This is a genomic window from Citrobacter sp. RHBSTW-00859 (assembly GCF_013729795.1).
Classification (GTDB): domain Bacteria; phylum Pseudomonadota; class Gammaproteobacteria; order Enterobacterales; family Enterobacteriaceae; genus Citrobacter; species Citrobacter braakii.
In genome coordinates this window covers 2,866,571-2,922,800 of sequence record NZ_CP056284.1, presented here as the reverse complement: position 1 = coordinate 2,922,800, position 56,230 = coordinate 2,866,571, and the positions used below count along the sequence as shown (strand labels likewise).

Here is a 56,230-nt window from a genome sequence, read left to right as displayed (position 1 = left end):
ATATGCCTGAATTACTGCGTGAACTTAAGTGGTCCCCAGATGGTTGTATTGTCGAATCCATTCCCGCTGGGGTGTATTCGGACGGTGAGCTACCTGTCCGCGCTGAGGAAATTGCTACCGAACTCGGTATTATCAAATTTGGTGATGGCGATGATCATGTTCCTGCAGAGCCAGAGCCAGAGCCAGAGAAAACAAAACGTGGGAAGGCCAAATGAAACCGTCTATTGCCGAATTACGGCAGCAATGCCGGATAGACAGCGATGATGTTTCTGAAGATCAGACACTGGCGATATATCTCAGTGCAGCAAAGTCCCATGCTGAGAAAATTGTAAACAGGGCTCTATACGATACTAGCATCCCGGATAGTGACCCTGATGGCATCATCATCAGCGACGATATCAAGCTGGCGTTAATGCTTCTTGTCAGCCACTGGTATGAGAACAGAGAGCCGGTAAATATTGGCAATATTACAAGCACATTGCCGTTTGGTGTTCAGGCTCTCCTGGGGCCGCACCGGAAGCACCCGGGAACATAAGGAGGGATTATGCAGGCAGGTCGATTACGCCATCGCGTTACTATCCTGAACTTTGCTTCTTTTCGCGATACGACAGGCCAGCCGGTTGAGGAGTGGCAAGAGGGGAAAACTATCTGGGCGGAAGTGCTGGGGATCAGTGGCAGGGAGCAGTTGCAATCAGGCGCTGAAACGGCGCAGGCAACGATCCGGGTGTGGGTCCGTTTCCGGCGTGATGTGACTGCTGCATCAAGATTAAAGGTGCTGACAGGGCCATTCAAAGGCGCGGTACTGAATATCATTGGTCCTCCCATACCCGACAGTAAAGCCACCAGGCTGGAAATACTCTGTAAAAATGGAGCGGAAAAATGATTGATATCAGTCTGGATTTTTCTGGCCTTGAAGCGATTTCCCGCGATCTGGAATTACTGAGCCGCGCCGAAAACAACAAAGTCCTGCGTGATGCCACTCGAGCTGGGGCTGAGGTTCTGAAAGACGAGGTGATAGCAAGGGCGCCTGAGCGAACCGGTAAACTGAAGAAAAACGTTGTGGTGCTGACGCAGCGATCCAGAAAACGCGGTGATATCTCTTCCGGTGTTCATATTCGTGGTCGAAACATGCGAACGGGTAACAGCGATAATTCAATGAAAGCCTCCGATCGACGTAACGCGTTTTACTGGCGATTTGTCGAAATGGGCACAGTGAATATGCCCCCACATCCTTTTGTCCGTCCTGCATTTGATACCCGCGAAGAACTTGCAGCGCAGGTTGCCATGAAACGCATGAATCAGGCTATTGATGAGGTGCTGAGCAAATGACGGAAGATGACCTTTATCTTTTGCTGAAACCGCTGGCCGGAGGGCAGGTTTATCCCTACGTTGCGCCGCTCGGCAGTGATGGTCAGCCCTCGATATCGCCGCCCTGGGTGATTTTTTCGCTTATTTCTGATGTGACCGCCGACGTTCTCTGCGGTCAGGCCGAATCCGGGATATCAATCCAGGTGGACGTTTACTCACTGACTCTTAAAGAGGCGCGAAATCTTCGTGATATAGCGCTTCAAGTGGTTAAGCCACTCAATCCCACCAATATAAGCAAAACCCCTGGTTATGAGCCAGAGAACCGGTATTACCGGGCGACGCTGGAATTTCAGGTCACTGTCTGACAAATCCATTAACTCACAAACCCGCTACGGCGGGTTTTCTATTTTCAGGAGACAAATATGTCCTCACTGTATGAAAAATCGCAGGGTACAAAAATTCAGATCACCTCTGCGCCAGCGACACTGGATACGATTGGTGCTGCAACATGGCTGGATTTGCACTGTACTATCAAAGAGGTCCAGTTTACTGGTGGTCAGAAGCAGGACATTGATGTCACCACTCTGTGCTCCACCGAGCAGGAAAACATCAACGGCCTGGGCGCTCAGTCAGAAATCTCTATGTCCGGTAACTTTTATGTTAACCCGGCACAGGATGCGCTGCGTGAAGCTTACGATAACGACACCACGTATGGTTTTCGGATTGTCTTCCCCTCTGGTATTGGCTTCCAGTTCCTGTCTGAAGTTCGTCAGCACACCTGGTCTTCAGGGACAAACAGCGTGGTGGCCGCAACGTTCTCGCTACGCCTGAAAGGTAAGCCGACGAAAATTGATAACGCGCTGCGCCTTACCACCGATCTGCCTGACACCAAATCCGTTACCTCTGGTGCGGCCTTGTCACTGACGATTGTAGCGGCTGGAGGAACAGCACCTTATTCCTACGTCTGGAAGAAAGGCGGCAGCGCGGTTAGTGGACAGGCGACAGCAACGTTCAATAAGGCAAACGCTGCTGCGGGTGATGCCGGTGATTACGTTTGTGAAGTTACCGACGCTTCCACGCCTGCGGGAAAAGTTACTTCAGCAACCTGCGTCGTAACGGTAGCGTAATTCATCTTCTTAAATCAGGGATAAAAAATGGCTAAGAGTCTTAAAGAACTGGCGCTGGCTAAGATGTCAGGCTTTCGTCATAAAATCATTACGGTCCCTGAATGGGGCGGTGTAAAGGTTGTTCTGCGGGAACCTTCTGGCGAAGGGTGGCTACGCTGGCAGGAAATTGCAAAATCTGGCGCTGATGAAGAAGGCGAGGTGTCTGTATCAGAAAAAGCACACCGTAATCTTTGTGCTGACGTGGTGTTGTTCATTGATGTCCTTTGCGATACCAACAAGCAACCGGTATTCAGCGTCGATGAAGAAGACCAGGTTCGTGAAATTTACGGGCCCGTTCACTCACGCCTTCTCAAACAGGCGCTTGACCTCATCAACAGCGCGGACGAAGCGCGGGAAAAGTCGCAACCCCCGGCGTAAAGTTTCTGATGGCGCTTGCGCTCCGCATGGGGCGCACGCTCTCAGAGCTTCGGCAGACCATGACGGCAAGCGAGCTGCTGATGTGGATTGAATTCGACAGACAAAGCCCCATCGGCGATATTCGTGGTGATATTCAGGCAGCTCAGATCGTCTCTGCTATCTACGGCTCACAGGGGGCGAAAGTACCGCTGGACGATGCGATCCTGCGCTGGGGTGGTGATGAACAATCAGCACCGAAGGATCCGTTTGCAGGGCTTGAGGCTGCATTAACAGCAGCAACTCAGTGACATTTATTCAGTAAGATAATAGGATTTACCTCATTGATGATGTTTAGGGGAAAGTCATGGAAATCTTACTTATTTCAATTGTTATTGGTCTAATACCTGCATTGATTGCAAGTAGCAAGGGTCGCTCTTTTTTGGGGTGGTGGATTTATGGGGCTCTGTTATTCATTGTTGCCTTAGTTCACTCTTTAGTTATTAAAAAAGATGTACAGTTTGAAGAAAAAGAGAAGCTGGAATTTGATGGTATGAAAAAATGCCCATTCTGTGCTGAATTAATAAAAAAAGAAGCCATCAAATGCAAGCATTGTGGTAGTGATTTGTTATCAAGTGATCATCCCACAAAAACCGATGAAGAATATCTTGAGGAAGCCCGACGAAAAGTCTGGGAAAAATAATAATACAAACCGCTTCGGCGGTTTTTTTGTTTCTGGAGAATGAATAATGGCCACCTTGCGAGAACTGATTATTAAAGTATCCGCAAATTCACAATCTTTCCAGACAGAAATTTCTCGCGCTTCACGTATGGGGCAGGATTATTACAAAACCATGCAGAATGGTGGTCGTCAGGCGGCCGCTGCATCAAGAGAGACGCAGAGAGCTCTGGCAGAAGTAACGAACCAACTTAATTCTGCAAAATCCTCTGCGATGGGGCTTGCTGGTGCTTTCGCTGGTGCATACGCCACTGGGCACCTGATATCCCTTGCGGATGAATGGAGTTCGGTTAATGCACGATTGAAACAGGCCTCGCAATCAACTGATGACTTCAACCAGTCACAACGCTCTCTGATGGATATTAGCCAGCGAACAGGAACCGCATTTTCAGATAACGCAAACCTGTTTGCTCGCTCAGCTGCATCAATGCGTGAATTCGGCTATAGCTCCGAAGAAGTATTAAATGTTACTGAGGCTATTTCTACCGGATTGAAGCTTTCTGGCGCAAGCACAGCAGAGGCGAGTTCTGTTATTACCCAATTCAGCCAGGCACTAGCTCAGGGGGTTTTACGTGGTGAGGAATTTAACTCAGTTAATGAGAATGGTGATCGTGTTATCAGGGCTCTTGCCTCTGGGATGGGGGTCGCTAGGAAAGACTTAAAAGCAATGGCTGATGCAGGTCAACTTACTGCTGACAAGGTTGTTCCGGCATTAATCAGCCAGCTCGGATCACTTCGTGAAGAATACAACGAAATGCCGCAGACTGTATCTGCGGCAACAACAAAAATTGAAAACGCTTTTATGGCTTGGGTTGGCGGCGCAAATGAAGCAAGTGGTGTTAGCCGGACATTGACAGGCGCATTAAATGGGATTGCAGATAATATTGATGAAGTTGCAACTGCCGCAGGTGTTCTTGTTGCTGTTGGCGCAGCGCGTTGGTTTGGAGACATGGCATCAGGAGCGTTTTCAGCAACATCAGGGTTATTAAATGCAGCAAAGAGTGAGATTGCGCTTGCTGAAGCGCAAGTTAGAGGTACTCAAATATCCACGGCTCGCGCTCGTGCAGCTGTGTATCGGGCACAACAAGCTTTAATTGCTACCAGGGGAACTGATGCTCAGGCAGCAGCGGAGAAAAGGTTATCTGATGCTCAAGCATCATTAACCAGAAATATTTCGGCAAGGACCGCAGCGCAGGAAGCCCTAAATAATGTGACATCATTAGGCTCTCGGTTGATGGGGGGCGCTCTTGGGTTGGTTGGCGGGATTCCTGGTTTGGTTATGCTGGGAGCTGGTGCATGGTACACCATGTACCAGAATCAGGAGCAAGCTCGCCGATCCGCACAAGACTATGCAAATACTATTGATCAGATACGCTCTAAAACAAAAACCATGTCATTACCTGAGGCTTCAGATAATGAAGCCAAGACCAGGCAGGCATTAGACGAGCAAAACCGGCTTATTGATGAGCAGGCAAAAAAGGTTAGGCAGTTACGGGAAGAAATTTCCGGTTACCAGCACATGTTGGCTAACCCTGGCCCTACAGTTGCAGGTTACATGGTTAACCATCTTAAGAGCATAGATGATGCCACTCGAGGTCTTTCTGATGCCACTAATGCTTTAGCTATTGAGCAAGAACGCCTGGCACAGATGCAGGCTAAATCGCAGTCTATTCAGGAGGTTCTTGAGGGGGTAGAGCATCGTCGTATTGCGCTTATACGTCAGCAGGCAGCAGAACAGAATTCAGCCTATCAGTCATTATTAATTATGAACGGCCAGCATACAGAGTTTAACCGTCTGCTAGGGTTGGGAAATGCACTGCTTATGTCTCGCCAGGGACTGGTTAACTCTCCGTTAAGGTCACCTCAGGCTGACCTAAATACTAAACAGGTGGATGCGATTGAAAAAAGTAGGCGTGAACTTGAATTATCTCGCCGTAAAGGTGAGGAGAGAGAACGCTTACGATTAAGTTATTCTGCTGATGATCTTGGCTTCGCTTCTAATGACCCTCGTTACCAGACCAGCCGTCAGGAGTTAATTAACAATGGCTTAGAAGAGTGGCGGAATAATCAGGCTAACAAGTCGAAAGCAAAAGGTGGAAAAACAGAAGCCGAAAAAACAGCGGATACTTACGACAAACTCATTAAGCAGCAGAAAGAGCAAATCGCTCTGGCTGGTCAGAATACCGAACTGGCAAAACTGAAATATCAGGTTAGCCAGGGGGAGCTTACTTCTCTCACCGAAGCGCAAAAACAAACCTTATTGCAGAATGCAGCGTTGATTGATCAGCAAAAAATCCGCGAACAATTAGCGGCGTATGAAGCTAACCTTGCTGATTCGAATACCAGTGCCAGGGCATCTAACCAGGCAGAACTTACCGGGTATGGTCAGGGAAGCCGAATGCGTGAACGGATGCAGGAAGTGCTGCGTATCCGGGAAGAGTTTCAGCAAAAGAACGTTGATCTGCAGCGCCAGTACCAGTCAGGTGATATTTCTGAAGACCTATACCGTCAGGAACTGGCACTGAATAAACGTTATCTCGATGAACGGTTACGAGATCAGGAAGCTTACTACTCAGCCTCTGACGCTCAGCGCAGTGACTGGACAACGGGTATGCGTGAAGGTTTTGCAAACTGGGCTGACACTGCTTCTGATTACGCATCTCAGTCTGCTGACCTGGTGAATAACGCAATGTCCGGGCTGGTGGGTAACATTTCTGATGCACTGGCCGGTAATAAGGTTGACTGGGAAGACTGGGCCAGTTCGGTGCTTCAGTCTATGCAGAAAATTATCCTAAATGCGATGCTGGTGGATTCTTTACGCTCTGCCAGTAACAGCGGTTTTTTCAGTTCAATCGGCGGCATGTTTGGAGCGGGTGCTGGCGCTGCATCTGGCAGCACTCCTTCAGGCGCTTATAACTCGGCCGCATCTGGCATAAAGCTGAATGCGAAAGGTGGCGCATATGCTTCTGAAAGCCTGAGCGCTTACAGCAACAGTATTGTTAGCACACCGACATATTTTGCTTTTGCAAAAGGCGCTGGGCTTATGGGGGAGGCGGGGCCGGAAGCCATTATGCCCCTGACACGATCAGCTGATGGTTCGCTGGGTGTTCGCATGGTTGGTAGTCCGGGTTCCACGTCAGGTGGCGGTGATACGATTATTCATCAGCACTTCAACATATCTGGTAACGGGGATGCGGCACTGAAGCAGGCTATGCAGGAAGCTGCGCGACAGGGCGCGAATGACGGTGCGAAACAGGCCAGACAGGATATTTTGAATGATTTTTCAAATCGCGGCCAGGCGCGGCGCTTACTTGGCGTGTAATGCATTATTAATATTCATTAAGCCGAAAGGCGGGGGACAGTTATGACTTTAGAACAACGAGTTGAGTCACTTGAATTTAAAGTAGGGTTTCCGAAAGAAAAAGGAGTAAGAATTTCTTTCGGAGAAAATTTGACGATGTCATCTACGCAGCGCATTGGCAGTAACGTGTCAGTGAAAATTGGCAAAGAAAACGTCGCTACCATTCAGTACAGCGAAGACTTAACGCCAGAATTTACGCTGGAAGGGTACAATCAGCGGGCAAAAGAATATGCTCAAAATGTTATCGCGAAGATTATTGAAGCGGCCCAGAAACAGACCGCTGAATTAAAAGTAGCATTTCACTCATCACAATTTGGCATTATGAATTAAATGCGAAATTGTTCGAGTTGTTTTGCTAGGTCGTTCATTGCTGGATTATTAAGTTGCCTTAATTCTTTCAGAAAAGCTTCTCTCATTGGGTCTTGTAACTTTTGAAAAATAAGGCCAACAGCAACCTTTAGTGCAACAATTTCAGCGCCAAGAGACTCAAGGTTACTTGTGTTAGCACTAATTTCCAGCTTTTCAATAAACTTTATTGGTTGATCCATTTTCTAATTCCTTGTCAGAGGTAATCAGCCATCCCTCCCTTTTTTAGTGCGCCAGTATCCCACTACTGACGGGCTGAGTAACAACCATAACCAGGTATGTAAATCAGTAACATCCTGACAAATGATCAGTAGCGCCCCCGTGCGCAGAATAATGCAGGAGAATCTATGGCTGTACTCGAATGGCCGGAAGATGTCTGTCCCGCGTCGCTGACATGGCGACCTGAGAGTAATACCAAAACCTTTCGCTCCCCATTCAATGGCTCATCGCAGACAGCACGCTTCCCCGGTACCCGCTGGGTATGTTCTCTGACTTTTAATAACCTGACTGACGAAAAATCCAGGCGCATTGATGCTCTGGTGGCTTCGCTCGATGGCGAGTATGGCAGGGTAAAAGTCCGTGACTGGGGCAGAAGTGGCAGAGCGCCTGCTGGTGCGCCCGTTGTTGATGGGGCAGATCAGACGGGAGTTCAACTACAGAGTAAGGGCTGGACACCGGGAGCAGTGGTTCTCAGACAGGGAGATTACTTCACTGTTAACGACGAGCTGAAGATGGTTACAGCCGACGTGACGAGCGCGGCGAACGGTACCGCAATGATTGCCTTTGCGCCTATGTTACGTAGCTCGCCACCTGCTAATGCTGCCATTGAAGTTGCGAAACCCTACGGTATTTTCAAACTGAAAGATAACCAGCAGGGTGCAGGTAATCGTGTGCCGGGTGTTTTTACCAGTTACGCGCTGGAGCTTGAGGAGGCATTTTAATGCTGTATTCCCCCTTTTCGGATTCGATGGTGGACTGGTTATCCCGCGACAGGGTGACGGTCGCGATTGCCGCTAATATTCAGTTTGAATCCGGTACCGTCTATGTGCATTCCGGTACCGGGACACTGGTTCTCGGCGGCTATGTCTATTACGGCATGGGGCGCATGGGTTCTGTTGATGATGCCAGTGAAACCAGCACAACAAGCCCGACCCAGGTCAAAATGACCCTTTCAGGCCTGGATATGGCCCTCTTTGCCACCACGCTGAATGAGCGATGCGTGGGCAGAAATGCCGAAATCTATCTGGTGGCCATGGATGATAACGGTGTTGTCCAGGTTGCCGATCTCCTGTTCAAAGGGAGGGTATCCAGTACGGGGGCGACCGCTGGCGGGACGAACGCCCTGCAGTACACCATCAGTAATATTTTTGAAGACTGGCAGCGTCCTTTCCCCGATCGCTATACCGATGAATCGCAGCAGGCCGCTTATCCCGGTGACCGCATATTCCGGTATGTGGCGCAGATGTCTGAACGTTCGATTTACTGGGGCAGTAAAAAAGATGCACCAGGATTTACCTATAAGTGAGGAAGCATGAAGCATCCGGACTGGCATAACAGATTAATTACCGTAATAAGGGCCGCTGAAAAGCGGCCTTTTTTATGGGGCATTCATGACTGCTGCCTGTTCGCGGCGGACTGCGCTCAGGCCATGTGCGGCGAGGATTTTGCGGCAGGCTGGCGCGGAACCTACGACAGCGAGCATGGGGCGAAAAAGGCGATATTGCGCGGTGGCGGTTCGCTTGAAAAGGTGCTGGCCCGTTATCTCGATGAGGTGCCGGTGAAGCTGGCGCAGCGAGGGGATATTGCCGTGGTTGAAAATGCCGGGGCGCGATGTGCCGGGGTGGTGTATTCCGGCGTGGTATGGGTTCCTGGCGAAAATGGTCTTGTCAGTCTGCGGGTTAAACCGCTGAGTGTCTGGAGGGTGCGTTAATGCCTGCTGCTGTTCCTATTGTTGCCACCATTGCCGCAGGTGTGGCGGCGGCAAATGAAATGTATGCCATTGCGATGGTTATCACCGTCGCCGCACAGATTGCCACTCAGGCGCTGACCAAGACCCCGTCGCTGAATTCCTACCGTGATACGTCTGAACGCAAACAGGTTCTGCGCGCTGCGGCCAGTGCCAAAACCGTTGTGTATGGTCGCTCCACATCAGCAGGCACTCTGTTCTTTTCCGAAGAACAGGCTGGCGAACAGGATGATGGCGAAATGCTTCATCTGGCCATTGCCCTGGCAGGACATCCGTTATCCGGTGTACAGACTGTCTGGCTGGGTGATGAGCCTATCAGTAGCTATCCTGAGCATGCCTTTTTCGAGCTGCACACCAACCGCCAGACGGCGGACCCCTACATGCTGGAAAACTGCCCGTCATGGAAAGAAGACATGATCGGTAAAGGACTCACCTGGCTGCGTGTATCCCTTAAATTCAATGCTGAAAAATTCCCGGCAGGCATCCCTAACATCAAGGTCGAAAAACAGGGGCGGGCTATTTATGACCCCCGCACCGGGTTGACGGGTTACAGCAACAATGCGGCGCTGGTTATCCTGGACTATTACCGCAATTACCTGAAAGTACCCGATACCGATATTCTCTGGGACCAGTTTAAGGAAGCGGCGAACATCTGTGATGAGGATGTGATTACTGGCGGTAATACCATTGAGAAGCGATATACCATCAACGGTGAGTTCGATCTCAGTGAAAACAAGGTCAGTATTCTGGAAGGGATGCTGGCAGCCTGCGCCGGGGATGTAACGTATACCGCGGGCAAACATGGCCTTCTGGTCGGGGCTTATTATGGCCCTGCGACAGAGGTGATCACTGAGAGCCAGCTGGCCGGTGATATCGAAATCATGCCGGAAGTCTCTCAGGCGGAACGTGTTAACACTATCAAGGGGACATTTGTCGATCCGCAGCAGGGGTATACCGAAGCGGATTTCCCTTCTGTATCTGTCAGTGAATGGGTGACGGAAGACGGCGTGGAAATATCGCAGGATATGAAGCTGCGATTTGTGACCTCTGAATTTCAGGCCCAGCGTCTGGCAGACGTGAAGTTAAAGCGCACCCGTATCGCCAGAACCATGAACGTTACGTTAAACCTGAGCGGGTATCGTTACCGCCCGGGAATGTATGTGAAGGTGAATTTCCCGTCTATCGGTATCGTGAATGTTGAGATGCGGGTAACTGACTGGAAGTTCGGCGTTCAGAATGGCGTACAACTGACACTGAAGCAGGAAATAGCAGATGTCTGGGGCGATGCCATCGGTAAACCGATCGAGCGACCGCCGTTTACTCAGTTGCCATCAGGCGGCGTGGCGCAGCCGCAGAACCTGAAATACACCGTAGAGGAAATTGGTCAGGTCGTACAGGGTATTTTGTCCTGGCAGAATATCGGGCAGGTGGTCTACAACAAAGTGATCATTCGTCGCAATGGTCAAATGGTTATGTCCGTCCAGGTTCCGGGAACGTTCACGCGTCTTACCGGGTTACCAAAAAATACCTACACAGCCCACGTTATTGCCGTAAACCAGATGGGGGCAGAGTCGCCGGAAGGGTATCTTGAATTCAGTATTGAAGCCCCGCCAGCACCTTCCCATGTTGATATTGAGCAGGGCTTCTTTGCGGTCACGCTGATCCCGCGTCTGGCGGCAATTACCAGTGTTTCCACACAGTTTGATTTCTGGACGTCAGGAGAAACGAAGCTGCCTGATGCCTCAACAGCCACCGTGGAAGCGAATGCCAGCCGTGAAGGGATGGGAACCACCTGGACCAGCAATCAGCTACAGGTTGGACATACCTATTACTGGTATATCCGGACAATTAACGCCTTTGGTGCATCCGGTTTTGTCGAAGTACCTGCGCTGTGCTCTATGGACACTGGCAGTCTCATGGACCTCATTGATGATGGCATTCAGAAATCAGATGCGTTCCAGAACGTTAAGGCCGGTGTCGATACGAACCTGGAAGGCATTATGGAAAATGCGCTGGCAAATCATGGCACTGTTGAACACCAGTGGGTTCAGTATGGCGAAGTTCGTGCTGACATCCTGGTGGTTAAAACAACCGTTGCTACAGCCGAGCAGGGACTCGCTGACCTGTCCACCTATGTTCAGGCATCAATCGGACCAGAAGGCAGTCTGACGGCTGCGGTTAACCAGAAACTTACCGCCGAAGTAAATATTGATGGAACGGCAAAAGCTTCTTATGTCACTAATCTCGGCATTGTCAGGAATGGAGTGAAATACAGCACCGGGTTCGGTATGTCGATTGAGCCATCGGGGAACAGCTATAAATCCACAGTGGTTTTTGCTGCTGACCAGTTTGGTATTTATTCCGGAAGTGATCCGGGGAATTACACTGCTGCATTTTTTGTCTATAACGGGCAAGTATTTATCCGTGATGCGCTAATTCAGGACGGGAGTATTACTAATGCCAAAATTGGCAACTATATCCGGTCCACATCTTTCGTTCCTGGTCCTTCTGGTGCTGGGTGGAATGTCGATAAAAACGGAGACTGTGAATTTCATGGGCAGTTTTACGCAAACAGTGGCCAGTTTGCATTTAACGGTACGAATAACACAGTCGTTATCAACGGTAATGGTGTGACCGTCAATTTGTCTGGTGGTGGACGGGTTGTCGTCGGGAGGTGGTCATAATGCCGGAAGGTATTCTGATTGATTACAACGATGGCCGTCCGGTGATGGCAATTACTGCGGGGCTTCGCGCCCCCAGTTTTTGTACATCGTTCTCAGGCTGGTCATCCCAGTTTATGCAGTACCCGGTCAATACACCGCTTGTTCCTGGTTCACAGGCTATCGTGGTGCCAACCAATCCCATTTACATCTATTCCTTTGCTGAATTTGATGTGGCCATAATGAGCAGCGTCACCCGAAACGGTGATTCAGGGGTGATTATCGGGGCTGAGACAATCGGTGGGAAAAGCATTGTCCCTGACTGGTCAGGCTACGTTATGGAGCTGCTGCCTGCGGCGACGTATAACGAAGGATTACTGGTCTCAAACTCGACTGACTTCACCGCTATATCCAATCAGGCGGCGCTGATGACCTGCGCTTATTCCGGGCGCATTACGGTTAGCGGCAGCGCTACGCTTCCGGTCAGCGGTATTCCTTTCGGCAAATGGGATAACCCGAATGTGTCGGTGGGGTTTGATGGCACCAGTATCATCGTTCGCGATATTTCCTACACAGGGCGGGACGACGTGGCCGGAACGGCGACGATAGACCTGGTGATATTCAACCAGACAGCACCAGTCGGCGGAGACGGTATTACGATGACCAACGCGGCAGGTCAGGTCACGTTCTCCACGCTGAAACGCCCCTTTGTGTATGACCGACAAATCCAGATCACCGATGCTTTCCAGAATATTGGCGGCGGGTTCTGCCAGATAGTCTATACCGGCGTGCAGGTCCGTATGGATGGTGGTTACGGAAATATACGGACGAAGGGGGTCGTGATGTCCGGTGGTAATGTCAGGTCAGCCTACAACAAAGTTTTTGCTAACCACAACTCCGGTTCATGGGATATGAGCCGGAACAGAAATATCACCATGCCCATTCTCATTATTCCGAACATGTACTGAGGAAAACCCATGTCAGCAGGAACCTTAACCCTTAACAATAACTCAGCCTCGGTTGCCGGAACTGACACCACTTTCACCACTGAGTTAGCTGCAGGTGATTTTGTTGTCGTTACGGTCGGCGGTATTACTTACACACTGCCAGTAAAGACGATCGACAGTGACACTCAAATCACCCTGATCAGCAAGTATCCCGGCCCGTCACAAGCATCCTCTGCGTGGAATGCTGTTCCACGAGCCACCCAGAACCAGGTGACCGCTGCGCTGGTTGCGCAGACAACTGAGGCGCTTCGTGGGCTTAATTACGACAAGCAGAACTGGCAAATGGTGTTCAGCACCGGTGGTGATATTACTGTGATGCTGCCTGACGGCTCTCAGTTTTCCGGACCAAGCTGGAAAAAGATAACCGACCTGCTTAAAGAAATAGACCCCGACCACCTGCAGTCCCTGGCTGACCAGATATCAGCTGATGCGGGACAAGTTGCTGTCGATAAAACGGCCGCAGCGGCAAGCGCATCAACAGCTTCAACAGCAGCATCGACTGCAACCACGAAAGCGGGAGAGGCGGCTACCAGTGCTTCAACTGCAACCACGAAAGCCGGAGAGGCAGCCACCAGTGCATCGACCGCAACCACAAAAGCGGGAGAGGCGGCTACCAGTGCGCAGCAGGCCCATGACACAGCAGCTGCACTCGGTAATTTATCCGACTTCTCTCAGTGCATAGCATCAGTAAATACCGCGACATTCGCCATTAGTATGAAAGGCGATATTTCCGCACCAACGACGGTTATTACGGAAGCCACACCGGCAATCAAAGCCGCGCCCTTTAATATAAAGCATATCTACTCCGGGAGCCGGGTATTTGCGCCTGCGGGGATGGCAACCATACAGAAAACAGGAGGTACGGGAAGCCAGTTCACATTAAACATGGCGTTCGGTGGTTACATTGGTTCTGCAGGGACGGCAGACTCAGCAGGCCCAATGTTGACCTGCTCTGACGGGGCTGGCTATACAAAGTACTGGCTTTTTGTGAATGGTTCCGGAGGAATCAATACCGCAAATGGGGCGATATTGCCGTCAGGTTCGGATGGACGCCTGAAAAAAGAAGCAACTGCAGCACAAACAGGCGCCCTGGACCGTGTCAGCCGGATAGAGTCTTACGAGTTCACATGGCGAGGGGATGGCCGACGAGACCGCGGGGTTATAGCCCAGCAACTCCAGGAAGTGGACCCACTATATGTGTTTAAGGCGGGAGGTGAGGACCCGGAAAACCCTATCCTTAACGTGTCGTATCTGGCCCTGGTGTCTGACTTGATCGGGGCAGTAAAGGAGTTGAAAGCACAGCTTGATGCGTTGAAAAAGTAAGCAATACACCACCTGAAAAACAGGACTAGTGTGCCTGACGAATCGTTAAAAAACCGTAGCCATTGTCTGGAAAGTTCAGGCTACGGGTCGATTCATAACATGATTAGAGTGCGCGCCTCGCTTCATATTACTCAGAAATAAGCCAGAACTCAGCCTCTTCAAACATTTCCTGAACAGTACGGCTTATCTGTTCCTTCTCATGTTTGCTGGAGTCAGTACGTTCGCTATAAAACGGAAAAAATTGTCCGAAACTGGTCCGAATATGTCCGAAATTTTGGCTAACTATATGATTTTTAGTGCCTGAAAATACACCTTTATTTGTGCGTTTTTAATACTGGTGGTCGGTTATTGCATTGAAAATAAATGAGAAAAAATAATTTTGGAAAAAACAGGAATCGTATTCGGTCTCTTTTTGTGTACTTTATAAACCAAAAGGTTAGAATGCACGGTGCCAAAACACACGAAATTCTTTGTGCGGCATTTTATGCCTGCTACAACAATCTAAACATTTTTGCCCCCATATCCAAGTACTTTTCTGTCATTTTTCACTTTGGTCTTGGACTCGGTGCTATCTGCATCCCTTTATGCAAATGTTCTCGTAACGTGGCAGATGGATATGATTTAAATGTTGTACTATTGAAAATGACAGTATATTAATTTTTTCATAGCCATGGGGATATCGGATAAAGTTAATTGGTAATAATCTAAGGATTATGATTTATTATGAACGGGTTATAGCGATAAAATTATTAAAGATGGAATGGATATATGAATGACTCAGATGGTTGGTAATGACTCCAACTTACTGATAGTGTTTTATGTTCAGATAATGCCCGATGACCTTGTCATGCAGCTCCACCGATTTTGAGAACGACAGTGACTTCCGTCCCAGCCTTGCCAGATGTTGTCTCAGATTCAGGTTATGTCGCTCAATGCGCTGAGTGTAACGCTTGCTGATTACGTGCAGCTTTCCCTTCAGGCGGGATTCATACAGCGGCCAGCCATCCGTCATCCATACCACGACCTCAAAGGCCGACAGCAGGCTCAGAAGACGCTCCAGTGTGGCCAGAGTGCGTTCACCGAAGACGTGCGCCACAACCGTCCTCCGTATCCTGTCATACGCGTAAAACAGCCAGCGCTGACGTGATTTAGCACCGACGTAGCCCCACTGTTCGTCCATTTCCGCGCAGACGATGACGTCACTGCCCGGCTGTATGCGCGAGGTTACCGACTGCGGCCTGAGTTTTTTAAGTGACGTAAAATCGTGTTGAGGCCAACGCCCATAATGCGGGCGGTTGCCCGGCATCCAACGCCATTCATGGCCATATCAATGATTTTCTGGTGCGTACCGGGTTGAGAAGCGGTGTAAGTGAACTGCAGTTGCCATGTTTTACGGCAGTGAGAGCAGAGATAGCGCTGATGTCCGGCAGTGCTTTTGCCGTTACGCACCACCCCGTCAGTAGCTGAACAGGAGGGACAGCTGATAGAAACAGAAGCCACTGGAGCACCTCAAAAACACCATCATACACTAAATCAGTAAGTTGGCAGCATCACCAGCCAGGCGTTATTATGAATTCAATGCATATAAACAAGAAGTTTTTAATAGCCTGCTTCTAAGGACCATTAATGATAAATCGTTTGTCATGAAAGCTATGGCTTCATCGGAGGTTCCTCATGACTTACTTTCACGAATACTTGACTGTTACGATTTAAAGCCAACACCACTTGTCGTTATTACAGCGAATGGGATTAAAATGGATGCCCGATTACATATCCATAAATAATTATGTCTCGGATATAAATAGAAACGTCCCCGCCTTTCTGATGTATTTGCTAAAATTAAAGTTGCATGAGAACTGTGTACAGGAGGTCAAATGGGACTGCCTGACAATGCTTATCAAAGAGTGGAAGCGACGCGCTGGCGACATGTTTGGGTGGTCGGGGATATCCACGGTTGCTTCTCATTATTGATGGCGAAATTGCGCCTGTGTCATTTTGATCCGTGGCAGGACCTGCTGGTTTCAGTGGGGGATGTTATCGACCGCGGACCTGACAGTTTGCGTTGCCTGAAACTACTGCGTAAACGCTGGATTATCGCGGTCAGAGGGAATCATGAACAGATGGGGCTGGACGCGCTGGCAACCGGGGAGCAATTCCTGTGGTTTATGAATGGCGGTTCGTGGTTTGCGCAGGCGGAGCAGCCAGCGGCGACAACCGCTCTTGAAACGTGTCGGCAATTACCCTGGATTCTGGAGCTGCGTTGCCAGAACGGCATACACGTTATTGCTCACGCAGATTACCCTGATGATAATTATCAGTGGCAAAAAGAGGTCGATTTACAGCGGGTACTGTGGGATCGCACAAGGCTGATGAATAAAGGCAACGGCATTCGCGGCGCGGATCACTTTTGGTTTGGCCATACGCCTCTGCGTCAGCGACTGGACCACGAGAATCTGCACTATATTGATACCGGTGCGGTGTTTGGTGGCGAGTTGACGCTGGTGCAACTGCAATAATCAAAAATCGCTGTATTCCTGGGCCGGACGCCAGAAGCTGTCTATGTAGTCATCCGCGGGTAAACATCCGCCGTTACGAATACGCTGATCGTCCATCGATATCAGGCACTGCTGCTCAGTTTTGTAGACATCAACAACGATATCTTCACAACCGCCACCCAGGTAGCACACAAAAAGAACCAGCGTGAACATTCCATCCTCAAATGGTAAAGCCATACCTGTAGTGTAGAAGATGTTGATAGATGAGGGAAATTAACCAAGAAATAACCCGTCTGGCGACGGGTTCTTTTTGAATCAGGCAAGGCGCATGATCCAGGCATCTGACTTACGATCGTAGTGCTCGCGAAATAGAACTGAATGTTCTCCGTTAAGAAGGGCCGGGACGCTGGTGTCGGCATCCCAGGCATCAAGTTGCATGCATAAATCCGGATCGGATTTACATGGAATGGTTAACGTTCGGTCCCCTGGCGATTCGCCATGTAACTCGGCGTCGTCGATTTCAAAAGCGCCAATGCGCACACTGGTTTTCATCATCGTGCTCTCCGTTTATTTGCTGGTTGTGGTACGACCAGTTAGGCCGTCCATTTTTCAGCGTAGTCAACGTTAGCAAAAGCGCCAGTAAAAACGTGCGTTATCCTGTAAAGAGTTTGCCATCCCGGACAAGATCGCGCGGGTAGCTATTCTTTAATCGCGATCCAATACGTTTCGCCAGGCCAATCGGCTGATGCTGGAACGTAACCAGCACATCGTCGGTGGTCGGTGCGGTCTGCGGGTAGACATCCCGTCCGCGGTACCACTCTTCGGCTTCGGCAAGGGTCAGTTCGAACGCATGGCTGTGATTTGTGCTGGCGAGAGCAATGACGGCTTCATGCTGCCAGCGGTACCCTTTATTGTGCGTTTCAGCGAGTTTGATGCCGAGTCGGGAAAAGCGGACTTTGCCGATCAGGGGTTCAATCTCGGTTGGGAATAGCCAAATCTCTTTATCACGCTGCCACAGGCGCAGAGTGTCTTCCCACTGCAATCCACAGGCGTTAGCGGCCTGAGTGACAAGCGCGGATTCACGCCCTTTAAGCGGGCTGAACGGGAAGTTACCGACTTTGTATTTTGGCGTCGGTAGTGCAGGGATCGCGGCAGTTTTGCGCAGACGCGCGACGAAAAAACCTTCACAATCGTAGATCTGCGGGAACACATGCAGGAATCCTTCCGGGGTCAGGGCGCGTTCAGCCTGCGGGAATAAATCGCCCAGTGGTAAAAACTCGACGGCGTCCGGGTAGGTCTCAATCAGCCACTGCATAATGTCTTCATTTTCGTCACGGTTCAGCGTGCAGGTCGAGTAAACCAACGTGCCGCCGGGACGCAAGGCATGAAAGGCGCTGTCGAGAAGTTCGCGCTGGGTTGCGGCAATTTCCAGATTACTTTCTGGCGACCAGTTTTTTAGCGCATCGGGATCTTTACGCACCACGCCTTCACCGGAACACGGCGCGTCCAGCAAAATGGCATCGAAGGCTTCTGGCAACGCTGCGCCAAATACCCGCCCGTCAAAATGGGTTAGCGCGACATTGGCTATCCCGCATCGGCTGATATTGGCATGCAGGACTTTGACGCGACTGGCGGAAAACTCATTTGCCAGAATCGCGCCCTGATTTTTCATTTTTGCGGCAATTTGCGTGGTTTTGGAGCCGGGGGCTGCCGCGACATCCATCACGCGATCTGGAGTGTTACCATCGGCAAACAGCGCGGCGACCGGCAGCATTGAGCTGGCTTCCTGAATATAAAACAGGCCGCTTAAATGTTCCGCGGTACTGCCGAGCGGTACTGACTTTTCATCATCGCGTTCGATCCAGAAACCTTCAGCGCACCAGGGTATCGGAGTGAGCGACCAGTTGTAAGGTGCTGTCAGAGTGAGGAAGTCGGCAACGGAGATTTTCAGCGTATTGACGCGGATGCTGCGACGAAGCGGACGCTGGCAGGCAGCGAGAAAATCATCAAATGAGAGCGTGGAAGGCATTGCTTCACGCATTTGGTTTAGAAAGGCGTCGGGAAAATAAGCCACTTGGTACCACCGGCAAAAAAACAGGTGCGCAGTGTAGCATAAGTGCTCCGGCGCGAGTATGTACGCCGGAGCAAGGGGAGAGATTAACGTGGCAGGGCGGTTCCCCATTCACGCCACTCTTTTGGTTCGCTTTCGAGCAGCAGGAAGTGTTTACCTGCCTGCGCTTTCGGGGCCAGCGGCGTACCCGGTGGCGTAGCGAAGGCGATTCCGCCGCGAATGAACTGATTGAAGGTACCGGTCTTCACGACGCCGCCGGTCAAACCAAAGTCGAGATTGTATCCGGATGCCAGCCAGAACACGGAGTTGTTCCGCACCAGATGCTGATAACGCTGGCTAATGCGCATCGCCACCATCACGCGGTCAGAAAGCGAGCCCAGCGTCAGCCCGGTGACGGTCCCCACTTCAATGCCTCTGAACAGGACCGGCGTACCGATATTCAGCGAACCTGCTTCCGGTGCTTCTACCACAATACTCAGACCATCGAGGTAACGAGAGTCGGTAATGGTGGCTTCCTGCAGTTCAAAATCACGGCGCGGGTTACCGCGTCCTGGTTCAACGTTAATATACGGCTGTAAGATCGTATCCAGATGCTCGACGCCTGCCGCTGAGATTTGCGGTGTGATCACGGAGAAGCGGGTACCGCTACGGGCAAAAGTCTGCACGTATTCCGGATACAGAACCGCTTTTGCCTGAACTTCGTTACGGGCGGTGATGAGCTCAAGCGTCTGGATCTGGCCGATATCGATCCCCAGGTAGCGAATTGGCATGCCGGCCGCGAGTTTACCGGCATCGAACGCGTGCAGGGTTATCTGCCCGCCCACTGCACGTGCAGCGGTTTCGGAAGCATACAGAATACGCTTGTCGCCTTTTCGTTGGCTGGCGCTGGCGCCGCTGAGGTTATCGAAGCTAATCGCCCCTTTGAGCGCTCGCGACAGGGGAGATGCCTGTACGGTCAATCCGCTACCGTTAAGCTGAACCTTTGCCCCGCCTTCGGCCCAGAATACGCTGTTGCTGGTCAGCAGGTTGCGATATTCCGGTTTGATATGCAGATCGATATCAAACGCATCGGCGCGTGGGCGAACGCTAATCACTTCACCGACCTCGAATTTGCGGTATAACACCACCGAACCGGCCTGCACATCAGGCAGCGTTTCGGCGCTCAGGCTGAGCGTGGTAGTTGGCAGATCGCTCAGACTGTTTTCAATCGCTTTTTCCAGGTTGGCATACAACGGGTAGCTTTTTTTCATTTCACCCTTGGTACCGGGCAAAATACGAATGCCGCCGCTGAGCCATTCGCTGGCGCTGGCGCCAAGGAATTCCACGCCATCAAGCCCGACCTTGACGTCAACGCGGCTGTTGACCACAAACTTACTGTCACCTTGCACCAGGGCGCGATGCTGTGGTTCGATGGCAACGGTAAATGAAACACCTTTGCCAGAGAGCGTGCGATCAATCACCTGACCGACCTGTACGCCGTGAAGAATCAGCGGCTGACCGGCATCAATACCGTAACTCTCCGGCGCGGTCAGCGTAAGCGTCATGACGCCCGGATCGTGTAACAACGACTTCTCAGCAGGAATAACCGCAAACTGGTTACGCGGCTCGCCCTCGCCAGGTACCAGCTCGAAAGTTTTGCCCGTCAGTAGCGAACTGATATTGGCATCGTTTAACGATAATTTAGGACTGTGTAATTCAATCCGCGTATTGTCGCGCAGCAGCGTTACGACGCTGGGATCGACCGTCATTTCGCCGGTCACTTTACCGCCCGGATTTAAATCCAGTTTGGTCAGTTGCCCGACTTCTAATCCTTGATACATCAGCGACGTTGAGCCGGCCTTGAGTCCATCGCCGCTGGGTAAATCTAGCTTGACGATCACTCCCCGCTGGCTGTGCGCGAGATCCTGATACAAACCAAACGTGTCATCGGCCACCGCGGGTTTAGAGTCTTCGGGCGAATCAAAAGCAATGGCGCCATTGACCAGCGCCGCCAGACTCTCCAGCTTGATCTTCGCTCCGCTGAGGCTGACATCCGCATTCACACCGGACACGTTCCAGAAACGGCTGCCTTTTTTCACCAGGTTGGTAAAGCGACGTTCGATCAGCACGTCGATGGTTACGCCCTGATGATTTGGGTTGATGGTGTAGTCATACACCCGGCCCACCGGAATCTTGCGGAAATAAACCAGCGAACCGCTATTGAGCGACCCGAGGTCAGGGGCGCGCAGGTGCAGCATCAAATCGCCATTATCCAGACGATATTTTGGCTGCGTATCGAGGGCGACGAAATGATCTTCCGGCTCGCCGGTTCCGGGCATCATGCCGATATAGTTGCCGCCAACCAACGCATCCAGGCCAGAAACCCCCGCCAGCGACGCTTTCGGCGTGACTAACCAGAACTGGGTATCTTTGCGCAGAGCATCTTTCATGGTCGATTTGATGCTGACGCGCACTTCAATTTTGCGTAGATCTTCGCTGAGGTTGATATCCTGCACGGTGCCCACTTCAACGCCCTGATAGCGAACGGGAGTACGGCCCGGCACAATGCCGTCAGCAGACATAAAGTCAATGGTTACGGTATTGCCGCGATCTTCATAGCTTCCCCAGATTAGCCATCCTGCAATCATCAGCGCGATGAACGGCAGCAGCCAGAACGGAGAGATACGGCGTTTAGTTTTAATCTGCGCTTCAGTCTGCGAAGCGGGCGTTTCCTGACTCATGTGCATCCCAAAGTAAGCGGCTGTCCAGCCATTCCACAGCAAGAATAGTCAATATTACCGCTGCGCCGAAATAAAACGCAGCTGGCCCCATAGTAAAAGCAAGTATCTGATCGCGATTAATCAGCGACATGGTTAAAGCGATAACAAAGAGATCCAGCATCGACCAGCGACCAATCCAGGTCACCATACGCAGCAGTTTGATGCGGGTACGCAATCCTTGTTCACATCTAAAATGGATGCTGATGAGCAACGTAAACATCACAATCACTTTGGTGAATGGAACCAGAATACTGGCGATAAAAACAATCGCCGCTACGCCAACGTTGCTGTTCGCCAGGGACATTATGCCTGACAGGATCGTGTCTTCCTGGCGGCCGCCATTGACATAAATTACCGAGATGGGCAGCAGATTAGCAGGTAAAAGCAGGACGATCGAGGCCAGCAGAGCAGCCCAACACTTTTGGATACTTTGATTCCTGCGCCAGCGTAACGGGATATGACAGCGAGGGCAGCGACCTCGGGCGTCCGGATAACCTGTAAAGTGGCAGCCGAGGCAGACGCGAAGTTTTTCATCGGGCCGACGGGCTGGTCTTTGCGGATAGAAACGGTCCCAAAGCTGCTCAACGTTAAGGTGCGACAGCGTCAAAACACTGAGGATCACCAGCGCAATAAAAGCAAACAGACCTACACCGGGTTGCAAAAAAGCATAGTCCTGAACTTTGATTGATGCGACGCCAATGCCCACCAGATAGATATCAAGCATCACCCATTCTTTGAGCCTTTCCAGCATCAGCAGCACTGGGCGCAGGTTCATCCCAAGAATATTGCCAAACCACAGATAAGCGATTGAGGTCACGAGAATGATGGGCGCGCCGGCAACGCAAAAGAGTACAAAGGATGCGGTGAGTGGGTCGCCTTGTCGGGTCATTTGCCAGATGCCTTGCAGCACATTGGCGTCAATGCGCACACCTAATAAATAGATGTGCAGGAGCGGTTCTCCCCAGGCAAAGGGCATCAGCAGCAGCATGGTGAAAGCCATAGCCGCCAGTCGTGTTAATGACCAGTCGCGTCCGTCACGAATTTTTGCCTGACAGCGTGGGCAAAATGCACTTTGATGCGAACGCATTTTAGGCAAGCTAAAGATCAGGTCACATTCAGGGCAACGATGGTAATGCGCACGAGGGAGTGCATCACCAATGGACCTGATGGCTATTTTTTTAGTCGGCGTGATGCGTGGTGTCGTTAAGGCCATGTATCGCGAATCAAATTGTTGAAGTAATGTTATCTTAACTCATGACGGGAATGATCTTGAGCATTAACGCATTTAATGTTTATTTTAGTAGGCTGCAGCTTTAAGTAAGACAACTAAGTGATCACATAATGAACAAAACAGAGCTATACACGGATCTGAACCGTGACTTTCAGGCATTAATGGCAGGTGAAACCAGTTTTCTGGCAACGCTGGCAAATACCAGCGCGTTGTTGTACGAACGTCTTGCAGAAGTAAACTGGGCCGGTTTTTATCTGCTCGAAAACGATACGCTGGTGCTGGGACCTTTCCAGGGAAAAATCGCCTGCGTGCGGATCCCGGTAGGACGCGGGGTGTGTGGGACCGCAGTAGCGCAGAACCAGGTTCAGCGCATTGAGGACGTTCATGCTTTTGACGGACACATCGCATGTGATGCCGCCAGCAACGCTGAAATCGTCCTGCCAATCACCGTCGAAAATCAGATAATCGGCGTGCTGGATATCGATAGCACGGCGTTTGGCCGCTTTACTGACGAGGATGAACAGGGGCTGCGAACGCTGGTGGCACAGCTTGAAACCGTGCTTGCAACGACGGATTACAAAAAATTCTTTGCGCGCGTCGCAGGATAATCAACGGATAACGTAGCAATTACTGATGACGTCATTATAATGTCGCCTGTTCATGCCTGCGCTTGTTGGCTACGTCCGTTGTAATCAGGAAATTTCATGGAAAATCAACCTAAGTTGAATAGCAGTAAAGAAGTCATCGCGTTTCTGGCCGAACGCTTCCCGCAGTGTTTTAGTGCGGAAGGCGAAGCGCGCCCACTGAAAATTGGCATTTTTCAGGATCTGGTAGAGCGTGTTGAGGGCGAAATGAACCTCAGCAAGACTCAGCTCCGCTCTGCCTTACGTCTCTATACTTCAAGCTGGCGCTATCTGTATGGCGTTAAATTGGGCGCAACGCGTGTTGATCTCGACGGCAACCCTTGTGGTGAGCTGGATGAGCAGCACGTTGAACATGCTCGCAAACAGCTGGAAGAAGCTAAAGCCCGCGTTCAGGCGCAACGTGCAGAGCAACAGGCGAAAAAACGCGAAGCAGCCGCTGCTGCCGGTGAAAAAGAAGACGCACCGCGTCGCGAGCGTAAGCCGCGTCCTGCACCGCGTCGTAAAGAAGGCGCTGAGCGTAAACCTCGCGCTGAGAAACCAGCAGCAAAAGCACCGCGTGCTCCTCGTGAAGAACAGCATACCCCGGTATCTGATATTTCAGTACTGACGGTAGGGCAGTCTCTGAAGGTGAAAGCAGGTAATAATGCGATGGATGCCACCGTATTAGAAATCACCAAAGATGGCGTCCGTGTACAGCTGAATTCGGGTATGTCTTTGATTGTACGCGCAGAACACCTGGTGTTCTGAAACGGAGGCCAGGCCTGGCATGAACACTTTTTTTAGGCTTACTGCGTTAGCTGGTCTGCTTGCATTAGCAGGCCAGGCACTTGCTGTGGAAGATATCACGCGTGCCGATCAAATCCCCGTTTTAAAGGAAGAAACCCAGCATGCGACGGTAAGTGAACGTGTGACATCGCGTTTTACGCGTTCGCACTATCGCCAGTTCGATCTGGATCAGGCGTTTTCGGCAAAAATTTTTGACCGCTATTTGAATCTGCTCGACTACAGCCACAACGTGCTGTTGGCGAGCGATATCGAACAGTATGCAAAAAAGAAAACGGTCCTTGGCGATGAACTGCGTACCGGCAAGCTGGATGTCTTTTACGATCTCTATAATCTGGCGCAAAAACGCCGATTTGAACGTTATCAGTACGCTTTAAGCGTACTGGCACGTCCAATGGATTTCACCGGTACCGACACCTTTAACCTCGACCGGAGCAAAGCGCCATGGCCGAAGAGCGAAGCAGAGCTTAACGCGCTGTGGGACGGCAAGGTTAAATTTGACGAACTCAGCCTGAAGCTGACCGGCAAAACCGATGCGGAAATTCGTGAAACGCTGACGCGTCGCTACAAGTTTGCGATTCGCCGTCTGGCGCAGACCAACAGCGAAGATGTGTTCTCTCTGGCGATGACGGCTTTCGCCCGTGAGATCGATCCGCATACTAATTATCTCTCTCCACGCAATACCGAACAGTTCAATACTGAAATGAGCCTGTCTCTGGAAGGTATTGGCGCGGTTTTGCAAATGGATGATGACTACACCGTCATTAACTCCATGGTGGCGGGCGGCCCGGCAGCCAAGAGCAAAGCAATAAGCGTTGGTGACCGTATTGTCGGCGTGGGTCAGACCGGTAAGGGAATGGTCGACGTGATTGGCTGGCGTCTGGATGACGTTGTTGCGCTGATCAAAGGACCCAAAGGCAGCAAAGTTCGCCTTGAAATCCTGCCTGCCGGTAAAGGAACCAAGACGCGCACCGTCACGTTAACGCGTGAACGTATTCGTCTCGAAGACCGCGCCGTGAAAATGTCCGTGAAAACCGTTGGCAAAGAAAAAGTCGGCGTACTGGATATCCCAGGCTTCTATGTTGGCCTGACGGATGATGTCAAAGTTCAGTTGCAGAAGCTGGAAAAACAGAACGTCAGCAGCGTCATTATCGATCTGCGCACTAACGGTGGCGGCGCGCTGACCGAAGCCGTTTCGCTCTCAGGTCTGTTCATTCCTTCCGGCCCGGTGGTTCAGGTTCGTGACAATAACGGTAAAGTGCGTGAAGACAGCGATACCGACGGCGTTGTGTACTACAAAGGCCCGCTGGTAGTGTTAGTCGATCGCTTCAGTGCTTCGGCATCAGAGATTTTTGCTGCGGCAATGCAGGATTATGGTCGTGCGCTGATCGTTGGTGAACCGACTTTCGGGAAAGGCACTGTACAGCAGTATCGCTCTCTGAACCGTATTTATGATCAGATGCTGCGTCCGGAATGGCCGGCGCTGGGTTCTGTTCAGTATACGATCCAGAAATTCTACCGTGTAAACGGTGGCAGTACGCAGCGTAAGGGCGTTACGCCGGACATCATCATGCCGACAGGTAATGAAGAAACGGAAACCGGTGAGAAGTTTGAAGATAACGCCCTGCCGTGGGATAGCATTGATGCTGCGACCTACACCAAATCAGAGAATCTGACGCCATTCGGACCTGAATTGCTAAAAGAGCACAATGCGCGAATTGCCAACGATCCTGAGTTCCAGTACATCATGAAGGATATTGCGCGTTTCAATGCGATGAAGGATAAACGCAACATCGCTTCTCTCAATTATGCTCAGCGTGAGAAAGAGAATAACGAAGATGACGCAATGCGTCTGGCGCGTATCAACGATCGGTTTAAGCGAGAAGGTAAGCCGCCGCTGAAAAAACTGGACGATTTACCGAAGGATTACCAGGAACCAGATCCCTACCTGGATGAAACGGTAAAAATTGCGCTTGACCTGGCGCATCTTGAAAAAGAAAAGCCAGCGGAACAGCCCGCAACCAGTAAATAACCTCCAACAGGCACAAGAAATTGTGCCTGTTTTTTTAACAAACGCATGAAGACGTCAGTGTGATACGATAAAATGTAAAGTTGTGTCTTTCTGGTGACTTAGCACCTATGGATGCTTGAAAATAGCCATAAGACCCATACGATATGGGTAATCGCATAGTGCGTTTTGTTAAATTGAGGTTAAAAGAAAATTATGATGCGAATCGCGCTCTTCCTGCTGACGAACCTGGCTGTGATGGTCGTTTTCGGGCTGGTATTGAGCCTGACAGGGATTCAGTCAAGCAGCGTTCAAGGCTTGTTGATCATGGCACTGCTGTTTGGTTTTGGTGGTTCCTTCATTTCGCTGCTGATGTCCAAATGGATGGCGTTAAAATCCGTTGGTGGGGAAGTGATCGAACAGCCTCGCAATGAAAGAGAACGCTGGCTGATGAATACGGTAGCGAATCAGGCTCGCCAGGCTGGGATCGCTATGCCGCAGGTTGCAATCTACCATGCGCCAGATATTAACGCGTTTGCTACCGGTGCGCGCCGGGATGCTTCGCTGGTGGCTGTGAGTACAGGCCTGTTGCAAAACATGAGCCCGGACGAAGCCGAAGCCGTTATCGCGCATGAAATCAGCCACATTGCCAATGGCGATATGGTTACCATGACGCTCATTCAGGGTGTGGTGAACACCTTCGTTATCTTTATCTCACGTATTCTGGCGCAAATTGCCGCTGGCTTTATGGGCGGAAACCGCGATGAGGGTGAGGGCAGTAATGGTAATCCATTGATCTACTTTGCAGTGGCGACGGTGCTGGAACTGGTGTTTGGTATTCTGGCGAGCATTATTACCATGTGGTTCTCACGTCATCGTGAATTCCATGCGGATGCCGGTTCAGCAAAACTGGTGGGGCGTGAGAAAATGATCGCCGCGCTGCAGCGTCTGAAAACCAGCTATGAGCCGCAGGAAGCGACCAGCATGATGGCGTTCTGCATCAACGGTAAATCCAAGTCGTTGAGTGAGCTGTTTATGACTCACCCGCCGTTGGATAAACGTATTGAAGCGCTGCGCAGCGGAGAGTATTTGAAGTAATTTAATGACTGTCACGGGGCACTCGTTGCTCCGTGACTCATAAAACATAATGGCTATTTAAAGCTATCGATTAAAGCCTCGCCCAGACTATTCTGTCCCAGTTCAGCTTTACCTCTCATTCCGTCATTTTTCTCTGCCGGGGACGAAAATATTCCTTGTCGCTTTATCTCTGGTAAAAACATTGGAGCCCCGCTGGCTGGCAAAAAGAACAGTGCCGGGCATTTGGTGAAACCCAGTGGTCGACGGGCTATCATTGACAGCCCGTCTGGTAGGAAAAAACTAAATCAGAACTGGTAGTTTAACGATACCCAATAGTTACGGCCCGGGTTTACGTATCCGGTAGTGGATTGCGCAGTCTGATAGTAATCTCCTGCGTAGGTGCTATTACGGCCTACCTGATAAAGTTTAACCTCGCTAAAGTCTTTATCCAGCACGTTATTGACCGCCGTATTCAGCGTTAGATCTTTGGTCAGCTTATAAGACATTCCCATGTCGAGAACGGTCCAGGCTTTTAAATCAGCGCCTTTATCGTCATAGACGGCCTTTTGTACTGCGCTGAGGTTGTTGTAATTTTCGGTAAAGCGTGGAGCTTTACCGCGATAACGTGCGCTCAGCCAGGCATTCATATCTTCCGTTGCCTGCCAGTTCAGGCGAGCGTTAGCCATATGTTTTGGCGTGTAGCTTAACGGCGCGCCTTTATTGTCACCATCTTTTTGCTTGCTCTGGGTGTAGGTGTAGTTGAGGGATAAAGTCAGCACATCCGACCACAGAGGGAAGGTGCTGGCAAATTCAACGCCATCGGTCCTTGCCTTGCCGCTGTTGGTATAGCTGTTGGTATTATCATCGATAGAATACGAGACAATTTTATTTTTGTATTCGGTATAGAAGCCGGTAATGTTGGCGTTCAGCCCGGTGTCGTTCTCGTAATACAGCCCGGTTTCATAGCTGATACTTTCCTCAGGTTTTAGGTTCGGATTACCGACCGTATTCACGGTTCCTTGCGCGGTGACGCCGCTGATCCCGTTATGTAACTGGCTCAGTGATGGCGCTTTATAACCTGTCGTCACGCCGCCTTTGAGCGTCCATTCGTCGGATACGTCCCAAACCATATACGCTCGTGGGCTGAAATGACCGCCAAAGACATCGTTATGCTCGTAGCGTGTCCCTGCGGTTAAGGCCAACGAGTCGAGAATATGCCATTCATCTTCTACATAGGCTGCCCACGTTTTTTGATGGAACGTTTCGCCGGTATTGGCCAGCACCACACCGTCTTTCATCCGCGCATCCCAATATTCCCCGCCGAGGGTTAAGAGGTGCGAATCACCTAATGGCGTCAGCAGTACTGAGTCCAGAATGACGTTGGTGTTCTTCAGTTCACGTGCGTCACCGGCCCGGCCTGCGTTCTCTGGCGTGAGTGCGGAGGAGACCAATTGTCGTCCTTTGTTCTCAGTTTCATTCCAGCCGAGGGAGGATTTCCATGTGCCGAACGTTAAGGCGGTATCGTGGCCGAGGGTGACTTTGTTACGCTCATAGCGCAGCGTTTTATCGTAACCCCCCGTCAGGTTACCCAACTGACCGTCATCGTTGTCATAGCGCTGTCTGGCGGAGTCGAGATCTAACCACAGCGTATTGCTTTCATTCGTCTTCCAGTCGAGTCGCGTGCCGATGTTATAGTTTTCTGACTCGGTAGGATAAGGTACGCGAGTGGAGGAGGTATCGCTCAGGGAGGTAACGCTGGAACCCTGACGTTGGGTGGTGCTACCCCGAACCTGCATATCCAGTACGCCAGCGATTAACGGGCCGCTTGACCAGAAGTTGGCGACCGTGCTGTTACCCCATTTATTACTCTCTTGCAGGTTAACGCCGGTATTGATGGAGGTGCTCCATTTATCGGTGCTTTTTTTGGTGATGATATTCACCACGCCACCGATTGCGTCGGAGCCGTAAAGCGTCGACATCGGGCCGCGGATCACCTCAATATGATCGATTGCCGCCAGTGGAGGCATAAAGCTGGTATTCATAGCTGAGAAGCCGTTTGGCGTCACATCGCTGCTGCCGTTTTGACGAATACCGTCAATCAGGATCAGGGTATAACTGGCGGGCATGCCACGAATGCTGATCTCCAGGCCACCGGTTTTACCGGTGCTGCTTTCAACATCCACCCCTTCAACAGAACGCAGGGCTTCGCCTAAATCATTATATTTATTGGTTTGTAACTCTTGCTGTGAAATAACGGAGACGCTGGCGGCAGCGTTGGTGATTTTCTTTTCGTAACCGGAAGCGGTTACCACCATAACATCTTCAGCGAAGGCCAGGGGACTGGAAAATCCTAAACAGGACAGAACAACAGAAGCAACAGGTTTTAAGCGCATAGTCAAACTTCCTTTGTTAAAAATTCAAAGGAAGTAAGATAATTGATGGGAATGATAATAAAAATAATTATCATTATATGTTTACATAACTTATCACTTCTGGTGTTTTTCTTGAATAAATATACATAAATTGTCATTAATTATAGCTAAGTAAATAGCGGAAATGACCAATAATTAGTATTTGTAATCATTAGCTTGTAATTAATTTGCCATTAATTGAATGGCTAACATTTAATCTATTTTCGGTGATTCAGAGGGTACTCAATTAGGAGTATCAGAAAAAAGTATGATAATTTCAGAAAATCGTCATACTTTTCTGCGCCGCATCATTTTTTTCGTCATTTCAGTCCGCCATAATCCCTTCCCCAGGAGACCGTTTAACGGCATTGAATCGTTGAGCGGCATAAAAATAACGCAAATCTGGATAACATAATGATTAAAGGCAAGCTGGCACTGCTTACGTGCGCATTGACTCTCGCATTAACCTCACCACTTCTCGCCGCGCAAAATGTGAGCGAGGGGCAGACGTTGAAGCTGGCAATTGGACCTGAGCCAACGGAAGGGTTTGACCCGATGCTGGGCTGGAGTCATGGCAGCTATTTGCTTTTGCATGCACCATTATTAAAACAAAACGCAGATATGAGCTGGGGTAACCTGCTGACGGAAAAAGTTGAAACCAGTGCTGACGGCAAAACCTGGACGTTGACGTTAAAACCTGACCTTAAATTCTCCGATGGTTCCCCGCTAACCGCTGAAGATGTGGTGTTCACCTATAATAAAGCCGCAAAGAGCGGCGGCAAAATCGACATGGGTAACTTTACTCATGCCAGCCTGAAAGATAACCGCACGGTAGAAATCACGCTGCGCAGCCCGCAGAGCACCTTTGTGAACGTGCTGGGCTCTTTGGGTATTGTTCCCGAAAAACGGTATGACGAAAAAACATTCGCCAAAAATCCGATTGGCGCGGGCCCTTATCGGTTGGTGAGTTTTCAGCCGGGGCAGCAGCTGATCGTGGAGGCGAACCCCTGGTATGCCGGTAAGAAAAATGATTTCAGTAAGCTGGTGTTTGTCTTCCTTGATGAAGATAACGCTTATGCCGCAGCGCGCAGTGGTCAACTGGGACTTGTGCGTATTGCGCCTTCGATGGCGGTCGCCCCTCAACAGCAGAATTTGAAGCTTTGGGTACGCGACAGCGTGGAAAACCGTGGCATTGTGTTCCCGATGGTCCCTGCGGGTAAAAAAGACGCCAATGGTTATCCGGTCGGCAACGATATCACGGCTGATATCGCCATCAGACGCGCCATCAACTACGCCATCGACCGTAAACAACTTGCCGATCAGGTCATGGAAGGTCATGCGATTCCGGCGTATAGCGCGGTTCAGGGCCTGCCATGGCAGGGACAGTCAGTTGCGTTCAAAGATGGCGACAGCGAAAAAGCACGGATGATTCTGGAAGAAGCCGGCTGGAAGGTGGGGAAAGACGGCGTACGCGTGAAAGACGGTAAAGAGGCTCGCCTGACTCTATGGTACGCCAGCGGTGACAGTACGCGCCGGGATTTAGCCGAGGCCGTACGTGCGATGCTGGAGCCCGTGGGTATTCAGGTCTCGCTGCAATCCGGAAGCTGGGAAACCGTTGAGCGGCATATGCATGCGAATCCGACGCTGTTTGGCTGGGGAAGCCTGGATCTGATGGAGCTTTTCCATCACTACAGCAATCAGGCCGCGGGCGTGGAATACTACAATCCAGGCTATTACAGCAATCCCGTCGTTGAACAACATCTTAAACAGGCCATTGATGCTCCGGACTGGCAAAAAGCGTTGCCTTTCTGGCAACAGGTGGAGTGGGATGGCAAGCAAGGGGCTGGGGTGCAGGGCGATGCCGCCTGGGCATGGCTGCTGAACATTCAGCACACTTATCTGGCAAATCCGTGTATTGACCTGGGCAAAGGCGCGCCGGAGATCCACGGTAGCTGGTCCCTGCTCAATAATCTGGATGAATGGACCTGGACCTGCCGTTGATGAAGTCTGTTGTAGGCCATTTTCTACGGCTGATAGTGTTATTAGTGCTGGTTGCGGCTGGCACTTTTATGCTGCTCAGCTTTTCTCCTGTCGATCCGATTCGCGCCTATATCGGCAACGATCTCCTGCACGTGCCACCGGAACAATATGCGCGTATCGCTGCCCGCTGGGGATTAGACCAGCCGTTATGGGAGCGTTTTGGTCACTGGTTTATACGTGTATTGCAGGGCGATCTCGGCTACTCAATGTTGTTTAATGCACCGGTTGCCAGCGTAATCAAGGAGCGCTTTGCGACTTCGTTTGCCTTGCTTGGCGGCGCGTGGCTGCTCTCCGGCATACTGGGAACGGCAATGGGATTTGTCGCGGGTCGTTATCTGAATCGCTGGCCGGATAAAGCAATCTGTCGACTCAGCTATCTGCTTTCGTCGTTGCCGACCTTCTGGATTGGCATGCTGCTGCTGGCGTTATTTGCCGTGCGCTGGCCGGTATTTCCGGTCTGCTGCGCGTGGGAGCCGGGCAACAGTGGTGATATGGCCACGCTGGCTGAGCGTCTGCGCCATTTAGTGCTGCCCGTTTGCGCGCTAAGTTTATTGGGACTTGGCCAAATTACACTTCATACGCGGGAAAGTATCGCCAGCGTGATGAAAAGCGATTTTGTCCGTTTTGCGCGTTCTCAGGGAGATAAAGGCTGGTCGCTGTTGCGTCATCAGGTTCTGCGCCACGCTATCACGCCCGCGCTGTGCCTGCAGTTCGCCTCGCTGGGAGAACTGCTGGGCGGCGCACTGCTGGCGGAAAAAGTTTTTGCTTATCCGGGACTGGGACAGGCCACTATTGATGCCGGATTGCGCGGCGATCTGCCGTTACTGATGGGGATTGTGTTGTTCAGTACCGTACTGGTGTTCATTGGCAACTCGTTGTCTACCTGGCTTGTCCATGTGTTGAACCGTGCTCTGGAGCGACCTGATGCTCTATAATCCGACGCCGACGCTGATTCGTCTTCTGCTCTCTTTTAGCTGCCTGCTAGGCATTGCGGTGTATGGCGCAGCGACGCTGGATAACCCATTGAGCGTTAATCTGCTTGCCCGTCATTTACCGCCTGATGCGCTGTATTGGTTTGGCACCGATAACCTCGGTCGCGATCTGTGGATTCGTTGCTTTCAGGGCGCGTTAACCAGTCTGCAAATTGGTATTGGCGCAGCGTTTTGCAGCGGCTTCATCGCATTACTGATGGCGGCGGTTTCACGTATACATCCGCGTCTGGATGTTCTAATGCGTCTGATTACCGATGCCATGTTGTCAATGCCGCATCTGCTGTTGCTCATATTGATCTGTTTCACGCTGGGTGGCGGAAAGAATGGGGTGATTATGGCGGTTGCGTTGACCCACTGGCCGCGTCTGGCGCTAATCCTGCGTGCCGAAGCGCAGCGCGTGGCCCACAGTGACTATCTGACATTGACCTGGCGTCTGGGACACGGACATTTTTACTGCTGGCGGCATCACTATCTCCCGGCATTGTTACCCCAGTGGTTAACGGGAACCTTGCTGATGTTTCCCCACGCGGTGTTGCACAGCGCGGCGTTGAGCTTCCTCGGTTTTGGGCTGGCGCCGCATGAACCATCGCTGGGCCTGTTGCTGGCTGATGCGCTGAGGTTTATCAGTCATGGCGACTGGTGGTTAGTGCTGTTTCCCGGGCTGATGCTATTCAGTCTGGTTATGTTATTCGATCAGCTCGCAAGGGCAGTGCATCGTTTATGGTTACGAGGTGACGCATGTTGAGTTTAAGACAGGTCTCGCTGGACGTGGCGCGTTATCGCTGGTACGGCGCGAGAAACTGGTCTTCGCTGTTGCAGGATATCTCTTTCGACGTAGCGCCAGGTCAGATGGTGGCGTTAGTTGGGGGAAGTGGGGAAGGTAAAAGCCTGTTGCTGCAATGTCTGCTTGATCTCTTACCGGACAATTTGCGCTTCAACGGCTCCATCACCCTGGAGGGGAAAACGCTGGACAGTGATGATATTCGCAAATGTCGTGGCAATACTTTCAGCTATGTCCCGCAAGGTGTTCAGGCACTTAACCCGCTGCTCTCGATTGAAAAACATCTGCGCAGGGCAAGTCAGCTCTCCGGCCAGGCCTGGAATGCCGGAAAAATTGAACGATTGCTCCAGCGTAGCCAACTGGAAAGTCGCGTATTAGATGCCTTCCCACGCCAGCTTTCAGGGGGGATGGCGAAACGTGTTCTGGCCTGTCACGCGTCGCTGAGCCAGGCTCGCTATATTCTGGCGGATGAAATTACCGCCTGGCTTGATGCACCGCTGGCTAATCAACTGCTTGAACAGCTACGTGAGCAATGTGAGCAAGGGGCTGGCGTTTTATGGGTAACGCACGACCTTACGCTGGCCGCTCGCCACGCGGACCGCATTGTCGCGCTGCATCAGGGAAGGGTGTCGGATAACGTCAGCCGGGAACAGCTGTTACGCGGAGAGATCAGCGAGCATCTGCAACGCCAATGGCGGGCGCTGCCTGAAAGAAATCAACTTTTTGGAGAGCGCGATGCTGTGCTGTCGTGAGGTGACGATATGTCAGGGAGGAAAGGTGCTATGGCAAAATCTGACCTTCTCTCTGCGCCCCGGAGAACGCATTGGGGTTTGCGCACCCAGCGGAACCGGCAAAACAACGTTGGGGCGCTTACTGGCGGGCTGGCAAAAACCGACTTCGGGTGACATTCTGGTTGATGACCAACCGCTGCCAATGCACCAGTATTGCCCGGTGCAACTGGTGCCACAGCATCCGGAATTAACCTTTAACCCCCGGCGTAGCACTGGCGATGCGGTTTATGATGCCTGGCGACCTGATGCTGAACTGCTTACCCGTCTTCACATCAATCCTGAGTGGTTAACCCGCCGTCCCGGACAGCTTTCTGGCGGTGAACTGGCGCGAATTGCTTTACTTCGCGCGCTGGATCCGCGGACACGTTTTCTTATTGCCGATGAAATTACCGCCCAGCTCGATCCTTCCATTCAAAAAGATATCTGGGTATTGCTGCTTGAAGAGTGCCAGCGTCGGCCATTAGGTATGCTCATTATCAGCCATCAGCAGGCTCTGCTTGAGCAGATCTGCTCCAGAAAACTCATTGAAGCGTGAGGCAATAACGTGCAGTAATGTCTATTGATTAAATTGTTACGTTATATTATAACAATTCACTCGCAAACGATTTGAGGGTGAAATTTTGGCTATTCGTTTTAACAAACTGACAATCGCTCTGGGGATGCTTTTAGTCAGTGGGCAGGTTTTGGCGCATGGTCATCATTCCCATGGTGCGCCGATGAGTGAAGCAGAACAAAAGGCGTCGGAAGGGGTATTTGATGATAACCAGGTGCAGAACCGGGCGCTGTCCGACTGGGATGGCATGTGGCAATCTGTCTATCCGTATCTGGTCAGCGGCGAACTTGATCCGGTTTTCAAAAAGAAAGCGGAGAAAGATAAAAGCAAAACGGCAGAACAAATTAAAGCTTATTACCGTACAGGCTATGCAACCAATGTAGACACCATCGGCATCGAAGATGGCGTGATGGAATTTCACACCGGTAATCAGGTCGCATCGTGCAAATACGATTATGCCGGGTATAAAATCTTGCACTATAAATCAGGCAAGAAAGGTGTACGGTATCTGTTTGAGTGTAAAGCCGCTGACAGCAAAGCGCCTAAATACGTGCAATTCAGCGATCATATTATCGCGCCGCGTAAATCGAGCCACTTCCATATCTTTATGGGAAATACCTCGCAGGCTGCCTTGTTTGAGGAGATGGAAAACTGGCCTACCTACTACCCTTATCAGCTGAAGGGCGAAGAAGTAGTGGATGAGATGCTGCACCATTAATCCGGGCTAACCTTATCTGTACACACCCGCCACCAGTGGCGGGTTTTTTTAATTAATAACCTGCTCTTTCCATCACCTGTCGCATTCGTTAGCATATTGTATCGCAGCAAGTGCATGTGTTTTTTAAGGAAGAGGTTAACGTGTTCGCAGAGTATGGAGTTCTGAATTACTGGACGTATCTGGTGGGGGCTATTTTTATCGTGCTGGTACCGGGGCCAAATACGATATTTGTGCTGAAGAACAGCGTCGGTAGGGGAGTAAAGGGGGGGTATCTCGCCGCCAGCGGTGTGTTTATTGGTGATGCCGTGTTGATGTTTTTGGCCTATGCCGGTGTTGCTGCATTGATTAAAACAACGCCCGTTTTGTTCAATATTGTTCGTTATCTTGGCGCTTTCTATTTACTGTATCTTGGCGCGAAGATCCTGTATGCAACACTGAAATCGAAAGCAAGCGACGCCGCGCCTGAGGAAGTCCCGTTTGGCGCTATTTTTAAGCGCGCATTAATCCTGAGCCTGACCAATCCCAAAGCTATTCTGTTTTATGTGTCGTTCTTCGTGCAGTTTATTGATGTCAATGCGCCGCATTCAGGGCTGTCATTCTTTATTCTGGCTATTACGCTTGAGATAGTAAGCTTTTTCTATTTGAGTTTCCTTATTTTCTCCGGCGCGTTTGTGACGCAATATATCCGTACGAAGAAGAAACTGGCCAAAGTGGGTAATTCCCTTATCGGCCTGATTTTCGTTGGTTTTGCCGCCCGTCTGGCCACGCTTCAATCGTGATGCCATCTGCCCGCTGATTGCGGCGGGCCTTTAATATTGCGCTCTGCTTTTCATTTAAAATCGTAGGGTTGTAACCAATAAATGGTATTTTAAATGTATATTTTGAGGCGTACCCTGTGTACAGCAGCGGTTCAATATGACTCGCTGGTTGTCGACTGGAAAAGGGAAGAAAAATGCTTCAAATTCCACAGAATCATATCCATACACGCTCTACGCCATTCTGGAACAAAGAAACGGCGCCTGCCGGAATTTTCGAACGCCACCTTGATAAAGGGACCCGAGCCGGGGTTTATCCTCGACTTTCGGTTATGCAGGGGGCGGTCAAATATCTCGGATACGCAGACGAACACAGTCCGGAGCCAGTAGAGGTGATGATTATTGAAGCCGGTCAGTTTGGCGTTTTTCCACCGGAAAAATGGCATAACATCGAAGTGATGACCGACGACACTTACTTTAATATCGATTTTTTCGTCGCCCCGGAAGTTCTGATGGAGAGTGCAAATCAACGAAAAGTCGTGCGCACCGGCAAGGAGTAAATAATGGGGAAAGCAACCTATACCGTAACCGTGACCAATAACAGCAACGGTGTTTCTGTTGATTATGAAACAGAGGCGCCAATGACATTACTGGTGCCGGATGTGGCAGCAGAAGTGGTCAAAGATCTGGTCAATACCGTGCGTTCGTACGATACCGAAAATGAGCACGAAGTCTGCGGGTGGTAGGCATTAGTCACTGCTACTGATTGAATATATTAGTTTTTAATCTAAAAACTGCACTGCGCTTTGACGGCGCAGTGCATTTTTTTATCTGGGCGAAACAGGGAAATATCCTGAAAGGATTCCTTAAGAATACCTTAAGAGATTCGCATTGATTGCTAATAGTTGATCATTCACAGGGGTTATGATCGCGAAACAGATATAAAACAGAACATCGCGCTTATGAAACTCAATACCCGACTTACATTACCCACAATCATTCTCGGATTAGCCATCGTGGCGATCCCGTTCGCCGCGAACTGGCATCTCCCGCTACTCAACGGTACTGTCGTCAGCTGGATTGAAAATGGCCAGGCGCTATGGCTTCTGTTTGGTGCCATATTTACACTCAGCTACATCAGGCCTTTATCACGTCCCGAAGGCGAGAAGCAATTTTGGCTTTGGGCGGCAGCGTGGTGGCTGGTATTACTGGGCCGAAGCACAAGTTGGGGCCGCGATTATTTTCCTGAGCATCCTAAACTCCTGTTCCGGGCTATCTCAGTGGTATTGATTGCCATGATTATTCTGCCAGTGCTGATTTCGAAGCGCTTACGCCAGGATATTGCCCGTCGCTTTCGCAATGAACCGCTACCTCTGTGGCTGTTAGCGATCACCACCTGTGCATTTTTGATCTCCGATACGGTAGAGCATCATCGTCTGCTGGCTCCCATCTTTCTGCACAATGCTCAGTATGGCGATCTGATTGAAGAACTGTACGAACTACCGTTTATGGCGGGATTGTTTCTGATGAACCTCGGCTTTATGCGGCGGGATAAGCAGGAGGAAGCTGCATCCATCCGCTTCAGTGAACCACAGCTGGCGAAGTCATGAGATAAGGCCTGAGTCTGGAAAGCCAGACTCAGGCGATGATGGCGGTGACTTACGCAATAGCCTCACATAGACGTGACTTCATATCGCTATACGTTTGTGCGGCATATTTTTCTGCCCACCCCTGATCGGTAATGTGCTCAATATTTACGGCGCAATATTTGGTTTCCGGCGTTTTCGAAATAGGATCGAGATTGTCCTGGGTTAACTCGTTACACGCGCCAATCCACCATTGATAGGTCATATAGACCGTTCCGACATTGATGCGCTCGGAGACATCCGCGCGGCTGATGACCTTACCGCGGCGCGAGCTGACCCATACCAGATCGCGATGACGAATACCCAGTTTTTCGGCATCATGGGTATTGATTTGCACATACCCTGGCTCGTCTGCAAGTGCTTGCAACGCTGCGCAGTTGCCGGTCATCGAACGGCAGGAGTAGTGCCCAACCTCACGCACGGTACACAGCACCAGCGGATATTGTTCATCAGGAACTTCTGCAGGCGCTCGCCACGGTGCGGCAAACAGTTTGCCTTTGCCATTGGCGGTATCAAACTGGCTGTGCGCGTAAAGGTAGGGCGTACCAGGACTATCGAGATCCGCACATGGCCACTGAACATGACCCATCTCACCCATTTTCTCATAGGTCACGCCGTAGAACAGTGGACACAGCTCGCGCATCTCATCCCAGATTTGCTGGTTATTTTGATACTGCATTGGATAACCCATTTCGCTGGCCAGCAGGCTGATAATCTCCCAGTCACGCTTTACATCACCAGTGGGTTCAATCGCTTTCTCAAAACGCTGGAAACCGCGATCGGCGCAGGTAAAGACGCCACCGTGTTCGCCCCATGAGGTGGCTGGCAGGAGGACATCGGCCATTTCCGCCGTCTTGGTCATGAAGATATCCTGCACGACGATAAAATCGAGAGCGTTAAATCCTTCGCGGACCAGACCCAAATCGGCCTCGGTTTGCAGCGGATCTTCTCCCATGATGTAGTAGGCTTTGATTTTGCCTTCGATAGCCAGATGCGGAACTTCGGTGATGCGGGTTCCAACCTTGTCATCCATCTGATTAACGTCAATACCCCATGCGGCGGCAAATTTCTCCCTGACGGCGAAATCGGTTACGTCCTGATACCCTGGAAACTGGTTAGGCAGCACCCCCATATCGCACGCGCCCTGCACGTTATTTTGCCCGCGCACCGGGCCAACACCGACGTTAGGGCGTCCCAGATTTCCGGTCAGCAAGGCCAGGCTCGACAAACCACGAACCACGTCAACGGCCTGACCAAACTGGGTGACGCCCATCCCCCACATCACGGTGGCCGATGGCGCCGCAGCAAATGTACGCATCGCCTGACGAACCTGCTGTGCGGGAACACCGGTTAAATGTTCAACGTCTTCAGGCGCATACTCCTTAATGGTTTCCCAGTATGTTTCCAGTCCTTCCGCATGCTTTTGTACATACTCGCGATCGTAGAGTTGCTCCTCGATGAGAACATGGCCAAACGCGTTGACCAGCGCCATATTGCAACCGTTTTTCAACTGCAAATGTTGGTCAGCGATACGGGCAGTTTCAATCCGGCGTGGGTCGCAGACAATGATTTTTGCGCCGTTCTGGCGAGCTTTAATTACCCGGCGGGCCACAATTGGGTGTGAATCGGCACAGTTATAACCAAAGATCAGCAGGCATTTTGAGTTTTCAATGTCGCTGATGGAATTGCTCATGGCGCCATTGCCTAACGTTTCCTGTAACCCGGCCACGGAAGGGCCGTGACAGACGCGGGCACAGCAATCGACATTGTTGGTATGGAGCACGCCACGTGCGAATTTTTGCATCACGTAGTTGGTCTCATTCCCTGTTCCACGGGAAGATCCGGTGGTCATGATGGCACGAGGGCCATAGGTATTTTTGATTTCAGTTAAGCGTTTTGCGGTGTAGCGAATGGCTTCATCCCAGCTAACGGGAGTGAATTTTCCACCTTTTTCATAACGGATCATCGGGCGGGTCAGACGGGGAGTCAGAAGGCGAGTGTCGTTAAGAAAGTCCCAACCATAATAGCCTTTCAGGCATAACTGATTTTGGTTCGTTACACCCTCTGCGGCCTCAGCGCGGATGATTTTGTTATTCTCAACAACAAGCTTGAGCTTGCACCCGGCCCCACAGTATGGGCATACACTGGTGATTTTTTTCATCAATAACAGACCTGTTAAATGCTGAAATAGCGCGAATTGTAGACGCAGTCACGCGATACGTATCGCGGACTACGATGTGTCGTAGTGACGGGCTGTTTAAGCATAAAGTGTGCCAGAAGTGAAAACCCAGCAATAGCAGGGGCTGGCGGCCAAAGCGTTAAGCAGAATGACTGACGATTCGACATTAATGACGAGGCGCGACAAAATTAGTCTGCCAGTCAGCGGTGTAACCTTATGAAACATCGGAAAAAGATGAAAAACAGAAGTGATAGCGATCACAAATTTTAATTTTTCAGCGCTATGCTATGCTTTTATACGACGAGTGAATCGTTAATTTAAAAACATAAGCGAGGGAAATTATGGGCATTATTTCATGGGTGGTTTTCGGTCTTATTGCTGGGATTTTGGCAAAATGGATTATGCCGGGTAAAGATGGCGGCGGATTCTTTATGACCATTATCTTAGGGGTTGTCGGTGCGGTAGTGGGTGGCTGGATCAGCACCTTCTTTGGTTTTGGTAAAGTCGATGGTTTCAACTTCGGCAGTTTCGCCGTGGCGGTGATCGGTGCGATTGTGGTGTTGTTTATCTACAGAAAAATCAAAAGCTAAGTAAACATACAGACAATAGAGGCCACTAATATGTGGCCTTTTTCTTAGGTCACCACCAGCCGAATTCTGTTCCCAGAACGACGATGATAGCCACGCCAATCATAATAAGCGTTGTTTTTTTCATCGTTATGCTCCCGGCGCAGCGTAGCCGCCAATAAAAAACCAGGATAAGAAAACGACAGCGGAAATGAAAATGATGACGGGGAAAATAATACCGAGTCGCATACGATTATCTGCCAGAGTTATTTAAAGACGGGTTAGCATAGCAGGGCTTAATGTACGACAAAAGTGGTTTTATCCTGACGCTTTTTATCCTTGTACATTGCGCTGTCTGCGAGGTGAAGCGCGCAGTTTACATCAGTCTCCAACGGATTAATTTCCACGATGCCAAGACTGGCGCCAGGATAAAATAGATGAATGTCACCCAGGTGGTAGTCACCGCAAATTTGCTGTTGTAGCTGATTTTTCACCTGCTGCAGGCGGTCCCGCGGATCCCTGTCATCTTCCGGTGACAGGCTCACGACTAAAAATTCGTCACCACCCAGTCGCCCAAGGATATCATTGTCACCGCATTCGCGAAGCAGACGCTGACCAATCTGGATCAGAAACTGGTCGCCAACCTCGTGGCCAAAGCGGTCATTGATCAATTTGAAATCATCCAAATCAATATAGGCAAAAATAATCTTCTGCCTGAGATGTCGGGCAAGGGAAAAAAGAGTCTCAACATTTTCAAAAATGGCGCGCCGATTCGGTAATCCGGTCAGGGCATCGGTGTAGGAGTGAGCAATCAGCGCGGCATTCGCTTCGCGTAACTGAGCAACCAGCGACTCTTTTTGAATTGACTGGGCGATCAGGCCCGCAAACAAATGTAACACCTGTTCGCCACGTTGGCTTAATGCGTGCTGGTGGCGACTGGTGGCGCAGAGCGTACCGTAAAACGTTCCGTCGGGAAGATGAACCGGCGTGCTCAGGAAAGTGGTTATCTCCAGCGCGCGGGCGGCGGTACACTCCGGCCAGCGAGCGGGGACGTTGTCGCTGTACAGACAGTTTTCGTCTATGGCGCGTTTGCATAGCGTCTCATCCCAGGGTACGGACAGCCCTTCAGGGATCTGCATCTGCTTGCTATTGCGCGCATACAAAATATGCTGCAGGCGGGCATCTAAATCGACCTTAGTTAAATAGGTGGATTCCATCTCAGTCACCACTTCCAGCATCTCCAGAAGTTGCCGAACCAGGCTCTCAACTGACTGCTCCGTGGCTAAGGATTGTGAGACTCTGGCAAGGATCATGTCCGACATGAGGTGTAAATGCTCCTGAGTAATGACTGGGCTGACGTGGCCCGCATGATAGAACATCAAGATGAAAGATGAAACACGCCATCCCGCTCAAAACTTAAACATTAAATTGAAAGCTGACAGTAAAACATGGAGATAGATGGAAAGTCGGGGTAACCTGCCGGGATAAGGTTTTTAACAGGAGTCGATATGAAACTGGCGTCTATTATTTTGCCCGGCTTGTTGGTGCTAGCTGGATGTACCACTCAGCCCGAAGCCCCCAAACCGCCGAAGATTGGTCTGGCGAATCCGGCATCGGTATATTGCGAACAAAAGGGCGGCTCGCTGATTGCGGTGCAGACCCCGCAAGGCGTAAGGTCGGACTGCAAATTACCGGGCGGGGAAGTGATTGATGAATGGGCGCTCTGGCGCAGAGATCATCCGACAACGGGCAAATGAAATCCGGTTAGCATTGACGTATCCATTCAGCCAGCACCAGCGCGTGGTTTTGCTGGGTGTTTTTCGCCGCATACAGTAGCGTTAAGGTTTGCTGTCGGGCAATCTCTGCGAGACGCTTTCCTTCCTGCTGCTGTAGGGCCAGTTCAGCGCGATATTGCTCGGAAAAGTGTGTGAAATCAATCAATTCTGCGTGGAACGCCTTGCGTAAATCAGATGACGGCGTAAGCGTTTTATTCCATTCGTTAAAAATAAGGTCGGTCTTTTTTACCCCGCGAGGCCACAACCTGTCGACCAGTACGCGATAACCATCATTTTTTTCTGCTGGGTCATACACGCGTTTACATTGAATTTTCATCTTCTCATCCGCTCCATTAATCCACTGCTTTGATTAATTTCGACACCTTTATTACGGTTAAATAAGATCGTAAAACGTGACAATTGTAACATTCTGCCCGTCCTGACTCCCAATTTAAGGGATTGTGATACCAACAAAAAATCGGTAGGCTGAGGCTCCTTATATTGTCCCTCATTGTCTGGACATAAGGAAAGCTTAATGGAAATTTCCCCGTTTAAAGATACGCTTCGCATTGCGCTGGTGGGTGATTACAGCCCTGATATTGTGGCGCATCAGGCCATCCCTCTTGCTATCGATGATGCCGCTGCCGTCCTGGAATTAGTGGCTGATTATGACTGGCTAACCACCTCTGATATTAGCAGCAGTGAAGATCTGATTGGCTATGATGCTATTTGGGTCGTTCCTGGCAGTCCATATAGGCACCTGGAAGGCGCACTGATCGCGATACGCTACGCGCGTGAAAACAGCATCCCATTCCTCGGGACCTGTGGCGGTTTTCAACATGCGATTCTGGAGTATGCCCGCAACGTGCTGGGCTGGAGTGATGCTGCCCATGCGGAAACGGATACCACGGGGCGGATGGTCATCGCACCGTTGACCTGCTCGCTGGTAGAAAAAACGGATGATATTGAACTGAGGGCCAATACGCTGATTGCCAAAGCCTACGGACGGGGTGTTATCTCCGAGGGGTATCACTGCAACTATGGCGTATCAGAAGATTTTGCCGCCGAGCTTGAGAGCGGTGATCTTCGTGTGACTGGCTGGGATGAGGCGGGTGATATCCGTGCCATTGAGCTGGTGACGCATCCTTTTTTTGTCGGCACACTCTTTCAGCATGAACGTGGAGCGCTGGCGGGAAAACCCGTGCCGTTAGTTCAGGCAATGCTGCGCGCTGCGCGAGGATAAAAAAACGGGCAGGTTGTACCCAAACCTGCCCGCTGCATTATGCGCTTGCGATCTCCCGATTACGCCCTGCGCACAGACCAAACACTGCCATCAGTATTGCTAACACGGCGACCCCAGCTAATGGAATCAGCCAGCTACCATTGAGGTCGTGAATCTTACCCATCAGCGGTGGCCCACAGGCAGCCAGTAAATACCCGACGGACTGTGCCATGCCGGACAGGGCCGCGGCCTGATGCGCTGAGCTTGCGCGCAGGCCAATAAAGGTCAAACCAAGGATCATCGTAGCGCCTGAGCCAAAGCCAAACAGTATGGTCCACAGCAAAGCCTGCCCGGGCATTACCGCGAATCCCGCTGCGCCGATGGCGCACATTAACGAAACCAGTGCGGCGATGGCGCGCTGATCCTTAAATCTGTTCAGGACGAGAGGGATCAATAACCCCGGCGCGGCGGTTGCCAGTTGCAGTAAACCATGCAACGAACCGGCCTGCGCTTCGCTGTAGCCGTGGCTGATTAAAATGGCGGGTAGCCAGCCAATGATCACGTAGTAGATAAGTGAATTGATCCCGAGAAACAGCGTCACCTGCCAGGCGAGGCTCGAGCGCCAGATCGCGCGGGAATGCAAAGCGCGCGAGTTGCTCAAACTGGCATTGGCCGTCTGGCGACATTGGGGTAACCAGATAATCAGCGCCAGCAGCGGAAAGACCATCAGTACCATCAGCGCACCGCGCCAGCCAAACCCGTTCAGCGCCAGCGGAACCACAATAGCTGAACCCAGTGCCGCCGCTGCGCCCATAGTCAGCGAGTATGCGCCAGTGAGTTTTGCCACATGCTGAGCAAAATCACGCTTAATCAGCCCAGGTAACAGCACATTTCCCAGCGCGATTCCGCAACCAATGATAGCGGTACCGCTAAACAGGAAACCTGGCGTGGGCAGCGAACGTATCGCAATACCTACGCAAATCAGTAGCATTGCGGCAAACAGGCTGCGTTCGATACCCCAACGGCGTGCAACGGTGGCGGCCAGAGGCGATACCAGTGCGAAGGCCAGCAGCGGCAGGGTGGTCAGAAGTCCCGTCTGGGCGGTACTCAGGCCGTAGTCGGTGCGAATTGCATCCAGCAACGGGGCGGCACCGGTAAAGGTGACGCGCAGCGTGGTGGCAATCATCAGGATCCCCGCGATCAGCCAGGCTGCGTTTTTGCCGCGGGAGGAAGGCATATTTGTCATTTTTTTCTCATATCGTCAGGCGAGGCGATACTTTAGCGTTTTTACTCAATGGATGAATCAAGCTAAAATGACAGTTTATCGCTAAAAACGGACATTTTTATGTTAGGACTGAGGCTGGATGGGTATGAGCCCGACCTTTACCACGATGCGGCGGTGGCGTTTTGTATACAGGCCCGGGAAGATGAACTCTTCAGTCCGCTGCATCAGCACCGTAAGGGGCAGTTGATTCTGGCCTTGCATGGCGCGATCACCTGTGAGGTTGAAAATGCCATGTGGATGGTGCCTCCACAATATGCGGTATGGATCCCCGGTGAAATTCCACACAGCAACCACGTTACCGTTGGGGCGCAATTGTGCTTTTTGTTTATTGAGCCGCAGGCAGTCGTGATGCCTGAACGCTGCTGCACCCTGAAAATCGCCCCGTTATGTCGGGAGCTCATTCTGGCGCTGGCGTCCAAAACGGATGATCAACGGCTGGAGTCGTCTACCCAGCGGCTGACACAAGTGCTATTTGATGAACTCCCGCAGCAGCCGCAGGAGCAAATGCAGTTGCCGGTTTCCGATCACCCGAAAATCCGCAGAATGGTCGCGACGATGGCGCGGGAGCCCGCGCAGTGGCAGACGCTGGGACAGTGGGCCAGCGTATTTGCGATGAGTGAGCGGAACCTTGCCCGTCTGGTCGTTAAAGAAACGGGGTTGAGTTTTCGCCGCTGGCGTCACCAGCTTCAATTGATTCTGGCGTTGCAGGCGCTGATAGATGGTCATAACGTGCAACAGGTTGCGCAAATGCTCGGTTACGATTCGACCACGGCATTTATCACCATGTTCAAAAAAGGCCTGGGACAGACGCCAGGCCGTTATCTGGCTGGACTGGCTACTGCTTCCCAACAATCAATGACACCAGACCTGCCGCAATGAGCGGTCCCACCGGCACACCGCGAAATAGCGCCACGCCCAGTACCGTACCCACCAGTAAACCGGCCACAAGCTGAGGCTGGCTACCCATGAGCGTGACACCGCGCCCGCCAAGCCAGGAGACGAATACCCCGATGGCAATAGCGACCAGTGATTTCCAGTTCACAAAGGAGTGGATGAGCGTGGAGGGGGGGAGCGTTCCGCTGGCGATCGGCGCCATGACGCCAATGGTTAGAATTATAATCCCGACGGTCAGGCCCTGTTTTTCTATCCATGGAAAGAACGTATTCAGAGGGGTAACACGAACAATGATCAGCACCAGAATTGAAACAGCGACAGTGGTGTTGTGGCTGACAAAGCCCAGAGCTGCCAGTCCGAGCAGGATCAGCAGAGTGACATCAAACATCGTAGTTTCCTTGCCAAAAGAAAAAAATAAGCCTGCTTACTGTACGCGTAAACGCGTGACGGAACAGGCTTTTTTTAATGATTATGATTTTTTTTGGGCTAATGCACGATGCTACGTTTTTACACCTGACTCGGACGGCTATGGTACGCGGCGGAACGGGAGTAATTCCGGTTTCGCGATACGCAGGTAATCTGCGGTATCCATGATCACGGATTTTTCCAGCACTCCGGCATTGAACGCAATTTCATTAAAACGCTCAAACAATAGCGGATCGGCGACCAGCTTAAGTTTTGGATGGAAGCTAAACGGTGGGATAGCGCCAAATACGCAACCTGTCAGTGCATCGACTTCCGCCGGGCTGGCAAGTGATGCTCTTAACCCGCCGATATGACTGGCTAACAGGCTCAGGTCGGCCTGCTGGTCGGCAGAAAGAATCGCCAGGACATGCTGATTAACGCCGTTGCCTTTGACCTTACAAACCAGCGCTTTTGCTCCCTGGCCCAGTGCGGTACCGCGAATTTCAGAAACCGCTTCACATTTGCCGACCGCTTCATGGCTTACCACGCGATACGTCGCGCCTTGTTCTGACAACAGCGAAATTAAACGCTGATGCGTTGCGTTACCTTTGTTCACTTCCGTCATGACTTACTCCTGGTACAACAATGAAAATCCTGTCAGAAAAATGATTACGCATCCGCGCGTTTTTTCTGTTTGTTCAGGTAGAGCTGTGCATCGGATGCTTTGTAGGCATCATCAATGGTGTCGTTTGGCTGCATATTATAAATCCCTGCGGAGAAGCTGATTACTCTATCTTGCGCAATAATTTGTAAGTTATAGCGAATCCTCTCCAGCAGACGAGGCGTTAATTCAGCGGGGTAATCAATGAGGATAATGCAAAACTCATCCCCACCGAGGCGGATGGCATAGTCGTTTTTGCGAATCGAGGTTTGAATGGCTCTAGCCAGAATGGTGATAATGCGATCGCCTTCCTTATGCCCCAGCGTATCATTAATGACTTTTAGTTTATCGCAATCAATGGCGATAAAGGTCACAAGGGTGCCCGCGTTTACCAACTGCTGTAAACGCTGTTCGAGCGTCGGCGTTAAAATTTTGCGGTTGTAGAGCCCGGTCATTGCGTCACTGATATTTTCACGCGTGACGTTGTGATACAGCCGAAAATGCGTTCTGACCATATTCAGCAACAGTATTGTCGCCAGCAGATAAAAGGCGAATACTTTCCAGGAGGAGACAATAAAGTACATAAAATCAAGCGATAAGGTGATGCGTATACCGCCGGGCATGTCCTCCTGGTAGTGAACATAGCTAAACAGGTTGTTCTCACTTTGGTGAACGAGTATCTCTTTACCTGAGTTGATGTCCGAAAGCGTCACGTTAAGATAGCGCCAGACGAGAGGGCGGTCGCTGGTATAGAAAATATTCTTTAAATTCTCTTTGTTAATATCCACCATCACCACGCCTTTTAACTTACCGGCATAGTAGACCGGTGTTAAAAAGCTCATCACTTTTTTCTCGGTCAGGTTATCTTCATAAATACGGGAGATTACCGTGCGGCCAGTGAAAATACCGTCAATATCATTCTGGTTGATACCCAGGTTTCCTTTTTGCAAAAACGACCAGTTGTGTATCGCAAATTTCCGCGAATCGACCAGATCAAAGAAATAGACGTAGTTATTTTTGAGATCGACGTAATATCGAAATTTATACTCCTGCATACCTAAACCATGACCGTAATCTTTCTGCTCACGATTAACGTTTACCGCCCGGTCAAAAGAGGGCAGTAGAAATATGTCTTCAAGTTTCTCGCTACATTTTGTGGTGGGGGTTTGCAACGTACCGTGTAATGGTAGGTAGTTATGCTGGGTGAGGTTGAGCCCATGAGTGCCGTTAACGCTGTCGAAAGCGTTGCAAAGTGCTTTTTGTTGCTCGATAGAAGCGGGTACCTGGGGGGATGAAAATGTGCGCATAAGATGGGCTGCAATACTTTGATTAGTATACTTATCATAGAGAAACGATGAGTCGGCTTTCTCATTGATATAGCGCATGTACGCATTCATTGCTTTATCGCTGGCAATGAGCTCATAAACCAAAAAAGAAAACGTCAAAACAACTACGCTGACGGAGATAAAGAGCCTGAGCGCTTTATGATGCAATTGCATAATGATGTACAGCCCTGTAAGTCTGATACTTCAGTCTATCACACGGCATACATCCGCTCTAACGCTACTGGGAAGGGCATTTTGTAATAAAAATCATTCGCGTGCTTCACCTTTAACTCTTATTGTTGTATTTATAATGCAACTTATAAGAAAGGAGACAAGCAGATGAGCGCGACTGATAAAGCGGGCCATACGTTCTTAGCCAGCCTGGGCAAAACCCGTCTGCGTCCGGGGGGCGTTGAAGCAACAGAGTGGTTGTTCAGCCAGTCACAGCTGACGCCCGACAGCCAGGTGCTGGAAGTGGCGTGTAACATGGCCACGACGGCGATAGAGTTAGTTCAACGTTTTGGTTGTACGGTATACGCCATTGATATGGATAAAACCGCACTGGCAAACGCCAGAAATAACGTGTCGGCAAATGGTCTGGAAAATCACATTCACGTTATGGCAGCTAACGCTAACACCCTTCCATTTGCGGATAACAGTTTCGACGTTGTGATCAACGAAGCCATGCTGACAATGTATGCCGATAAAGCGAAGGCGAAGTTAATTGCCGAATATTATCGCGTATTGAAGCCCGGCGGGCGTCTGTTAACTCACGACATTATGTTCACCGCACAAAAACTGGGTGCGGGCGAGCAGGGCCAGCTTGTAGAGGTAGTGAAATCAAACGTTAGCCCGATGACCAGACAAGGCTGGCGCGATTTATTTCTGAACGGTGGGTTTGCACAGGTCTTGCAGCAGAATGGTGATATGTCGCTGATGTCGCCGCGAGGATTAATTCGTGATGAAGGGCTGACTGGGGCGGTTAAAATTGTGTTTAACGGCTTACGCACACGCGAAAATCGTCGCCGGTTCCTGAAAATGTTTCGCTTCTTCCGTTCGCAACGTCACCAGCTAAACTACATTGCCTGCTGCTCCGTAAAGGGAAAATAAAAAAGGATAAACGGATGAATATTGATAAAATGAAAGATCAGCATGTTGAAATTCTGGAAAAAATATCATTTCTACGTACGTTGAGCCATGCAGGCGTATCATCCAATGCCCAGGAAATTGCAACTGCGATCGTTAGCATGAGTGCCATTATAAAAACACATTTGTTTGCTGAAGATCAGTTCCTTTATCCACATATTGAGCAGGATGGAAATAGTACGCTCAGACAGGTTAGCTCAAAATTTCAACGTGAAATGACGGATATCGTCAGCGAATATGAAGTTTTTTCCCGGCGCTGGAATATTGCCAGTAAATTAAAAGGTAATGATGAGGCATTCAGACGTGATGCCAACAATGTTCTACGCAAAGTGTATGAGCGTATGCAAAAAGAAAATAAAGACTTCTATCCGCTGGTGGAAAGGATGTAGGGTGTTTTAAAACACAATGATAAAAGGATGGCGAAGTGTCAGAAAAACACTGGTCGAGAATGGAGTACCTTCATCAGACAGTGACCAACCCTAATATAGTTATTAAGGGTACGCATAGCTATTACAGTGACTGCTGGGATCATGGATTCGAACGTTCGGTGGTGCGGTATTTACTCGGTGATGAGATCAGCCGGGACTGGGAACCGCTTGGGCATTTGGATAAGTTGATTATTGGGAATTTCGTCTGCATTGGCGCTGAGAGCGTTATTCTGATGGGGGGAAATAGTACGCACCGGCTTGACTGGATCAGTCTTTATCCCTTTATGGCGTCGATCAAAGATGCCTACGAGTTTCGGGGTGACACGGTGTTGCATGATGGTTGCTGGTTAGGCATGCGCGCCATGATCATGCCAGGCGTTACGCTCGGGGAAGGCGCTGTTGTCGCAGCAGGTGCGGTGGTGACTAAAGATGTGCCACCGTATGCGGTAGTCGGCGGCAATCCGGCAAAAATAATAAAATATCGCCTGCCGGTGAGGGATATTGAACGAATACTGGCCCTTAATTTGTATCAACTTCCGGAAGAGTCGCTCGTGAAAATGCAACCGCTGTTGTCTTCTGGCGATATTTCCGCGCTCGAAGTGGAAGTGGCTAGCCTGAGACAAAATGCTAAATGAGATAACATGTAGTCGAAACGCGAAGTCATAAAAATCAACCAGAGGAGATAACCTCTGGCTGATTTATGTATGTGGTTAGCTATTGCTGGTTGTACTTTGCTTATGAAACAGTTCGCGAAAGACCGGATAAATATCATCCTGGTCGCGGATATGCTGCATCGCAAAGTTTTCAAACGTTGATTGCAGATGTTCGTATTCACGCCACAAGGTCTGGTGCGCGCGGCGGGTGATTTCGATATAGCTATAATATCGCACCATCGGCAGCAGTTTTTTCGCCAGAATCTCATGACACAACGGGGAATCATCCGCCCAGTTATCACCGTCCGAGGCCTGTGCGGCATAGATGTTCCACTGGGCTGGGTCGTAACGGTCTTTTACCACTTCATCCATTAACTTCAGCGCGCTGGAGACAATGGTTCCCCCGGTTTCCTGAGAGTAGAAGAACTCATGCTCATCCACCTCTTTCGCCTGGGTATGGTGGCGAATATAAACCACTTCCACGTTTTTGTAGGTCCGACTCAAGAACAGATACAGCAAGATATAAAAACGCTTGGCCATATCTTTGGTCGACTGATCCATTGAACCGGAGACGTCCATCAGACAGAACATCACTGCCTGGCTGGAAGGATCGGGCCGTTTTTCATAATTCTTGTAGCGTAAATCAAAGGTGTCGATAAACGGCACGCGTTCGATTTTTGCCCGTAGTTCGGCAATCTCTTTGCGTAACCGTTCCTCTTCCAGCAACTGCGCTGGTTCACTTTTTGCGATGGTTTCCAGATCCGCTTCGAGCGCATGCAATTCGCGACGCTTACCTGCCGTCATCGCTGTGCGGCGCGCCAGTGAGTTTTGCAGGGAGCGCACCACGCTGATGTTGGCAGGCACGCCGTTAGAGGTGAAACCTGCCCGGTGCGTTTTGTACTCCGTTAACTGACGCTGCTGATTCTGCTTCAGGTTAGGAAGTGCTAAATCTTCGAACAACAGATCGAGATATTCATCTTTAGAGATCTGGAAGACGAACTCATCCTGACCCTCGCCATCCTGGCTGGCCTGGCCTTGTCCGCTTCCTGAACCACCGCCGCCGCCCTGCGGGCGTTCAATGCGGTCGTTCTGCACAAAATGGTCGTTACCCGGATGCACGCGATGGCGCAAGCCGCCACGCCCCTGATGGAACATCGGTTCGCTAATATCATCAGTCGGAATAGAGACAGATTCGCCGCTATCCACATCAGTCACCGAACGCTTGTTAATGGCCTCGGAGATCGACTGTTTAATTTGCGATTTATAACGGCGTAAGAAGCGCTGGCGGTTTACCGTGCTCTTGTTTTTGCCGTTAAGACGCCGGTCAATAAACCAGGTCATAAGCCCCCCGTACTGCATTTGCCAACTTTATGCTACATCAGTAACGCCGGATGCGCTGAGCATATCCGGCCTACGGATGTGTATTGTAGGCCCGGCAAGCGTACGCGCCTCCGGGCACTTTTTTTAAGACGATTTACGTACGCGCAAATACCATTCGCACAGTAAACGTACCTGCTTACGCGTGTAGCCTTTTTCCATCATCCGGTCGACAAAATCGTCGTGTTTTTTCTGCTCGTCAGTTGAGGTTTTGGCGTTGAACGAAATGACCGGCAGCAGCTCCTCGGTATTGGAGAACATTTTCTTCTCAATGACCGTGCGCAGTTTTTCGTAACTGGTCCAGTTTGGATTGCGACCGCTGTTATTCGCTCTGGCACGCAGAACAAAGTTGACGATCTCGTTACGGAAATCTTTGGGGTTACTGATACCCGCCGGTTTCTCAATTTTCTCCAGTTCTGAGTTCAACGACTCGCGGTCAAACAGCTGACCGGTATCCGGGTCGCGATACTCCTGATCCTGAATCCAGAAATCCGCATAAGTGACATAACGGTCGAAAATGTTTTGTCCATATTCGGAATAGGATTCGAGATAAGCCGTCTGGATCTCTTTGCCAATGAACTCAGCATATTTCGGGATCAGATAGCCTTTCAGGAACTCAAGGTAACGTTCTGCCAGCTCCTGCGGGAACTGTTCGCGCTCGATTTGCTGCTCCAGTACGTAGAACAGATGCACCGGGTTAGCTGCCACTTCGGCGTGGTCAAAGTTAAAGACGCGTGAGAGGATCTTAAACGCGAAACGCGTGGAAAGACCGTTCATTCCCTCATCGACCCCGGCGTAATCCCGATACTCTTGATAGGACTTCGCTTTTGGATCGGTATCTTTCAGGCTTTCCCCATCGTAAACACGCATCTTCGAGTAAATGCTCGAGTTCTCAGGCTCTTTCAGGCGAGAAAGAATGGTAAAGCGAGAGAGCGTTTCCAGCGTGCCCGGTGCGCAAGGCGCATGGGTCAGCTCACTGTGGTTAAGCAGTTTTTCGTAAATTTTGATCTCTTCGGAGATCCGCAGGCAATAAGGCACTTTGACGATGTAAACACGGTCAAGGAACGCCTCATTGTTTTTATTATTACGGAACGTCACCCATTCGGACTCGTTCGAGTGGGCGAGAATAATTCCGTTAAACGGCAGGGCAGAGATACCTTCTGTCCCGTTGTAGTTTCCTTCCTGGGTTGCGGTCAGCAGAGGATGCAGCACTTTAATTGGTGCTTTAAACATCTCAACGAACTCCATAATCCCCTGGTTTGAGCGGCACAGTGCGCCCGAATAACCGTAGGCATCAGGATCGTTCTGGGCGTGGTGTTCGAGTTTACGAATATCCACTTTCCCGACCAGCGCAGAGATATCCTGGTTGTTTTCATCACCAGGCTCCGTTTTGGCAATAGCGATCTGCTCCAGAATAGACGGCCAGACTTTGACAACGCGGAATTTTGTAATGTCCCCGCCAAAATCATGCAGACGTTTTGCAGCCCAGGGCGACATGATCGTACCGAGATAACGACGTGGGATCCCATACTCTTTTTCCAGGATCTGGGCGTCTTCCTGCGGGTTAAACAGGCATAACGGATGATCGTTTACCGGGCTACGCTCGCCGTTGGCGCTCAGGACATAAATCGGTACTCGCTGCATCAGCGACTTCAGCCGCTCAGCAAGAGATGATTTCCCCCCTCCCACAGGCCCCAGCAGATACAGAATCTGCTTCTTCTCTTCCAGACCCTGAGCCGCATGCTTCAAATAAGAAACAATCTGCTCAATGGCCTCTTCCATGCCATAAAACTCTTCAAAAGCAGGGTATCGTGCAATCACCCGATTCGAAAAGAGTCGAGAAAGACGAGGTTCGTGGGCAGTGTCGACCATGACAGGCTCACCAATAGCCATTAATAGCCGCTCTGCCGCATTGGCATAAGCGCTGCGATCTTGCCGACAAGTGGTAAGAAACTCCTGCAGCGTGAACTCTTCGTCCTTGGCAGCTTCATAACGCTGGCGATAGTGATCGAATATATTCATGGTATGCCGTCCTTTCGTTTTTTTAGCACATGTTAAGAGCCGTTCATATGAATAGTAGAGGCCCCTGAAGAGGTAAACTGAACGACGTCGCTGCTGAAGAAATAAGCAACTCTCATGCCATTGTGGTGGTCAGGAGATCAACGTATTCGGTGATACACCTTCTAAAATTAAGCGTAGATGGCATTTGCAAAACTTGCCTGTGCGCGCAAATGAATTTCAATGGCATATCAATAACTCATCAGCAAAAAAAACATATCTTTTGTAAATATATGGGGCAGGATTCATGCGGTGTTCACTGTCCTGCAAGCAAAATGTCATCACTCGCTGAGAAATTAGGGGGTTACATTCTGGGGCGAATCCGTAAAATAGTTGGGCTGAAGCGTATTGACGGTTAAACTTTGACCGCTACACATTTAAATAAGGAATTATTGACTGTGACCAAACTCAAACTTCTGGCACTTAGCGTGCTTATTGCCACTTCCGCTAACGTCGCACAGGCAGAGAGCAACCTGACGCTGGGCGCAGGCGTTGGTGTGGTTGAGCACCCTTACAAAGATTACGATAGTGACGTTTACCCGGTCCCGGTTGTGACTTATGAAAGCGATAACTTCTGGTTCCGTGGTCTGGGCGGTGGTTACTACCTGTGGAATGACGATACCGATAAGCTGTCGGTGATGGCCTATTGGTCGCCAATGTACTTCAAACCGGGTGACAGCGACGACAACCGTCTGCGTAGTCTGGATAAACGTAAGAGCACCATGATGGCTGGCCTTTCTTACATTCACAACACGCAATACGGTTTCCTGCGTACCAGCCTTGCAGGCGATACGCTGGATAACAGCAATGGTATTGTATGGGATCTGGCGTGGTTATACCGCTATACCAATGGCGGTCTGACGTTGACTCCGGGGATTGGTGTCGAGTGGAACAGTGAAAACCAGAATGAATACTATTATGGTGTTTCACGCCATGAATCTGCCCGGAGCGGCTTGCGTAGCTACGATCCTGAAAGCTCCTGGAACCCGTATCTGGAGCTCAGCGCAAACTATAACTTCCTGGGCAACTGGAGCGTATACGGTACTGCGCGTTATACCCGCCTGTCTGATGAAGTGACAGACAGCCCGATGGTGGACAAATCCTGGACGGGTCTGATTTCAACGGGTGTTACCTACAAGTTCTGATACCACTGTGTGTCAAACACTCGCCCGCAGAGATGCGGGCTTTTTTGTGCATATCAGAGATGAATATTGATCCAAAACATGTGATTTGATTTTTTGTGCTGTTTTGGCATTACATCGGCCGCAACAAATAGTTAACGTATTTTTCCTGCCGCAATTACCAAAATTAAACCTGTTGTTTGATGAGACTGAAATCTATTCGTTTGTGAATGGAAGAGTATCTGTACAGTTTCACGAATTATTGTTCTGGGAGAGTGATTTCTGGTTTCGCAATATATTGATAATATTCTATTTTATAATCACGGTATAATTTTATCGTGAAACTCTCGCCACTAAAAATAGCAAGATGACTATTTTATTATTTTTGTGAAACGATGAAAGTTAACTTTCATTTGAAAAAATAAAATCATTAAGTTAATTTTTATTTTACATCTTTTAGGTATTTATCTGAAAAAATTAAAATTGACATTAAATAAGCGATTGCAGATATTACTCCAACTTAATAAGTAAAGACAGTAACGCTGCATGGCTCAGATATTAAATGTCATGTGGTTTTCTTGCGAATAAACCTGGTAGAGATAATGAAAAAGTTAATCATGATAGCAGTGATGGGTGGGATTCTGACGGGATGTTCCACCGAGGCTTCACGCATGAGTGCTTGCGAAAGCAAGGGCGTGAGCCGCGATGCCTGCTATATCGCTGAGCAAAACCGTCAGGCGACAATCAATGCCGTAGCTGAAAAACAAGCTATGGAGAATGCGCAAAACGTATATAACTCAAATGATACTAATTCCAGTCATCACCACAAACACAATAATTATTAAGGTGTAACTTATGAAGAAATTAATAATTATCGCTGTACTGGTCGCAACATCTGCGGCTGCACCAGCCTATGCCATCAGCGAGGCTTACCGTCAGCAGTTACAGCATGAACATAAAACGATGGTCAGCGATGCTAATGCTCCGGTGCACGCCAGTAAAATCACACCCGTGCATGTGAATAAACTGGGCGTAGACTTTAAACGTGGCGCTGATGGTATTGCTTATATTAATGGCAAAGCTGCGGCAAATGATGAGAACAATGCAGACGCTCAGTCTTATAGCGCGGG

At 50.3% G+C, this 56,230-nt stretch carries 60 protein-coding genes and 2 pseudogenes (1 of these 62 only partly in view); 42 read left to right on the top strand and 20 right to left on the bottom strand.

The window, feature by feature from the left end:
- Positions 1–2 precede the first annotated feature (2 nt).
- Genes HV302_RS14645 through HV302_RS14595 form a run of 11 tightly spaced genes read left to right on the top strand, consistent with a single transcriptional unit; the run spans position 3 to position 7,258 of the window.
- Positions 3–215, top strand: coding sequence for a hypothetical protein (locus tag HV302_RS14645; protein WP_181626124.1), 213 nt, complete (start codon positions 3–5; stop codon positions 213–215).
- Positions 212–535, top strand: coding sequence for a head-tail connector protein (locus HV302_RS14640; RefSeq protein WP_048221283.1), 324 nt, complete (start codon positions 212–214; stop codon positions 533–535). The genes HV302_RS14645 and HV302_RS14640 overlap by 4 nt, the downstream gene beginning before the upstream one ends.
- 9 nt (positions 536–544) lie before the next feature.
- On the top strand, positions 545–883 hold the full coding sequence (locus tag HV302_RS14635) for a phage head closure protein (protein WP_048997964.1): 339 nt from the start codon (positions 545–547) through the stop codon (positions 881–883).
- Positions 880–1,329, top strand: coding sequence for an HK97-gp10 family putative phage morphogenesis protein (locus HV302_RS14630; protein ID WP_016150481.1), 450 nt, complete (start codon positions 880–882; stop codon positions 1,327–1,329). Before HV302_RS14635 ends, HV302_RS14630 begins: the two co-directional genes overlap by 4 nt.
- Positions 1,326–1,673: a tail completion protein gp17 gene (gene gp17, locus HV302_RS14625; protein WP_115602184.1), complete on the top strand. Its 348-nt coding sequence runs from the start codon at positions 1,326–1,328 to the stop codon at positions 1,671–1,673. Before HV302_RS14630 ends, gp17 begins: the two co-directional genes overlap by 4 nt.
- Before the next feature lie 57 nt (positions 1,674–1,730).
- Positions 1,731–2,435 carry a phage tail protein gene (locus HV302_RS14620; RefSeq protein WP_181626122.1) on the top strand — a complete coding sequence of 235 codons (705 nt, stop codon included), beginning with the start codon at positions 1,731–1,733 and terminating at the stop codon, positions 2,433–2,435.
- A 27-nt stretch (positions 2,436–2,462) separates the two neighbouring features.
- Positions 2,463–2,852 carry a phage tail assembly chaperone gene (locus HV302_RS14615; RefSeq protein WP_016150478.1) on the top strand — a complete coding sequence of 130 codons (390 nt, stop codon included), beginning with the start codon at positions 2,463–2,465 and terminating at the stop codon, positions 2,850–2,852.
- Positions 2,853–2,860: 8 nt separating this feature from the next.
- A complete protein-coding gene (locus tag HV302_RS14610; protein WP_016150477.1) occupies positions 2,861–3,139 on the top strand; it encodes a phage tail assembly protein T in 279 nt (92 codons plus the stop codon).
- A 56-nt stretch (positions 3,140–3,195) separates the two neighbouring features.
- Positions 3,196–3,531, top strand: a complete 336-nt coding sequence (locus HV302_RS14605) for a zinc ribbon domain-containing protein (RefSeq protein WP_016150476.1) — start codon at positions 3,196–3,198, stop codon at positions 3,529–3,531.
- A gap of 46 nt (positions 3,532–3,577) precedes the next feature.
- Complete coding sequence (locus HV302_RS14600) at positions 3,578–6,889, top strand: phage tail tape measure protein (RefSeq protein WP_181626120.1); 3,312 nt, start codon at positions 3,578–3,580, stop codon at positions 6,887–6,889.
- Positions 6,890–6,931: 42 nt separating this feature from the next.
- Entirely contained in the window at positions 6,932–7,258 is a 327-nt protein-coding gene (locus HV302_RS14595; RefSeq protein WP_181626118.1) for a hypothetical protein, read from the top strand.
- Here the strand turns inward: HV302_RS14595 and HV302_RS14590 are convergent.
- Complete coding sequence (locus HV302_RS14590; protein WP_137346294.1) at positions 7,255–7,476, bottom strand: hypothetical protein; 222 nt, start codon at positions 7,474–7,476, stop codon at positions 7,255–7,257. The genes HV302_RS14595 and HV302_RS14590 overlap by 4 nt on opposite strands.
- A gap of 165 nt (positions 7,477–7,641) precedes the next feature.
- Here HV302_RS14590 and HV302_RS14585 point away from each other — a divergent pair, with 165 nt between their 5' ends.
- Genes HV302_RS14585 through HV302_RS14560 form a run of 6 tightly spaced genes read left to right on the top strand, consistent with a single transcriptional unit; the run spans position 7,642 to position 14,250 of the window.
- Positions 7,642–8,235, top strand: a complete 594-nt coding sequence (locus tag HV302_RS14585) for a hypothetical protein (protein WP_181626116.1) — start codon at positions 7,642–7,644, stop codon at positions 8,233–8,235.
- Complete coding sequence (locus HV302_RS14580; protein WP_048217931.1) at positions 8,235–8,819, top strand: hypothetical protein; 585 nt, start codon at positions 8,235–8,237, stop codon at positions 8,817–8,819. Before HV302_RS14585 ends, HV302_RS14580 begins: the two co-directional genes overlap by 1 nt.
- A gap of 6 nt (positions 8,820–8,825) precedes the next feature.
- Positions 8,826–9,224: a DUF6950 family protein gene (locus tag HV302_RS14575; RefSeq protein WP_085048936.1), complete on the top strand. Its 399-nt coding sequence runs from the start codon at positions 8,826–8,828 to the stop codon at positions 9,222–9,224.
- Positions 9,224–11,944, top strand: coding sequence for a phage tail tip protein J-related protein (locus HV302_RS14570; RefSeq protein ID WP_181626114.1), 2,721 nt, complete (start codon positions 9,224–9,226; stop codon positions 11,942–11,944). Before HV302_RS14575 ends, HV302_RS14570 begins: the two co-directional genes overlap by 1 nt.
- Complete coding sequence (locus HV302_RS14565) at positions 11,944–12,888, top strand: DUF6453 family protein (RefSeq protein ID WP_181626112.1); 945 nt, start codon at positions 11,944–11,946, stop codon at positions 12,886–12,888. Before HV302_RS14570 ends, HV302_RS14565 begins: the two co-directional genes overlap by 1 nt.
- 9 nt (positions 12,889–12,897) lie before the next feature.
- A complete protein-coding gene (locus HV302_RS14560; RefSeq protein ID WP_181626110.1) occupies positions 12,898–14,250 on the top strand; it encodes a tail fiber domain-containing protein in 1,353 nt (450 codons plus the stop codon).
- 127 nt (positions 14,251–14,377) lie between these two features.
- Here HV302_RS14560 and HV302_RS14555 read toward each other — a convergent pair.
- Together HV302_RS14555 and HV302_RS14550 are read right to left on the bottom strand one after the other, a co-directional pair.
- Positions 14,378–14,467, bottom strand: a pseudogene (locus HV302_RS14555) (DinI-like family protein); the annotation flags it as partial.
- A 585-nt stretch (positions 14,468–15,052) separates the two neighbouring features.
- Positions 15,053–15,750 (bottom strand): IS1 family transposase gene (locus tag HV302_RS14550; protein WP_223429336.1). Its coding sequence is split into 2 segments (ribosomal slippage): positions 15,053–15,501 and positions 15,501–15,750, totalling 699 coding nucleotides; the frame shifts between segments, so codons are not numbered across the junction.
- Between the two features lie 374 nt (positions 15,751–16,124).
- Here HV302_RS14550 and pphA point away from each other — a divergent pair.
- Positions 16,125–16,766 carry a protein-serine/threonine phosphatase gene (pphA, locus tag HV302_RS14545; protein WP_047358581.1) on the top strand — a complete coding sequence of 214 codons (642 nt, stop codon included), beginning with the start codon at positions 16,125–16,127 and terminating at the stop codon, positions 16,764–16,766.
- Here pphA and HV302_RS14540 read toward each other — a convergent pair whose 3' ends face one another.
- The 5 genes from HV302_RS14540 to yebS form a co-directional block, all read right to left on the bottom strand.
- Positions 16,767–16,958, bottom strand: a complete 192-nt coding sequence (locus tag HV302_RS14540) for a YebW family protein (RefSeq protein ID WP_016152779.1) — start codon at positions 16,956–16,958, stop codon at positions 16,767–16,769.
- Positions 16,959–17,060: 102 nt separating this feature from the next.
- Positions 17,061–17,297, bottom strand: a complete 237-nt coding sequence (locus HV302_RS14535) for a YebV family protein (protein ID WP_029139506.1) — start codon at positions 17,295–17,297, stop codon at positions 17,061–17,063.
- Between the two features lie 100 nt (positions 17,298–17,397).
- A complete protein-coding gene (gene rsmF, locus HV302_RS14530; protein WP_032947083.1) occupies positions 17,398–18,786 on the bottom strand; it encodes a 16S rRNA (cytosine(1407)-C(5))-methyltransferase RsmF in 1,389 nt (462 codons plus the stop codon).
- Positions 18,787–18,902: 116 nt separating this feature from the next.
- Positions 18,903–21,536: a PqiB family protein gene (locus HV302_RS14525; RefSeq protein ID WP_019076590.1), complete on the bottom strand. Its 2,634-nt coding sequence runs from the start codon at positions 21,534–21,536 to the stop codon at positions 18,903–18,905.
- Complete coding sequence (gene yebS / locus HV302_RS14520) at positions 21,505–22,788, bottom strand: membrane integrity lipid transport subunit YebS (RefSeq protein WP_016152782.1); 1,284 nt, start codon at positions 22,786–22,788, stop codon at positions 21,505–21,507. Before yebS ends, HV302_RS14525 begins: the two co-directional genes overlap by 32 nt.
- A 128-nt stretch (positions 22,789–22,916) precedes the next feature.
- Here yebS and HV302_RS14515 point away from each other — a divergent pair, with 128 nt between their 5' ends.
- The 4 genes from HV302_RS14515 to htpX all read left to right on the top strand — a co-directional run bounded on the left by HV302_RS14515 (position 22,917) and on the right by htpX (position 27,339).
- A complete protein-coding gene (locus HV302_RS14515) occupies positions 22,917–23,414 on the top strand; it encodes a GAF domain-containing protein (protein ID WP_016152783.1) in 498 nt (165 codons plus the stop codon).
- A 96-nt stretch (positions 23,415–23,510) separates the two neighbouring features.
- Positions 23,511–24,197 (top strand): RNA chaperone ProQ, encoded by a 687-nt coding sequence (gene proQ, locus HV302_RS14510; RefSeq protein WP_003833781.1) that lies wholly within the window; start codon positions 23,511–23,513, stop codon positions 24,195–24,197.
- 19 nt (positions 24,198–24,216) lie between these two features.
- Entirely contained in the window at positions 24,217–26,265 is a 2,049-nt protein-coding gene (gene prc / locus HV302_RS14505; protein ID WP_046276431.1) for a carboxy terminal-processing peptidase, read from the top strand.
- Positions 26,266–26,457: 192 nt separating this feature from the next.
- The gene (htpX, locus tag HV302_RS14500; RefSeq protein WP_003034964.1) at positions 26,458–27,339 is read left to right on the top strand and encodes a protease HtpX; all 882 of its coding nucleotides are present in this window, start codon (positions 26,458–26,460) and stop codon (positions 27,337–27,339) included.
- A gap of 284 nt (positions 27,340–27,623) precedes the next feature.
- Here the strand turns inward: htpX and HV302_RS14495 are convergent, their stop codons facing one another.
- A complete protein-coding gene (locus HV302_RS14495; RefSeq protein ID WP_142417899.1) occupies positions 27,624–29,711 on the bottom strand; it encodes a TonB-dependent receptor in 2,088 nt (695 codons plus the stop codon).
- A 432-nt stretch (positions 29,712–30,143) separates the two neighbouring features.
- Here HV302_RS14495 and HV302_RS14490 point away from each other — a divergent pair, with 432 nt between their 5' ends.
- The 10 genes from HV302_RS14490 (at position 30,144) to HV302_RS14445 (ending at position 37,969) form a co-directional block, all read left to right on the top strand.
- On the top strand, positions 30,144–31,730 hold the full coding sequence (locus HV302_RS14490) for an ABC transporter substrate-binding protein (protein WP_181626107.1): 1,587 nt from the start codon (positions 30,144–30,146) through the stop codon (positions 31,728–31,730).
- Entirely contained in the window at positions 31,730–32,704 is a 975-nt protein-coding gene (locus tag HV302_RS14485) for an ABC transporter permease (protein WP_016156289.1), read from the top strand. Before HV302_RS14490 ends, HV302_RS14485 begins: the two co-directional genes overlap by 1 nt.
- Positions 32,694–33,506, top strand: a complete 813-nt coding sequence (locus tag HV302_RS14480; protein ID WP_016156290.1) for an ABC transporter permease — start codon at positions 32,694–32,696, stop codon at positions 33,504–33,506. Before HV302_RS14485 ends, HV302_RS14480 begins: the two co-directional genes overlap by 11 nt.
- Positions 33,500–34,294 carry an ATP-binding cassette domain-containing protein gene (locus tag HV302_RS14475; protein WP_016152790.1) on the top strand — a complete coding sequence of 265 codons (795 nt, stop codon included), beginning with the start codon at positions 33,500–33,502 and terminating at the stop codon, positions 34,292–34,294. Before HV302_RS14480 ends, HV302_RS14475 begins: the two co-directional genes overlap by 7 nt.
- Positions 34,278–34,868 (top strand): ATP-binding cassette domain-containing protein, encoded by a 591-nt coding sequence (locus tag HV302_RS14470; RefSeq protein ID WP_181626105.1) that lies wholly within the window; start codon positions 34,278–34,280, stop codon positions 34,866–34,868. Before HV302_RS14475 ends, HV302_RS14470 begins: the two co-directional genes overlap by 17 nt.
- Before the next feature lie 124 nt (positions 34,869–34,992).
- Positions 34,993–35,604: a metal-binding protein ZinT gene (zinT, locus tag HV302_RS14465; RefSeq protein WP_233619671.1), complete on the top strand. Its 612-nt coding sequence runs from the start codon at positions 34,993–34,995 to the stop codon at positions 35,602–35,604.
- A 140-nt stretch (positions 35,605–35,744) separates the two neighbouring features.
- The gene (leuE, locus tag HV302_RS14460; protein WP_016152793.1) at positions 35,745–36,383 is read left to right on the top strand and encodes a leucine efflux protein LeuE; all 639 of its coding nucleotides are present in this window, start codon (positions 35,745–35,747) and stop codon (positions 36,381–36,383) included.
- Positions 36,384–36,556: 173 nt separating this feature from the next.
- Positions 36,557–36,919, top strand: coding sequence for a DUF1971 domain-containing protein YeaR (gene yeaR, locus HV302_RS14455; protein WP_005120376.1), 363 nt, complete (start codon positions 36,557–36,559; stop codon positions 36,917–36,919).
- A 3-nt stretch (positions 36,920–36,922) separates the two neighbouring features.
- Positions 36,923–37,105, top strand: coding sequence for a DUF1869 domain-containing protein (locus tag HV302_RS14450; RefSeq protein ID WP_003832433.1), 183 nt, complete (start codon positions 36,923–36,925; stop codon positions 37,103–37,105).
- 216 nt (positions 37,106–37,321) lie between these two features.
- Complete coding sequence (locus HV302_RS14445; protein WP_016156293.1) at positions 37,322–37,969, top strand: hypothetical protein; 648 nt, start codon at positions 37,322–37,324, stop codon at positions 37,967–37,969.
- A gap of 49 nt (positions 37,970–38,018) precedes the next feature.
- On the opposite strand, the gene fdhF is transcribed toward HV302_RS14445, so the two are convergent.
- On the bottom strand, positions 38,019–40,166 hold the full coding sequence (fdhF, locus tag HV302_RS14440) for a formate dehydrogenase subunit alpha (RefSeq protein ID WP_181626097.1): 2,148 nt from the start codon (positions 40,164–40,166) through the stop codon (positions 38,019–38,021).
- Positions 40,167–40,525: 359 nt separating this feature from the next.
- Between fdhF and HV302_RS14435 the strand changes: the two genes are divergently transcribed.
- Complete coding sequence (locus tag HV302_RS14435; protein ID WP_016152796.1) at positions 40,526–40,774, top strand: GlsB/YeaQ/YmgE family stress response membrane protein; 249 nt, start codon at positions 40,526–40,528, stop codon at positions 40,772–40,774.
- A 49-nt stretch (positions 40,775–40,823) separates the two neighbouring features.
- On the opposite strand, the gene yoaJ is transcribed toward HV302_RS14435, so the two are convergent.
- The 3 genes from yoaJ to HV302_RS14420 are packed head-to-tail and all read right to left on the bottom strand — an operon-like array spanning position 40,824 to position 42,072.
- Positions 40,824–40,898, bottom strand: coding sequence for a protein YoaJ (gene yoaJ / locus HV302_RS14430; RefSeq protein ID WP_101700011.1), 75 nt, complete (start codon positions 40,896–40,898; stop codon positions 40,824–40,826).
- Positions 40,899–40,900: 2 nt separating this feature from the next.
- Positions 40,901–40,999 (bottom strand): YoaK family small membrane protein, encoded by a 99-nt coding sequence (locus tag HV302_RS14425; RefSeq protein WP_032941789.1) that lies wholly within the window; start codon positions 40,997–40,999, stop codon positions 40,901–40,903.
- A gap of 47 nt (positions 41,000–41,046) precedes the next feature.
- Positions 41,047–42,072, bottom strand: coding sequence for a sensor domain-containing diguanylate cyclase (locus HV302_RS14420; protein WP_080858684.1), 1,026 nt, complete (start codon positions 42,070–42,072; stop codon positions 41,047–41,049).
- A 186-nt stretch (positions 42,073–42,258) separates the two neighbouring features.
- Between HV302_RS14420 and HV302_RS14415 the strand changes: the two genes are divergently transcribed.
- Entirely contained in the window at positions 42,259–42,507 is a 249-nt protein-coding gene (locus HV302_RS14415) for a putative hemolysin (protein WP_016152798.1), read from the top strand.
- A 7-nt stretch (positions 42,508–42,514) separates the two neighbouring features.
- Here the strand turns inward: HV302_RS14415 and HV302_RS14410 are convergent, their stop codons facing one another.
- Entirely contained in the window at positions 42,515–42,862 is a 348-nt protein-coding gene (locus HV302_RS14410; RefSeq protein WP_131381125.1) for a DUF488 domain-containing protein, read from the bottom strand.
- Between the two features lie 198 nt (positions 42,863–43,060).
- Between HV302_RS14410 and HV302_RS14405 the strand changes: the two genes are divergently transcribed.
- Positions 43,061–43,768 carry a CTP synthase C-terminal region-related (seleno)protein gene (locus HV302_RS14405; protein ID WP_016156299.1) on the top strand — a complete coding sequence of 236 codons (708 nt, stop codon included), beginning with the start codon at positions 43,061–43,063 and terminating at the stop codon, positions 43,766–43,768.
- 37 nt (positions 43,769–43,805) lie between these two features.
- Here HV302_RS14405 and HV302_RS14400 read toward each other — a convergent pair whose 3' ends face one another.
- Complete coding sequence (locus HV302_RS14400) at positions 43,806–44,993, bottom strand: CynX/NimT family MFS transporter (RefSeq protein WP_181626095.1); 1,188 nt, start codon at positions 44,991–44,993, stop codon at positions 43,806–43,808.
- A gap of 99 nt (positions 44,994–45,092) precedes the next feature.
- On the opposite strand from HV302_RS14400, the pseudogene HV302_RS14395 reads away from it, so the two are divergent.
- Positions 45,093–45,891: pseudogene (locus tag HV302_RS14395) on the top strand (AraC family transcriptional regulator).
- Here the strand turns inward: HV302_RS14395 and HV302_RS14390 are convergent.
- The 3 genes from HV302_RS14390 to dgcJ form a co-directional block, all read right to left on the bottom strand.
- Entirely contained in the window at positions 45,868–46,314 is a 447-nt protein-coding gene (locus HV302_RS14390; RefSeq protein WP_016152803.1) for a DUF441 domain-containing protein, read from the bottom strand. The pseudogene HV302_RS14395 and the gene HV302_RS14390 sit on opposite strands and share 24 nt — an antisense overlap.
- A 138-nt stretch (positions 46,315–46,452) precedes the next feature.
- Positions 46,453–46,956 carry a YbaK/prolyl-tRNA synthetase associated domain-containing protein gene (locus tag HV302_RS14385; RefSeq protein WP_172860417.1) on the bottom strand — a complete coding sequence of 168 codons (504 nt, stop codon included), beginning with the start codon at positions 46,954–46,956 and terminating at the stop codon, positions 46,453–46,455.
- Between the two features lie 44 nt (positions 46,957–47,000).
- The gene (gene dgcJ, locus HV302_RS14380) at positions 47,001–48,491 is read right to left on the bottom strand and encodes a diguanylate cyclase DgcJ (protein WP_181626089.1); all 1,491 of its coding nucleotides are present in this window, start codon (positions 48,489–48,491) and stop codon (positions 47,001–47,003) included.
- Positions 48,492–48,656: 165 nt separating this feature from the next.
- Between dgcJ and HV302_RS14375 the strand changes: the two genes are divergently transcribed.
- The 3 genes from HV302_RS14375 to HV302_RS14365 are packed head-to-tail and all read left to right on the top strand — an operon-like array spanning position 48,657 to position 50,526.
- Positions 48,657–49,427, top strand: a complete 771-nt coding sequence (locus HV302_RS14375; protein ID WP_181626081.1) for a class I SAM-dependent methyltransferase — start codon at positions 48,657–48,659, stop codon at positions 49,425–49,427.
- Positions 49,428–49,441: 14 nt separating this feature from the next.
- Complete coding sequence (locus tag HV302_RS14370; RefSeq protein WP_049271241.1) at positions 49,442–49,852, top strand: hemerythrin domain-containing protein; 411 nt, start codon at positions 49,442–49,444, stop codon at positions 49,850–49,852.
- 35 nt (positions 49,853–49,887) lie between these two features.
- The gene (locus tag HV302_RS14365) at positions 49,888–50,526 is read left to right on the top strand and encodes a CatB-related O-acetyltransferase (protein WP_181626078.1); all 639 of its coding nucleotides are present in this window, start codon (positions 49,888–49,890) and stop codon (positions 50,524–50,526) included.
- Positions 50,527–50,601: 75 nt separating this feature from the next.
- Here the strand turns inward: HV302_RS14365 and HV302_RS14360 are convergent, their stop codons facing one another.
- The gene (locus HV302_RS14360) at positions 50,602–51,885 is read right to left on the bottom strand and encodes a YeaH/YhbH family protein (RefSeq protein WP_016152809.1); all 1,284 of its coding nucleotides are present in this window, start codon (positions 51,883–51,885) and stop codon (positions 50,602–50,604) included.
- Positions 51,886–52,008: 123 nt separating this feature from the next.
- The gene (yeaG, locus tag HV302_RS14355) at positions 52,009–53,943 is read right to left on the bottom strand and encodes a protein kinase YeaG (RefSeq protein ID WP_016152810.1); all 1,935 of its coding nucleotides are present in this window, start codon (positions 53,941–53,943) and stop codon (positions 52,009–52,011) included.
- A gap of 434 nt (positions 53,944–54,377) precedes the next feature.
- Here yeaG and HV302_RS14350 point away from each other — a divergent pair, with 434 nt between their 5' ends.
- The 3 genes from HV302_RS14350 to HV302_RS14340 form a co-directional block, all read left to right on the top strand.
- Positions 54,378–55,124, top strand: coding sequence for a MipA/OmpV family protein (locus HV302_RS14350; protein WP_016152811.1), 747 nt, complete (start codon positions 54,378–54,380; stop codon positions 55,122–55,124).
- Positions 55,125–55,702: 578 nt separating this feature from the next.
- The gene (locus tag HV302_RS14345; RefSeq protein ID WP_019076610.1) at positions 55,703–55,945 is read left to right on the top strand and encodes a hypothetical protein; all 243 of its coding nucleotides are present in this window, start codon (positions 55,703–55,705) and stop codon (positions 55,943–55,945) included.
- 10 nt (positions 55,946–55,955) lie between these two features.
- Positions 55,956–56,230, top strand: partial view of a hypothetical protein gene (locus tag HV302_RS14340; protein ID WP_016152813.1) — the 5' portion only. It continues 79 nt past the right edge of the window; the window shows 275 of its 354 coding nt (coding positions 1–275); its start codon is at positions 55,956–55,958; its stop codon lies off the right edge, out of view.

Bases quoted from the DNA above. Each gene is read 5' to 3' on its own strand.
- proQ (WP_003833781.1), top strand. From the start codon at position 23,511: ATGGAAAATCAACCTAAGTTGAATAGCAGTAAAGAAGTCATCGCGTTT.
- HV302_RS14405 (WP_016156299.1), top strand. From the start codon at position 43,061: ATGGAAATTTCCCCGTTTAAAGATACGCTTCGCATTGCGCTGGTGGGT.
- HV302_RS14570 (WP_181626114.1), top strand. From the start codon at position 9,224: ATGCCTGCTGCTGTTCCTATTGTTGCCACCATTGCCGCAGGTGTGGCG.
- HV302_RS14415 (WP_016152798.1), top strand. From the start codon at position 42,259: ATGAAACTGGCGTCTATTATTTTGCCCGGCTTGTTGGTGCTAGCTGGA.
- HV302_RS14640 (WP_048221283.1), top strand. From the start codon at position 212: ATGAAACCGTCTATTGCCGAATTACGGCAGCAATGCCGGATAGACAGC.
- HV302_RS14595 (WP_181626118.1), top strand. From the start codon at position 6,932: ATGACTTTAGAACAACGAGTTGAGTCACTTGAATTTAAAGTAGGGTTT.
- fdhF (WP_181626097.1), bottom strand. From the start codon at position 40,166: ATGAAAAAAATCACCAGTGTATGCCCATACTGTGGGGCCGGGTGCAAG.
- HV302_RS14605 (WP_016150476.1), top strand. From the start codon at position 3,196: ATGGAAATCTTACTTATTTCAATTGTTATTGGTCTAATACCTGCATTG.
- gp17 (WP_115602184.1), top strand. From the start codon at position 1,326: ATGACGGAAGATGACCTTTATCTTTTGCTGAAACCGCTGGCCGGAGGG.
- prc (WP_046276431.1), top strand. From the start codon at position 24,217: ATGAACACTTTTTTTAGGCTTACTGCGTTAGCTGGTCTGCTTGCATTA.
- HV302_RS14495 (WP_142417899.1), bottom strand. From the start codon at position 29,711: ATGCGCTTAAAACCTGTTGCTTCTGTTGTTCTGTCCTGTTTAGGATTT.
- HV302_RS14535 (WP_029139506.1), bottom strand. From the start codon at position 17,297: ATGAAAACCAGTGTGCGCATTGGCGCTTTTGAAATCGACGACGCCGAG.
- HV302_RS14525 (WP_019076590.1), bottom strand. From the start codon at position 21,536: ATGAGTCAGGAAACGCCCGCTTCGCAGACTGAAGCGCAGATTAAAACT.
- HV302_RS14560 (WP_181626110.1), top strand. From the start codon at position 12,898: ATGTCAGCAGGAACCTTAACCCTTAACAATAACTCAGCCTCGGTTGCC.
- HV302_RS14485 (WP_016156289.1), top strand. From the start codon at position 31,730: ATGAAGTCTGTTGTAGGCCATTTTCTACGGCTGATAGTGTTATTAGTG.
- yeaG (WP_016152810.1), bottom strand. From the start codon at position 53,943: ATGAATATATTCGATCACTATCGCCAGCGTTATGAAGCTGCCAAGGAC.
- HV302_RS14490 (WP_181626107.1), top strand. From the start codon at position 30,144: ATGATTAAAGGCAAGCTGGCACTGCTTACGTGCGCATTGACTCTCGCA.
- HV302_RS14620 (WP_181626122.1), top strand. From the start codon at position 1,731: ATGTCCTCACTGTATGAAAAATCGCAGGGTACAAAAATTCAGATCACC.
- htpX (WP_003034964.1), top strand. From the start codon at position 26,458: ATGATGCGAATCGCGCTCTTCCTGCTGACGAACCTGGCTGTGATGGTC.
- HV302_RS14370 (WP_049271241.1), top strand. From the start codon at position 49,442: ATGAATATTGATAAAATGAAAGATCAGCATGTTGAAATTCTGGAAAAA.
- HV302_RS14470 (WP_181626105.1), top strand. From the start codon at position 34,278: ATGCTGTGCTGTCGTGAGGTGACGATATGTCAGGGAGGAAAGGTGCTA.
- HV302_RS14420 (WP_080858684.1), bottom strand. From the start codon at position 42,072: ATGTCGGACATGATCCTTGCCAGAGTCTCACAATCCTTAGCCACGGAG.
- HV302_RS14410 (WP_131381125.1), bottom strand. From the start codon at position 42,862: ATGAAAATTCAATGTAAACGCGTGTATGACCCAGCAGAAAAAAATGAT.
- HV302_RS14600 (WP_181626120.1), top strand. From the start codon at position 3,578: ATGGCCACCTTGCGAGAACTGATTATTAAAGTATCCGCAAATTCACAA.
- HV302_RS14635 (WP_048997964.1), top strand. From the start codon at position 545: ATGCAGGCAGGTCGATTACGCCATCGCGTTACTATCCTGAACTTTGCT.
- HV302_RS14565 (WP_181626112.1), top strand. From the start codon at position 11,944: ATGCCGGAAGGTATTCTGATTGATTACAACGATGGCCGTCCGGTGATG.
- yeaR (WP_005120376.1), top strand. From the start codon at position 36,557: ATGCTTCAAATTCCACAGAATCATATCCATACACGCTCTACGCCATTC.
- HV302_RS14575 (WP_085048936.1), top strand. From the start codon at position 8,826: ATGAAGCATCCGGACTGGCATAACAGATTAATTACCGTAATAAGGGCC.
- HV302_RS14585 (WP_181626116.1), top strand. From the start codon at position 7,642: ATGGCTGTACTCGAATGGCCGGAAGATGTCTGTCCCGCGTCGCTGACA.
- HV302_RS14590 (WP_137346294.1), bottom strand. From the start codon at position 7,476: ATGGATCAACCAATAAAGTTTATTGAAAAGCTGGAAATTAGTGCTAAC.
- HV302_RS14390 (WP_016152803.1), bottom strand. From the start codon at position 46,314: ATGTTTGATGTCACTCTGCTGATCCTGCTCGGACTGGCAGCTCTGGGC.
- HV302_RS14645 (WP_181626124.1), top strand. From the start codon at position 3: ATGCCTGAATTACTGCGTGAACTTAAGTGGTCCCCAGATGGTTGTATT.
- HV302_RS14580 (WP_048217931.1), top strand. From the start codon at position 8,235: ATGCTGTATTCCCCCTTTTCGGATTCGATGGTGGACTGGTTATCCCGC.
- HV302_RS14515 (WP_016152783.1), top strand. From the start codon at position 22,917: ATGAACAAAACAGAGCTATACACGGATCTGAACCGTGACTTTCAGGCA.
- HV302_RS14445 (WP_016156293.1), top strand. From the start codon at position 37,322: ATGAAACTCAATACCCGACTTACATTACCCACAATCATTCTCGGATTA.
- pphA (WP_047358581.1), top strand. From the start codon at position 16,125: ATGGGACTGCCTGACAATGCTTATCAAAGAGTGGAAGCGACGCGCTGG.
- HV302_RS14435 (WP_016152796.1), top strand. From the start codon at position 40,526: ATGGGCATTATTTCATGGGTGGTTTTCGGTCTTATTGCTGGGATTTTG.
- HV302_RS14385 (WP_172860417.1), bottom strand. From the start codon at position 46,956: ATGACGGAAGTGAACAAAGGTAACGCAACGCATCAGCGTTTAATTTCG.
- HV302_RS14540 (WP_016152779.1), bottom strand. From the start codon at position 16,958: ATGTTCACGCTGGTTCTTTTTGTGTGCTACCTGGGTGGCGGTTGTGAA.
- HV302_RS14480 (WP_016156290.1), top strand. From the start codon at position 32,694: ATGCTCTATAATCCGACGCCGACGCTGATTCGTCTTCTGCTCTCTTTT.
- zinT (WP_233619671.1), top strand. From the start codon at position 34,993: ATGCTTTTAGTCAGTGGGCAGGTTTTGGCGCATGGTCATCATTCCCAT.
- HV302_RS14450 (WP_003832433.1), top strand. From the start codon at position 36,923: ATGGGGAAAGCAACCTATACCGTAACCGTGACCAATAACAGCAACGGT.
- dgcJ (WP_181626089.1), bottom strand. From the start codon at position 48,491: ATGCAATTGCATCATAAAGCGCTCAGGCTCTTTATCTCCGTCAGCGTA.
- HV302_RS14475 (WP_016152790.1), top strand. From the start codon at position 33,500: ATGTTGAGTTTAAGACAGGTCTCGCTGGACGTGGCGCGTTATCGCTGG.
- HV302_RS14630 (WP_016150481.1), top strand. From the start codon at position 880: ATGATTGATATCAGTCTGGATTTTTCTGGCCTTGAAGCGATTTCCCGC.
- rsmF (WP_032947083.1), bottom strand. From the start codon at position 18,786: ATGCGTGAAGCAATGCCTTCCACGCTCTCATTTGATGATTTTCTCGCT.
- HV302_RS14345 (WP_019076610.1), top strand. From the start codon at position 55,703: ATGAAAAAGTTAATCATGATAGCAGTGATGGGTGGGATTCTGACGGGA.
- HV302_RS14400 (WP_181626095.1), bottom strand. From the start codon at position 44,993: ATGACAAATATGCCTTCCTCCCGCGGCAAAAACGCAGCCTGGCTGATC.
- yebS (WP_016152782.1), bottom strand. From the start codon at position 22,788: ATGGCCTTAACGACACCACGCATCACGCCGACTAAAAAAATAGCCATC.
- HV302_RS14360 (WP_016152809.1), bottom strand. From the start codon at position 51,885: ATGACCTGGTTTATTGACCGGCGTCTTAACGGCAAAAACAAGAGCACG.
- HV302_RS14610 (WP_016150477.1), top strand. From the start codon at position 2,861: ATGGCGCTTGCGCTCCGCATGGGGCGCACGCTCTCAGAGCTTCGGCAG.
- HV302_RS14425 (WP_032941789.1), bottom strand. From the start codon at position 40,999: ATGCGACTCGGTATTATTTTCCCCGTCATCATTTTCATTTCCGCTGTC.
- HV302_RS14375 (WP_181626081.1), top strand. From the start codon at position 48,657: ATGAGCGCGACTGATAAAGCGGGCCATACGTTCTTAGCCAGCCTGGGC.
- HV302_RS14615 (WP_016150478.1), top strand. From the start codon at position 2,463: ATGGCTAAGAGTCTTAAAGAACTGGCGCTGGCTAAGATGTCAGGCTTT.